A 54,944-nucleotide genomic window follows, 5' to 3' on the forward strand; every position below is an offset into this window, starting at 1 on the left:
CCGACGCTTGATGATGGCAGGTCGAAGTCCGACATTGGAGACAAGTGGCCCGTGAATCGGTCGCGGGCCCGCAGGAGTAACCAATGCCGTCTTTTGCCCGCGAACTTGAGCAAACGCTGCACAACGCCCTCGGCGAAGCGAGCGGCCGCAGGCACGAATATGCGACCCTCGAGCACCTTCTCCTCGCCTTGACGGAGGACGTCCATGCCGGACGCGTGATGGAAGCGTGCGGCGTCAACCTGCCCGAACTGAAGGAGCAGGTTCGCCACTATCTCGACAGCGAACTGGAGGCGCTGAAGGTCGAAGGGGAGACCGACCCGTCGCCGACCAGCGGTTTCCAGCGCGTCGTCCAACGCGCCATTCTGCACGTCCAGTCTTCCGGACGCGATGAAGTGACCGGCGCCAACGTACTCGTCGCGCTCTTCTCCGAGCGCGAGAGCTATGCCGTCTACTTCCTGCAGCAGCAGGACATGAGCCGCCTCGACGCGGTCACCTATATCAGCCACGGCGTCGGCAAGGGCGACGCCGTCGCCCAGCCGCCGGAGACCAAGAGCGCCGAGGAGACCAAGCAGGAGGACGGCAAGAAGAAGCCGGAATCCGCGCTGAAGCAGTTCACGGTCAACCTCAACGAAAAGGCCAAGGAAGGGCGCGTCGACCCGCTGATCGGCCGCGGCCCCGAGGTCGACCGGACGGTCCAGATCCTTTGCCGCCGGTCCAAGAACAACCCGCTTTATGTGGGCGATCCCGGCGTCGGCAAGACCGCCATCGCGGAAGGCCTGGCCCGCAAGATCGTCGAGGGCGACGTTCCCGACGTGCTGAAGCCTGCCGTAATATACTCGCTCGACATGGGCGCCTTGCTCGCCGGGACTCGCTACCGGGGCGATTTCGAGGAAAGGCTGAAAGCGGTCGTGTCGGAGCTCGAGAAGCTTCCGCACGCCATCCTGTTCATCGACGAAATCCACACGGTGATCGGCGCCGGCGCCACGTCCGGCGGCGCGATGGACGCATCCAACCTCCTGAAGCCCGCGCTCTCCAACGGCGCGATCCGCTGCATCGGTTCGACCACCTACAAGGAGTTCCGCAACCATTTCGAGAAGGATCGGGCGCTGCTGCGGCGGTTCCAGAAGATCGACATCAACGAGCCGACGCTCGATGATACGGTCAAGATCCTGAGCGGCCTCAGGTCGGCGTTCGAGGAGCATCACGGCGTGCGCTACACGCCCGACGCCATCAAGGCGGCGGTCGAGCTCTCCGCGCGCTACATCAACGACCGCAAGCTCCCCGACAAGGCGATCGACGTGATCGACGAGGTCGGCGCGATGCAGATGCTGGTCGTGCCGTCCAAGCGCAAGAAGACGATCACCACCAAGGAGATCGAGGCGGTCATCTCGACCATCGCCCGGATACCGGCCAAGAGCGTTTCAAGCGACGACAAGAAGGCGCTGGAGCATCTCGACCGCGATCTCAAGCGGGTCGTGTTCGGCCAGAACGAGGCGATCGACCGGCTGGCATCGGCGATCAAGCTGAGCCGTGCGGGCCTGCGCGATCCCGACAAGCCGATCGGCAGCTACCTGTTCAGCGGCCCGACCGGCGTCGGCAAGACCGAGGTGGCGCGCCAGCTCGCCTCGATCATGGGGATTCCGCTCCAGCGCTTCGACATGTCGGAATATATGGAGCGTCACTCGGTCAGCCGGCTGATCGGCGCGCCTCCGGGCTATGTCGGCTACGACCAGGGAGGGCTGCTGACCGACGCCGTGGACCAGCATCCGCACAGCGTGCTGCTGCTCGACGAGATCGAGAAGGCCCATCCGGACCTGTTCAACATCCTCCTGCAGATCATGGACAACGGGCGGTTGACCGACCATCACGGCAAGACGGTCGACTTCCGAAACGTCATCCTGATCATGACCACCAATGCCGGGGCCGCCGACATGGCGAGCGAGGGTATCGGCTTCGGCAACGTCTCCAAGGAGGATGCGAGCGAAGAAGCGGTGAAGCGGATGTTCACGCCGGAATTCCGCAACCGCCTCGATGCGATCGTTCCGTTCGGTTATCTGCCGCCGGAGGTGGTGGCCCGGGTGGTCGACAAGTTCATCCTCCAGCTCGAACTGCAGCTGGCCGACCGCAACGTCCATATCGAGCTCGACGACGATGCCCGCAAATGGCTGACCGAGCGCGGTTATGACAGGCTGTACGGCGCCCGGCCTATGGGCCGGCTGGTGCAGGAGAAGATCAAGCAACCGCTGGCCGAGGAGCTGCTGTTCGGCAAGCTCGTCCATGGCGGCGAGGTGAAGGTGCGGATCAAGGACGATACCCCGACGTTCGAGGTCATCCCGGCGCCGCCCAAGGCCTCGAAGCGGAAGAAGAAGCCGGCGAGGACAAAGCCGGCCGACCAGTCGGAACAGCAGGCCTGAGACGAGGGCCCTCCCCCATGGGGGCGGGCCCTTTCTCTTTCGGGCATGGATCGGGCGAACGGCTCTCGGCGGGGGCCGGATAGGCTCGAACTTGTAACGGATACCGCCTTCGGGATGCCGGATTTCGGTCAACAGCCGGGAGCGCGAAAGGCTGATTCAAAAGCGCGTCGGCCGGCCGACGTGAAGCGCAGCACCCTGCCCTGTTCCCGCTTCAACCAATTGCGCTCGATCATCAGGTCGAGCAGCGCCGCGCCGAGTGCGCCGCCGAGATGGACGCGGCGTTCACTCCAGTCGAGGCAGGCGCGGCACAGCGGACGGCGGCCGCGGGCCAGTCGCTCGACGTCGACCCCGAATTCGGCGAGCCAGGCCGTGCCCGATCGAGTCGGCACGATCGCCTCCTCGCCCTCGACAATGCCCCTCGCACGAAGCGCTTCGAGCAGCGCCACGCCCCGCTCCCCGGCGAGATGGTCGTAGCAGATACGCGCTTGGCGAAGCGCCGGCTCGCGCGGCCCCGAACGCACCGGTGCCGGGCTCGTTCGCTGGGCGAGACCCATCAGCGCCTCCAGCGTCTCCGCCACGTCGGGCCCGGACAAACGGAAATAGCGGTGGCGGCCCTGACGCCGGACGACAACGAGTCCCGCCTCGAGCAAGCGTGCGAGGTGGCCGCTTGCGGTGGGGGCGGCTATTCCGCCGCCTTCCGCCAGCTCGCGCGCAGTCAGCGATCGGCCGTCCATCAGCAAGGTGAGCATGTTCGCCCGGGCGGGATCGCCGATCAGGGCGGCGACGGCAGCGATGCGCGGTCCATCGAGCATAGTTCGGCCGTAACCGAAGCATAGTCGCCTGGCAATCGGCTAATCGGTGCCGCAGGAGGTGCCCGCATGATTACCTGCTTCATCCATTACGAGATCGACCCCGCCGCCCAGGAAGCGTTCGCGCTTTATGCGCGGAACTGGGGCCAGGCGATTCCGCGCTGCGGTGCCGACCTGATCGGCTATTTCGGCCCGCACGAGGGATCGGCCACGACCGGCTACGGCGTCTATCAGATCGAAAGCCTCGCCGCCTACGAGGCCTATCGGGCGCGGCTGCGCGAGGACCCTCTGGCACAGGAGAATTTCGACTTTGCTCGCCGCGAGCGATTCATCCGGTCGGAGAGCCGTCTGTTCCTGAAATGCCTCTCGGCTCCGCATGCCCTGGGGCCCGACCGATGATCGCTGTCCTGTTCGAGGTTCACGCCCGCCATCCACGGCGGCGGGCCTATCTCGACCTCGCCTCAGCGCTTCGGCCCGAACTCGAGCGGATCGACGGCTTCGTCTCCGTCGAGCGTTTCCAGTCGCTCAATGACGAGGAGAAGCTGCTCTCCCTCTCCTTTTTCCGGGACGAGGCGGCCGTGGCGGCCTGGCGCAACCTGCCGCAGCATCGCCAGGCGCAGGCGCGTGGCCGCAGCGGGCTGTTCGACGACTATCGGCTGCGAATCGCGCACGTCGTTCGCGACTACGGCCTGCGAGACCGCTCGCAAGCGCCCGAGGACAGCCACCGGACGCACGACTGAGGCAGGTCGGCGCGCAAGGCGTTATTCATGCTTTGTTCCACAGCCGGAATGGGTTATTCGGATTCGGTCACAAGCGGAGAAACGCCATGTCCGACCCTCTCGTCTTCTACACCAATCCGATGTCCCGCGGCCGGATCGTCCGTTGGATGCTCGAGGAGGTCGGCGAGCCTTATGAGACGGTCGTCCTGGATTATGCGACGACGATGAAGGGATCGGACTATCTGGCGATCAACCCGATGGGGAAGGTTCCGGCCATTCGGCATGGCGACACGGTCGTCACCGAGGGCGCGGCGATCTGCGCCTATCTCGCGGACATGTTCCCGGACCGCGGCCTCGCGCCGCCGTCGAAGAGCAAATTGCGCGGACCCTATTATCGCTGGCTGTTCTTCGCGGCGGGTCCGCTCGAGGCCGCCGTCACCGCCAAGGCGCTGGGCCTGCTCGCGCCGGCCGACAAGTCGACGATGGCGGGCTATGGCACGTTCGAGGACACGATCGAAGCCCTCGAGACGGCGGTGAAGCCCGGCCCCTATATATGCGGCGACCAGTTCACCGCCGCCGACCTCTATGTCGGTTCCCATATCGGTTGGGGCATGCAGTTCGGCACGATCGAGAAGAGGCCGGCGTTCGAGGATTATGTTGCGCGCATCCACGCACGGCCCGCCGCCGCTCGCGCGGCCGAGATCGACGACGCGCTGATCCCAGAGCAGCAGCCGGCCAATCCGCAGCCCGCGGCCTGAGACGCGCCCTTACCCGTCCGCCTCGGGAGTGGGAGAGGCAGCAGAGACTCGCACGAACGCCACTTCCTGAGGGAGAGGGAGAGACCCGCCGCTGCGAGCGGGTGGACGATGGCGTCCCGCGCTGAGCTGCGCCGACCCGGCCGCCGACGAGGATTTTCTTGTCAGCGCTCATGGCGCGGGTTCCCGCCGGTCGCGCTCGATGTCCGCCCCCCCGGACTGGACGGCAGGAGCCAAGCCGGACTCCCACTTCTCCTCATGGACCGCTAGTCATCGGTGCCGTTGAGGGAGAGGAGTCCATGATTCGTGCTGCCATCGTCGCGCTCTACGACCGCTTCACTCATGAGGGGATGGATCGGCGCGAGTTCATGTCGGAACTGACCCGCATCGCCGGGGGCGCCGCCGCGGCGGGCGTCGCTTTGTCGAGCATCGCCTGCCAAGCCGCCGAGCCGCTGGTGCCGGAGAGCGACGCGAGGATCCGCACGCAACCGCTGGAATGGGAAGTGGCGCCTGGCCGGGTCTATCGCGGCTACAATGCCGCCCCTGCCGATGCCGCGCCCAACCTTCCGGTCGTGTTTGTCATCCACGAGAATCGTGGGCTGAACGAGCATATAAAGGATGTGGCACGCCGGCTTGCGATTGCCGGCTATTCGGCCGTCGCCCCGGATTTTCTGAGCCTGGCCGGCGGCACGCCGGCCGACGAGGACCGAGCCCGCGAGATGATCGGGCAGCTCGATATGGCGCAGACCGTCGCCGACGGTGCCACGATGATCCGCTATCTCACGACGCCGGAGAGCGGCGCGCGCAAGGTCGGAGCGATCGGCTTCTGCTGGGGCGGCGGGCTGGTGAATCGGCTGGCGGTGACCGCGGGCGCCTCGCTGAGCGCCGCCGTGCCCTTCTACGGTCCGGCGCCGAATCCGGCCGAAGCGGCACAGGTGCAGGCGCCGATGCTGATCATCCTGGCCGGGCGCGACGAGCGGGTGAACCAGACCGCGTTGCCCTGGGCGGAGGCGCTGCGCGCGGCCGGCAAGGACGCTCGGGCGATCACCTATCCCGACGTCGACCACGCCTTCCACAACGACACGTCGGAGATGCGCTACGATCGCGGCGCGGCCGAGCAGGCCTGGGCGGCGACGCTCGAATTCCTCGGCCGCCATCTCCAGCCGAGCCAGGCCGGCCGAGGAGCCACGGGCTGAATTGCCCGCACCCCATATGAAAAGGGCCCGGCGTCGCCGCCGGGCCCTTTCCTTGTCGTTTCAGCCTTCGCTATTCGCGGCTGCCCATGAACTGGAGCAGGAAGGTGAACATGTTGATGAAGTCGAGATAGAGCGACAGGGCGCCCATGATCGCCGCCTTCCCGATCATGTCGGTGCCCGCCACCTGGAAGTAGAGGCTCTTGATCCGCTGCGTATCGTAAGCGGTCAGGCCGGCGAACAGCAGCACGCCGATGAAGCTCACGACATAGTGCATCACGGGCGACTGCAGGAACAGGTTGATGACCATCGCCACCAGCAAGCCGATCACGCCCATGATAAGGAAGGTGCCGAAGGCCGAAAGGTCGCGCTTCGTCGTATAGCCGTAAAGGCTGAGGCCGAGGAAGGCGACGGCCGTCGCGAAGAAGGTCTGCGCGATCGAGGCCCCGGTGAAGACCAGGAAGATCGAGGACAGCGACAGGCCCATCACGGTGGCGAACAGCCAATAAAGCAGCTGAGTAGTTCCAGTCGACATGCGGTGCACGCCGAAGCTCAGCGCCATGACGAAAGCCAGCGGCGAGAACATGATGATATATTTCAGCAAGCCCGGACCCATGAGGATCTGCGCGGCCATGCCGCTGCTCGCGAAGAGCAACGCGACGATGCCCGTCCAGAGGACGCCGGACGCCATGTAGTTGTAGACCGACAGCATATGCGCCCGAAGGCCTGCGTCGAACGCAACCTCGGCACGGCCGGCCGTTGTGGCCGGCGAGGCGCTGCCGATCCGCGGGTCAGACCAGTTGGCCATGATTCAAATCTCCCTTTCCGGCAAAAAATCCGCCGTACGCTCCTCAATATCGTGAGAAACGCCCTCGCTTTCAAGCAAAACCGGAATGGCGAGGCCCGGATGATCGCGATCGAGAGCTTTGCTACAAGGCACGCATGCACCGCCTGTTCGTCGCGATCCGACCACCCCACTTCGTGCGGAGCTTGCTGCTCGGCAGCATGGGCGGCATCAGCGGGGCGCGCTGGCAGACCGACGACCAGATCCACCTGACGCTTCGGTTCATCGGCGAGGTCGACCGTCATCGCGCCGGCGACATCCATGCCGCGCTCGGCGGCATCCACCATCCGCGCTTCGAGATCGCCCTCAATGGCCTCGGCACCTTCGACCGGCGCGGTCTTCCGGAAACGGTGTGGGCGGGGGTAAGCCCGCATGAGCCGCTCAAGGCGCTGCACAAGAAAGTCGACCAGGCGCTCGCGCGGGTCGGGGTCGAGCCGGAGCAGCGTGCCTATCTGCCCCACATCACGCTTGCCCGGCTGAAACGTTCGTCGGGAACGGTGCGGAACCTGCTCGAGCAATGGGGCGGCCTGAGCAGCCCACCTTTTCCAGTCGACCGCTTCTCCTTGTTCGAGAGCCAGCTCACGCCGGAAGGCGCCGTCTATACGCCGATCGAGAATTATCCGCTGACGCCCTCGCCCTCCCGCCTGGCCGCCACGGACGCATCCCTTCCGCTGCCCTGAGGGGGAGAGGGCGTCGGAAGGCCGGGTCCGAGGCCCTCTCCCGTTCGCGAGGCCTCCTCGCGGGAACCTAGACGCCGACCGCGTCGAGGAGCCGGTCGACCATGGGCGCATAGCCGGCGCCGAACAGGCGCAGGTGCACCAGCGCGGGGAAGAGCTGATAGACCGGACGGCGCTCGCGCCAGCCGGGCTCGAGAGCACCGTAAGCGGACCAGAACGTATCGGGCGGGCTGTCGAACAAGGTAAGCATCGCCAGATCGACTTCGGCATCACCATGGTAACAAGCCGGGTCGATCAGCGCGGCCAGCCGTCCCCCGGCGACCAGGATGTTGCCGCTCCACAGGTCGCCGTGAAGAAGCGACGCCGGCGGACGGTCGGGCAACAGGTCCCGGAGCCGACGCACCAGCCCCGCCACGCGGTCGCGAAGCGGCCGGTCGAGCAAAGCGGCTGTCGCGGCAAGCCGCTGCTCTCCCCAAAAGGCAGGCCAATCCGCACTTCGCCGATTGTCGAGCTGGACCGTGCCGAGCGCATAGTCGACCGGCCAGCCAAATTGATCGGCGAGGCTGGAATGCAGCCGCTTCAAGCCGGCGCCGATGTCAGCCCAGCTCCTCGCGCTGAACAGGCCGTCATGGACGATCCGCTCGATAAGCAGCACGCCGCCATGCTCCGCCTCGACCGCGGGCGTCGGCAGGCCGGCGGCCGCAAGCGCTCGCAGCATCGCCGCCTCGGTCGCGACCGCAGGGCCGCCCTTCGCAACGCTTTCGCGGCCATCGTCCCGAACGACGAGAAGGACCTGGGAGAGATCGCCTCCCGCCAGGCGCCCGAGCCGATCCTCCGGAACGCCGGTCAGATCGGCTACGCGGCGGGAGAAAGCGGTCATGCCTCGTCTTGCGCCGATCGTCGGATCGCGCCGGCGAGCGCCGCCGCGGCGTTCGTCACTTCGCGCCAAGTCGCGTCGAAATGGCTGTCGTCGCCATGATAGGGATCGGCCACCGGCTGACCCTCCCGTCCGGGAACATGATCCATCAGCAGCGACAAGCGGGCGCGCGCGCCCTCCGGACGGAGCGCGGCCAGGGCAGCGAGATTGTCGCGGTCGAGCGCGACGATATGGTCGAAGCGGTGAAAGTCCTCCATGCCCACTCGGCGAGCGCGCAAATGGGCGATGTCGAACCCGTTACGGCGCGCCACCGCGATCGCGCGAGGATCGGGCGGTTGCCCGACGTGCCAATCGCCGGTTCCCGCCGAATCCACTTCGACATCGAGGCGGAGTCGATCGGCCTCTGCCCTGAACGCCGCCTCGGCGAGCGGCGAGCGGCAGATATTTCCCAGGCAGACGAACAGGACGGCTTGGACCATATCGAGATTCCCGAGCTGCGGGCCGCCTGAATGGCGTGTTTGCCAAAGAGAACCCTGCTCTGCTAGCCAGAGGGCAGAAAAGCTCACGGGAGGGTCGAGGGTTCCCTGATGGCGTCGATCGCTGACGAAACCGCCCCGGCCGCCCCCAGGCCGCGTGTCGGGGCCTATGCCTGGTACGCCCTGTTTGTCCTGGTGCTGGTCTATGTCATCAACTTCATCGACCGGCAGATCCTTTCCATCCTCGTCGGGGACATAAAGGCCGATCTCGGCGTCTCCGACGCGCAGATCGGCTTCCTCTACGGCACCGCCTTCGCGGTCTTCTACGCCCTCTTCGGCATACCGCTCGGCCGGCTCGCAGACAGCTGGTACCGGGGCCGGCTGATGGCGATGGGGCTGGCGCTGTGGTCGTCGATGACGGCCTTCTCCGGCTTCGCCAATTCGTTCGGAATGCTGGCCGCGGCGCGGATCGGCGTGGGCATCGGCGAGGCGAGCGCCTCGCCCGCGGCCTATTCGATGATCTCGGACAGCTTCCCCAAGGAGAGGCGGGCGACGGCCTTGTCCATCTATTCGAGCGGCCTCTACATCGGTGGCGCGCTCAGCCTCCCGATCGGCGGGCTGGTCGTCAGCCGATGGAACGCCGCCTGGCCCGATACGGCAGCAGCGCCGCTCGGGCTCGCCGGCTGGCAGGCCGCCTTCCTGGCTGTCGGCCTGCCCGGACTTCTGCTCGCGCTATGGGTACTGACGCTGCGCGAGCCGCTGCGCGGCGCGTCGGAAGGACTGCCGCAGCCGGTGGTGCGGCCCAACGCCTGGCGCGACTTCGGCCGCGAGCTGGCGGCGATTCTGCCTCCACTGACGCTCATCACGGTCAGCCGAATCCCGGGCGCGCTGCGCGTCAACCTGCTCGCGCTCGGCATCGTCCTGCTCGCCGGTTACGGCCTCTATCGGCTGACCGGCGATGCGCCGCAATGGGCGGCCTACGGGCTTGGAATCTACGCGATCTTCTCCTGGATCCAGTCGCTCCGCCACCGCGATCCTCCCGTATACCGCCTGATCTGGGGATCCCCGGTCGTGGTCCTCCTGGCGATAGCCTTCGGCAGCATCTCCTTCGTCACCTACGCGACGAGCTTCTGGATCCCGCCTTATGTCGAGCTGCGCTTCTACGGCGGCGGCGAGGTCCCGGCCCGCTTTCTCGGCGGATTGACGGCCAAGGAGGAGGTCGGCTTCATCATCGGCTGGTCTGCCGCCGTTTCCGCCGCATTCGGGGTCATTCTCGGCGGCTATCTCTCCGATCTGTGGCGGCAGCGCGATCCGCGCGGGCGACTCTTCGTCAACATGCTTTCGGTCCTGCTGCCCATCCCGCTCGTGGCCTTCATGCTCACCACGGACAATCTGACCGCCTTCTACTGGGTCAATCCGATCGCCCATATGTTCGCGTCCGCCTGGGTCGGCGCGGCGGTCGCGACCCTCCAGGACCTGGTGCTGCCGCGCATGCGCGCAACCGCGGGGGCCACCTACATCTTGGGAACGACCATGATCGGGCTCGCCCTCGGCCCCTATTATGCCGGCAAGATGTCGGTGCTCACCGGCAGTCTGCCGATGGGCATTGCGGCCCTCTACCTGATGCCCCCCCTCACCTTGCTGGCGCTATGGATCGGCTCCCGCCACATCGCCCGCCTCGAAGCCACCAAGGTGGAAAGAGCTCGGGCGGAAGGGGAGCCGATCTAGGCCTGCATTCCCCGTTCGACCGGGCCTCTCCGTCAGTGTCGTGGGCGATCAGCCGATCATGCCTTCATCTGGCCCTCTGCCAGCTGGACGACCCCGACCACCGGTTGCGGCAAGGCCGGCTTGCCGACCCCCTGCCACCTGAAGCCGGCAGCGATGACGTCCTCGGCCCGGTAGACATTGCGCAGATCGATGAGCACAGGATCGGCCATCGTCCTGGCGAGCCGCTTGAGATCGAGCGCGCGAAGCACGTCCCATTCGGTCACCAGGACGACCGCGTCGGCGCCTTCTGCCGCCGCATAGGGATCGGCGGTAAGCTCCACATTGGGCATGAGCGGCGCCGCTTGCTCCCTGGCCTCGGGATCATAGCCGCGCACCTTCACGCCGGCATCCTCGAGCGCCTGGACGATGCTGATCGACGGCGCATCGCGCATGTCGTCCGTATTGGGCTTGAAGGCCAGGCCGAGCAAAGCGACCGTCTTGCCGCGCGGCTCGTCGCCGAGCGCTCGGATCACCTTGCGGCCCATCGCCCGCTTGCGGGCATCGTTTACCTTGACCACCGCCTCGACGATTCTCAGGGGAGCCTGATTGTCCTCGGCCGTCTTGAGCAGGGCCAGGGTGTCCTTCGGGAAGCAGGACCCGCCATAGCCGGGACCGGCGTGGAGGAACTTCGAGCCAATGCGGCCGTCGAGGCCGATGCCGCGGGACACGTCCTGGACATCCGCGCCGACCACCTCGCACAGATCGGCGATCTCGTTGATGAAGGTGATCTTCGTCGCCAGGAAGGCATTGGCGGCATATTTGATCAATTCGGCCGTCCGGCGCGCCGTGAACAGCAAGGGCGCCTTGTTGAGATAGAGCGGGCGATAGATTTCGCGCATCACCTCGGCCGCCGGCTCCTCCTCGGCACCGACGACGATCCTGTCGGGATGCTTGAAATCCTCGATGGCGGCGCCTTCACGCAGAAATTCGGGATTGGAAACGACCCAGGTCCGGATGCCGGGTGCGGCCTCCCGGACGATCCGCTCGACCTCGTCGCCGGTGCCCACCGGCACCGTGGACTTGGTCACGATGACGGCCGGTCCCGTCAGCGCCTCGGCAATCTCGCGCGCAGCGCTATAGACATAGCTGAGGTCGGCATGGCCGTCGCCGCGACGCGAGGGCGTGCCCACGGCGATGAAGATGGCGTCCGCGCCATCCACCCCGCGGGCCAGATCGGTCGTGAAGCTCAGTCGACCCCCTTCGACATTGCGGGCGACGAGCTGGTCCAGGCCCGGCTCGTAGATCGGCATCACGCCTCTTTCGAGAGCCTCGATCTTGCGAGCGTCCTTGTCGACGCAGACCACCTGGTGACCGAAGTCGGAGAAGCAGGCGCCAGAGACCAGCCCGACATAGCCGGTCCCGATGATTGCGATATGCATCTTGTCTCCTCGAAAGGCTGGGTTGCGACCGCTTCACCGCGGCAGCGGTCCGTATGGGTTGAAGCTGCCTCGCCGCGCCTAATCGGGTGATGGAGGCAAGGCAATAAAAAGGGAGCCGGCCCAAAGGACCGGCTCCCGATTTTGACACGGTCCGCCGCTTGTGCGGCGGGAACCCTTCTTACCAGCCGGAGCCGGGGCCGAAGGTGATCTCCACGCGCCGGTTCTGCGGCTCGCGGACACCGTCTGCAGTCTCGACCAGCGGACGGCTCTCGCCGAACGCTTCGGTGGTCATCACACCGTCCGGAACACCGCGACCGGCCAGATAGGCACGGGCGTTGTCGGCGCGGCGCTGGGACAGACCGACGTTGTAGTCGGCCGGACCAGACCGGTCGGCGTGACCGGCAATGACGACGCGGGCCTGACCGCACTGCTGATACTGCGCAGCCGCATTGTCGAGGATCGCCGCAGCCTGCGGAGTGATCTCGTCCCGATCCCAATCGAAGAACACGATGTACGGCCCAGGCGCACACACCGGCGGCGGAGGCGGCGGCGGAGGCGGCGGGGGCGGCGGGGGCGGAGGCGGCGGAGGCGGCGGGGGCGGCGGCGGAGGAGGCGCGCCAAAGTTGAAGGTGATGCCGCCGAGGATGCTGTGCGACCGGAACCGCGTCTCGGACTCGAGACCGCGGAAATCCACGGTGTTGACGTCCGGAACGTTGAAGAAACGATAGCGCAGCGTCACGTCGATATTGTCCGTGACCGCCTGGCGAACGCCGGCAACGAGCTGCCACGCGAAGCGCGTGTCGGAATCGTCGACGAACGCACCCTGGTTCGCGAAGGCGCGAATGTTATTGTAGTCGACGCGAGCGACACCTGCACCACCGCCGACGAAGCCGGAAATGCCTTCATCGTCGCCGAAGTCGAGCATACCGTTGACCATGAAGCTCAGCGCGCTGGTGCGACCGCCGCCAGCTTCGAGGACCGTCTGCGGCACGGCGCCGGGTCCACCGGCCATGCCGGGAAGTCCGATGACCGTCTCGATCTCGTCGACGCGAGCACGCTTGTAGGCAACTTCGGCCTCGAGCCGGAAAGTGCCCAGATCATAGCCGACGAAGAGGGCTCCGTCGAAGCCGTAATCGTGATCGACCTCGACCTGGAAGTCTCCTCCGGGAACGGTTGGGTCCTGACCGAAGTCGAAACCGGCGTCCTCAACGATCATCGCACCGAAATCGCCGCCGACATACCAGGCGCCGTTGCGCGCCAGTGCCGGAGTGGCGAGCACAGTGGACGACAGCGCCACAACAATGGCGAGCTTCCGCATAATATTCCCCTTTCTTCTGCGTCCCGAGCGGGAACGACGCGAACTCCTTACGGTAACCGGAGTTTACGTGCAAGCACGCTTAGCCCCTGACCTGTTGCGTAAAAGCCGCAGTTCACCCAGAAGATGAACCGCAAATTACCAGGCTGGCGCAGAAACGACCTCCACCTCCTCCGGTTGCACCGCAGCACCGATAATTTTCATTCCGTCACAAAGTGTGACCTTAATGCCGCACCCGTCGAATCGGCCTGTCGGTGCGAGCTGGCTGATTTTCTTTTTGTCAGAACGACTTGGCGCGGCGCGCCGCTGCGCTTCGAAGCTTCGCTGCATGCGCGAAGGAATATCTCCCGCCCGAGTGAAGTCAGGAGGAGAAGGACCCACCTTTCGAGCCGTTCGCGCGACGGCGCGGATCGAGACTCCGGTGATGACGGCCGGTCACCGGCGGAGCAGAAAAAGGCGCTTGGCATTTCCCGAAGCCTGTCCCATCCTTCGACTTCTCAGCCAGATAGATGGGAATTCGCCATGATTTCATCTGTGCTTGCTCTCATGCTGGCGGCCGCGGCCGCCCAGACCTCGGACACGACGAGGACGGCGCGCGAGGCGTTCACGACGTGCCTGCGCAGCTATGTCGACCGCAGCCTCGACGGCGGGACTGACCGCGCGACGTTCGAGGCCGAATATCCACAGCAATGTGCCGCCGAGCAGAGTGCGTTCCGGGCCGCCGTCATCCAGCGCGAGACGGCCGCGCGCGCCAGCACCGCCGACGCGGCGGAAGCCGCCGGGCTGGAGATCGAGGACGCGCGTCTGAACTTCAGCGAACGGTTCGAGCTGGCGGCGGGGCCGGAAGCGGGAGCGGAGCCCGCGGCGGCCGCGGCCGCCGAACCCGCGGCGGCGGCAAGCCAGGCAAATTCTGATGCGCCTGCCGAGGCGGCCCCGGACCAGGGCCCCGATTGAGCGGCATCCGCAATGTCGGGCCGCCGATCGCCCGACGGGCAGGTGTCGCGCGCTTGCCGCGGATCAGGCCGATGCCGTGGCACCGGGAGCGCTTGTAGACATAAGCCGACCGAAACCCGGCGCCACTGACTGTCGCCGGTAGGCCTGCTTCGGCGCTCTAGCGGTCGAGCCGGCGAACCGATACGGCTTGGGTGCGGATGTCGGCGAAACCGAAGCTGGTCATGAACGCGATATCCGTCGCGTCGCGACCGACGCAGATCCGGACGATCCCGTCCAACGGTGCGAGCCGGCTCGGGTCGATCAGTCGCCACCCGCCGTCGAGCCAGACCTCGACCACGGCGTGGAAGTCGGGCGGCTCCACCTGCCACCCATAAGCCGATACGAGGCGCGCTGGCACGCCCGACGCCCGCGCGAAGGTGGCGAGCAAGTGAGCATAGTCCCGGCACACGCCACAGCGGGCGACGAAGGTGTCGGCCGCGGTCGTCCGTGAATCGCTCGAGCCGGGGCGATATTCGAGCTGGTCGTGGATCCACTCGGCCATCGCCAGGATCCGCTTGCCGCCTTCGAGGCCGGCGAACTCGCGCGAGACGAAGCCTTCGAATCGGTCCGCCTCGCAATAGCGGCTCGGCCACATATAGGGGACCACTTCGGCCGGAAGATCAGGCAGCGGCACCGCCGCGAGCGGCACGAGGTCGGTTTCGGCGCGTATCACTTCGACGATGGCGCGATAATGCGCGCGGAATGCCCCTTCCGCACGCAGCCAGGTCCGGCGGCCTACCCCGTCGCCGCCGGTGATCGGGCGGAGCGGTCCGCTGCCGTCCACGGTCAGGCGGTCCTCGATCAACCTCTGGTCGGGAAGTTGCGCAACCTCCAGCGCGAGCAGGACATCGGTCGCGGCGGGGAAGTGGTAATCGAGCGCCACCTCGATCCCCAGGCTGACTGCGGTGCCGGTCACACGAAGGCAATCAGAGCGAAGCCGCCGGCGAGCAGGAGGAGGAAGAGCCAGCCGAGCAGGGTGAGCCGCTTCTCGATGAACTCCTGCATCGGCGCGCCATAGCGCTTGAGCAGCCAGGCAATGGCGAAGAAGCGAGCGCCGCGAGCGATCGCGGCGAGGATGACGAACAGCAAGAAGTTGAACTGGAAGAAGCCACTGGCGATCGTGACGAGCTTGAATGGAATAGGCGTGATGCCAGCGATCAAAATCACCAGGTCGCCCCAGTCTTCGTACAGAATTTTCAGTCCCTCCATGCGGGGGCCCAGGTGATAGACGTCGATCAGCCACTGGCCGACCGTGTCGAACAGGAAGTAGCCGATCACATAGCCGAAGATTCCGCCGGCCACCGAAGCAAGGGTGCAGACCGAGGCGATCAGATAGGCCTGATCGCGGCGCGCGAGCACCATGGGAACGAGCATGACGTCGGGCGGGATCGGGAAGAAGCTGCTCTCGCAGAAGGAGACGACAGCGAGGGATCTGTTGGCGTGGCGATGGCTCGCCAGCCGAAGCGTCCAATCGTAAAGCGCGCGAAACATGAACTGCCCTGCCCTGTGGTGGCCGGGCCATAGCCGGGAAGGAAGGCGGCTTCCAGCCTGCCTCTGGGTTCAATCAAGCGGCTTCGATGCGTCGAGATAATGCGGCCCCGGCCCTCTCGCAGCCAAGGCGTCGTCCGGGTTGCGCAACGGACAAGTCTCCATCGACAGGCAGCCGCAGCCGATGCAGCCGTCGAGATTGTCGCGAAGCCTCGTGAGCTGGACGATGCGCCGATCGAGATCGCCGCGCCATGCTTCGGCGAGACGCGCCCAGTCGGCTTTGGCCGGCGTCCGGTCGTCGGGGAGCGAGGCCAGACGCCGGCCGATCTCGGCGAGCGAGATTCCGAGCTGCTGCGCCACCTTGACGATCGCGATCCGACGCAAGGTGCCGCGTCCGTAGCGGCGCTGGTTTCCGCTCGAACGCCAGCCGCCGATCAGCCCCTTGCGCTCGTAGAAATGGACCGCGGACACGGCGACGCCGCTGCGGCGGGCAACCTCGCCGACGGTGAGAAGCTTGGGCGCAGGGTCCCTGTCGGGCATGCTTGACCTCAACTTTGGTTTAGGTTGCATAAAGGTGGCCGCCTCGATTCGCAAGCCGGGAGTGAGCCCATGAACGAACCGCTCTTCACGCTCGAAACCACGCCGGGCGGAACCTGCCGCTCGTTCGCCGATCCCTCGGCGGCGCCGATCGGCCTCACGCCGGACGAGCGCCCGCCCCGGCCGCCATTATGGGTGCGCCTGCGGTCCGCGCTGTCCGGGACGCCCACCGGCAGGCGGCGCCCGCTGCCGGTGCCGCGCTGACCCGCCGGTCGGCCGTCGCGCGGCCTACCGGTGCCAGGGCAGCCCGCGGAGCAATCGACGCCGCGCCATGGGCTCGAAATCCTGGCTCGCCGATTCCGGGTCGGCAATCTCGCTTTTCGCGATCGCCTCGGCCGCGTCGCTGAAGTCGGGCGGCTCGAACGGGACGAGGGTGCGTCCGGGCCCGCGCAAGCGCTCCACCGCCGCGATCAGCGAGCCCGTCTCCTCGATGCATGCGGCGACCCGTTCAGGCTCGACTCCCAGGTGCTCGGCCATGAGCCCGCAACGCAGGCTCGAGATCATCGGCCGGACGCCGCTATTCCCTTTCAGGGCGGCATCGAGCACGACGTCGCATTCGCTGTCGAGACCCATCGAGCGATTGTTGAGGTTCGCCGAGCCGACGCGCAGCATGCGATCGTCGACGATCATGATCTTGGCATGCACGTAGATGTCCGCGCCGGCCTCGGTTACCGGCGAGTAGATCCTGAAGCGGCCGAGACGATCGGCCTTTCGGACGGCTTCCATCAAGGTGGCCCGCGCCGCCCCCATCACCGCCTCTTCCAGCCAGCCTTCGGCGCTCTTCGGATTGACGATGACGAATTCCGGCGGGTCCGGCTCCGCAAGGCGCCGGGCGATCGCCTCCGCGACCAGGCGGGAAGCGAAATATTGCGACTCCATGTAGACGAAGCGGCGCGCCGCGCCGATCATGTCGGCGAAAAGGGCTTCGATCTCGCGCACCTCGCTGACTCCCTCGGTCTCGCCGCAGGTGCGGGCGATGGCGATGTCCACGTCGCGAAAATGCACTTCCAGCGGCCCGGGCCAGGGGTCCGACCCTCGCGGGGGCGGCGGCAACAGCTCGCCGCAGGCAAGCGCCCAACGGGTACGGCCCAGCACGCCCAGTGCCGCCGCCGCCGCGCCGTCCATCGCGATCGCCGCATCGTGCCAGGGCCCGTAGTGGCGACCGGTGGTCGGCCGCCGGCGGCCAGGCTCGTCATCGCGGTGGGCGCGGGTATCCCAGCGCGACCCGGTCATGTCGATCCCGCCCGAGCAGGCAAAGCTGTCGTCGATCACCATTATCTTGTGATGATGGCACCCTTGGAGCGGGTGGCTGCCATCGAGCCTGAAGCTGATGCGTGGCTTCAGCAGCCGCCATTCCGCGAGCCGCAGCATGGTCGTGCCTCGACCGAGAAAGCTGTAGATCTTGCCGTCCCAGGCGAGGATGTGAATGCGAAGGCCCGGCTTCCGGCGGCCGAGCCAGGACAATAAAGGTCCCAGGTAGACCGGCGCCTCGCCATCACCCTCCTCTCCCTCGTCGACCAGCCGGATGCGAGTGTCGAAATCCCACCCGATGAGCAGGATCTGCGAACGGGCACGCAGCATCGCGGCGCGCGCGACGCGGAAATAATCCGCCGCGTCCACGATCAGTGCGGCTCGCCGCGCCTGCTCGATGCGCCAACAGTTGCGGCCGAGTTCCAGGAGGGAATCTTCGCCTTCGGTGGGCGCGGGTACGGTATCGGACATGCGGCGAGAACGTGCGTAGGCCCACACAAGTTTCGTCGCCGAAAGGAACGGCCGGAGCCTCAGGCAGCTCGGGCCAGAAAGGCCGTTTCCCGATCGATCCACGACTTGAAGCTCGGACGGTCGAGAATCGACTCGACATAGCCGGAGAGCCTGGGGTGGCGGGCAGGGTCGAGAATGACATTGAGATGGCGGAAGTTCGCGAAGGGGCTCGCCACCGACAGGTCGGCGAGGGTCAGCCGGTCCTCGACCAGGAAGCCGCTGTCCGGAATGACCCCTTCGAGATAATCGAGCAGCGGCGGCAGCTCTTCACACTCCGCTTTGGCCGCCGCCGCCTCGTCGCCCGGGATGCCGAGAAACTTCGGCGCCACCACGCGATTGAAGAACATGGTGCGCCCGCAGGCGAACAGGATCGTGTCGGAAAATTCGTCGAACCAGACCGTCCGCGCCCGCGCCCGGGGCTCGACGGGGATCAACGCAGGTTCGGACCTGACTGCCTCGAGATAGAAGATGATCGCCGTCGAATCGGCGATCGCAAAGTCGCCATCCCGAAAGGCGGGCATCTTGCCGAACGGGCTCGCCTCCCTGAACCCAGGATCCTGGTTCCCGGGGCCGGTGGGCTTCAACTCCAGCGCGATTCCCTTTTCCGCAGCAAAAGCGAGCACCTTGCGGACGAACGGGGACAGCGAAGAACCGTAGACGATCATTGGAGCCTCCGGATTAGTTTTCATCTGCTACTGGTAACCTGCCGGCGTGGGAAGGTCACGCAGAATTATTTTTGTCTTGACTTAATTAAGCTTCCCCTTAAATCTTAGGCCATGGACCGCTTCACCGCCTTGGCCGATCCGCACCGCCGCAAGATGATCGAGCTGCTCGGCAATGGGCCGCTCGCCGCCGGCACCCTGGCGGGAGAGTTCGCCATGAGCGCCCCGGCGGTCTCGCAGCATCTCAAGGTGCTGCGCGAAGCAGGGCTGGTCCGGGTCGCCGTCGACGGACAGCGCCGGATCTACAGCCTCGACCCGGACGGGTTGGCCGAAGTGGACGCGTGGCTCCGCCAGGTGCGGGGTGTCTGGAAAGACCGGCTCGACCGGCTCGAAGCAGCATTGGGTCAGGAAAAGGGAGACACGAGATGAGCGAATATGGAATCGTCACCGAGGCCGGAGCGGTCCGGTTCGAACGGCTGCTCCCGGCGCCGATCGATCGGGTTTGGGAATATCTCGCCGACCCTGCGCTACGCGCCGAATGGTTCGCGGGCGGCGACATCGAGCTGAAGTCGGGCGGAAGCCTCACCCTCGTCTTCCGCAACTCCGAGCTCGGACCGCCGGGCGAGGAGGTGCCGGAGAAGTTCCGTCAATATGAGGGTATGGAATCGAAGGGCGAGGTGATCCGCGCCGAGCCGCCCCGCTTGCTCGTCTTCCTCTGGTTCGAGGAATCCGGTCCGCCCACCGAGGTTCGCTGGGAACTCGAGCCGCGCGGGGACGCGACGCTCATGACCCTCACCCACAGCCGGCTTCCGAACCGCGCGATGATGGTCGACGTCTCGGGCGGATGGCACCTCCATCTCGACGTGCTCGAGCAGGTGCTGGCGGGGCGCGAACGTGCGCCCTTCTGGTCACGCAACGAGGCTCTGGCCCGCGATTACGACGCGCGCATTCCCGCCGAAGCGCAGGCCTGAACCCGGTCTGCGGCGGTTCTCATGCTGCCGCCACCGCCAAGCCGGCCGGCGTCACCGCCGGCCGGCGGAGCGGCGGACGCTCCAGATACGTGAGCCAGCGCCACAGCCATTCGACCGGACCGAAGCGGAAGTATCTGAGCCATAGCGGACTGAGGACGAGCTGCAGCGCCCAGATCGCGAAGACGACGCCGTAGAGCTCGTGCCGCTCGAGCTGACCGAACCAGCCTAGGCCGACGAACAGGATCGCGCAGATCACCGAATGCGAGAGATAGTTGGTCACCGCCATCCGGCCGACGGCCGCAAGCGCACGCCGCAGCCAGGGAAGCCAGCCCGACCGGACGAACAGGAGCAAGGCGCCGAGGTGGCCGATCGTCATCGCCAACCGGCCGAGATCGTAGCTGATATTGGCCTGGGCGAAAGCGACGGCGCTGAACCGGTGATCGATGATCCACCGCGTCTCGAAATAGTTCACGACCAAGCCGACGCCATAGCCGGCCACCACCATGAATAAATAAAGACGGGTGGGCCGTTCGAGCGTGAGGACGCCGAGCCGGAACAGCGCCATGCCGATCAGCATCATTCCGAATATGTCGAAGAAATATCGATAGAGACCCCAGGTCTGCCAGTAGACGTTGATCTGCGCGACCTCGCCGAAGGCGCGGGCATAGCCGCCGGTGCGCGCCTGGACCGCCTCGGCAATCCGCTCCGGCGACGACTCGAACTCCGACCTCGCTTGGTCCCAGGCCGTGATCGCATATTCCTGCTCCGCCGAGAGCGTGTCGCCTGCGTCCCGAGATGCCTCGGCCGCGACGAAGTCCGAATGCTTGTCGAGGAGCTGCCAGCTGTCATGCGCCGTCCACAATGTGCCGAGCAGCAGCGCGCCGACGCCGAGCGCCAGCAGCGCCCCGGGCGCCAGCTTGCGGAAGGCGAAGACGAACAGGGCGATGACGCCATAGGCGTAGAGAATGTCGCCGTACCACAGGAAGACGAAGGCGTTCACGAAGCCGAAGGCGATCAGCCACAGGTTGCGCCGGAAATAGATATCGGCGGCGTCGACACGGCCCGCCGCCTCCAGCCGCGAGGTGAGCAGGATCGCGCTCGCCCCGAACAGAAGCGAGAACAGGCCTCGCTGGGTCCCCTCGAAACCCATCTGCGTGATGATCCAGGCCCACAGGTTCGCGCCCTGGGCGCCGCCGGAATTCGCGGGATTGAAGGCATCGGCGAGCCCGAACCCGGTGATGTTCACGAGCAGGATACCGAACAAGGCGACGCCCCGGACGACGTCGAGCGCCTCGATACGTCGCGTGGTCGGGCCTGGCCGTTCCGGCGCAGGCGGCTCGACGAACTTGTCCCCCCTCGGCGCGAGCGTCGCCATTTCTACCCTCCCCGGCCCGAGGGGCCCGATCTGCTCCCCTTTCTTGTCGCGCCGAACGTCGGCCGGCGCAAGCGACCAGCTTCACCCCGAAAGGATCTGCTCCAAGGTGACCGGGCGCCACGATCGACAGTCGACGCCGACGTCGAATTGGCGGGGCAGCGGTTTCAGGCGGCCATGGCTATGACCGTGGAGGTCGATCGCGCCGCGCGCCTGACCGTTCCAGCTTCGGAAGGGGTAGTGGCAAAGGACGAGGCGGCGCCCTTCCTGCTCGAATTCGGCATAATCCTGCACGCTCGCCCAGCCCGCGGCCGCGCGTGTCGCCGGCGGATCGTTGTTGCCGGCGACGAGATGCTTGCGCCCCTTCAGGCGCGCCAGCAGGCCTTCCACAGCCTCGCCTTTGCGGGCAAAATCGCCCAGGTGCCATAGCTCGTCTTCCTGGCCGACCACGGTATTCCATTCCCGGATAAGCATCGCGTCCATCTCCGCCACCGAGGCGAACGGGCGCTTGTGGATGTTGATCGTCCGATGGTCGCCGAAATGCGTGTCGCTCGTGAAGAAGACCTTCATGGCCAGACCAACGCCCATTCGTCCGCCCGGATGCGCGGTTTCAGAAGGGGACGCGGACGTGCAGAAGGATTCTCCGATCGAGCCAGCCGTCGAGCCGCTGCTGTTGGGTAGCTTCGATCTCGCCTTCGGTGCCGCCGCCGAGCCCGAACCGAAGAAGCTCGTCCGGCTCGACCTCCAGATCTGGAGGAATACGAATGGCCGGCATCCGGAAGCGGCTGCCATCCGCGTTGCCGCAAACGACGATCTCGTTGCCATCCGGCTCCGGACAGGGCCGAATGACGCGCAACGGCGGTAGCACCCATTCCTCGCCGGCGCCCCTTCGGTTCGGGCAGTGGCGCCTGGGCGGCTGCGCCGGCCGGCGCCGCCATCAGCATGGCCACCATAGCTGCACCTCCGGCTCGCGTGAGTCACGGTCTAGCAGCAACGGGGGCGGCGAGCCACGCAAGTCAGCGAACAGCCGAGGAAGGTCTTCATCGGCAGCCTTCCGCTTTAGATCCTTGCCAGATAGGATGTATATGGTCAGACTGATTGAACCACGGGGGTTAGACCATGATCACTCGCATCCGTGAGGTCCGCCGCGCCCGCAATCTGACGCTGCAGGACGTTGCGGACCGATGCGTTCCGCCGACGACTCCGCAGACGATCGGCCGGCTGGAAACGGGTACGCGAACCGTCTCGGTCGGCTGGCTCAACCGGATCGCAGGCGCCCTGGGAGTCGAGGCCGCCGATCTTGTGCGTCTTCCCGACGGCGAGGAACTTCCGGTCGCAGCGATCCTCGACCATGACGGCGCGCACGCACCCCGCCACGACAGCGCGGCCGTTCCGCCGCGACCTGAGCCCGGTCTGGTCGCGCTCACCGTCATGGCCGGGGTTGGCGACTATCGCAGCGGCGACGAGCTTTGGTTGAAGCGGATCGAGCCTGCGGCCTTTGGCGGGGCTCTCAACCGCGACGTTCTGGCGCCGCGACCAAGCGGACGGTTCATCTTCGGAAGGCTGATCGGCCGAGAGGCAGGCAAGCTGCATATCGTCCCCCTCGGTGCAGGGCAGCGCCAGACGGTGGTGCCCGATCCGCTTTGGATGGCGGTGGCGGTGCGGCTGATCCGGCCTCTCTGAAGATCAGGACGCAGCCGTTGCAACCCCGTTCGGACTTTCCATGGAGAAGGAAGGGCCGAAGGGCGTTGGGGCGGCATGTTCCTGTTCTTCTCCAATCGTCTCGGCTGTCTCGGCTCGGTCGCGATCACGGCCGTGGGGACGTTGCTCCTGCTCGTTCTGCTCGGCTGGATTCAGCTCTAGCGCCCGACGCCCCGGCCGCCGGACTTGCTCCTTCGGCACGAAGCTGGCAGGGGGCAGGCATCGCCTGGTCGGGCGCTTAGCTCAGTTGGTAGAGCATCTCGCTTACACCGAGAGGGTCGGCGGTTCGAGCCCGTCAGCGCCCACCAGAATCGACCCGCGATCAGGCGAAGGTTTGGGCGATATCCTCTTCATGAACGCCCAGGTCCCGAACGACCGTTGACGTGGCGCCGGCATAAAGGGCAATGCCGAGAGCCCCGAGCAGGCCGCCCAGTAGCCAGCTCAACAGAGTCATCGCGCTGAACTCGCCGAAGCGGTCCGCGGCGATCGCCTGCATGGCTTCCGGATCGAAGTCGGCCTGCATGAACGAGTCGAGCAAGGGTGCCGCCGTCACGGCGGCGGTTACGCCCCACAGCATGAGCAAGAAGAGCAAGATGACGAGATAGCTGCCGAAGAGCGTCCAAAAACGTCCCCGGGTCAATGTCCACGATTCGACGACGACGATCCTGCGGCGCAGGAAAGTGAGCGCGAAGACGAGCGAGAGCCGCACCTGAAGCCAGATGACCGACGCCAGCACGGCGATGATGGCGACGATGATGAAGAGGACCGAGCCAGCGAGGTTCATGCCCGCGCCGACCCCGACGAACATCAGGCCGATGGCGAAGGCCACGATGACGAAGCCGGCATAGAAGGCGACCGCCAGAAGCAGCGACAGCCCCATGGTGCGAATCTCGTCCGCTCCGAGGCGAAGCCCGACCAGGCTTGGCTCCTCGGGCCGCAGCATCGCCCTGAACGCCGCAGTCATCAGAACGGCCACCACCAGGAACATGGCGAGCCAGACAAGGAGTACCGAACCGAAATAGCGCGTGAGGTCGAACGGCGCCGTCCCTTCTCCATTGAGCGGAGTCAGCATGGCCGGCTGGACGAAGAACCAGCTGGCGATGCCCGGAAGCGCGTAGATCAGCGCCCAGGCCCCAACCGCAAGCGGAAATCGCGTCGGGAGCGCAAAGGCTCCGCTGATGATCGAACCCAGGTTCAGCATCCCGTTTCCCCCCTCCGCTCCGCGGCTGGAGCGGATAATCCCTCGATGCGAACGCGACCGGCCGCACGAAAGGACGATCCCGGCGCGATTCTTCACGCATCGCGAACGGGCCGGTCCTCCGGACTAGCCCAGATTCTTCACGATCTCCTCGGCCATCTTCTTGCCGTCGCCGAGCAGCATCATCGTATTGTCGCGGTAGAAGAGATCGTTGTCGATGCCGGCATAGCCGACGCCGCCCATCGAGCGTTTCACGAACAGGACGTTCTTGGCCTTCTCCACGTCGAGCACCGGCATGCCGTAGATTGGCGAGCTCTTGTCGGTCTTGGCGGCCGGGTTGGTGACATCGTTGGCGCCGATCACGAAGGCAACGTCGGCCCGAGCGAATTCGCTGTTGATGTCTTCGAGCTCGAACACCTCGTCATAGGGCACGTTCGCCTCGGCGAGCAGGACGTTCATGTGGCCGGGCATCCGCCCCGCCACTGGGTGGATCGCATATTTGACGGTGACGCCTTCCGCCTTGAGCAGGTCGGCGAGCTCGCGCACCGCATGCTGGGCCTGGGCGACGGCTAGGCCATAGCCGGGGACGATGATGACCAGCTCGGCCTGCTGCATCAGGAAGGCGGCGTCCTCGGCGGAGCCGCGCTTCCAGGGTCGGTCGATCGCCGCTTCGGCAGCGCCGGCCGCGGCGTCGCCGCCGAAGCCTCCGGCGATCACCGAGAGGAAGTTACGGTTCATCGCCCGGCACATGATGTAGGAGAGGATGGCGCCCGAGCTGCCGACCAGGGCGCCGGTGATGATCATCGCCGTGTTCTGGAGCGTGAAGCCCATCGCCGCCGCGGCCCAGCCCGAATAGGAATTGAGCATCGAGATGACGACCGGCATGTCGGCGCCGCCGATCGGGATGATGAGCAGGAAGCCGACCGCGAAGGCCAAGCCGGTGACGGTCCAGAAGATCCACGGGCTCTGGTCCTGGGTGAAGTATGCGATCAGGGCGAGGATCGCGAACAATATGCCGAAATTGAGCACGTGCCGGGCCGGGACGAGGATCGGCTTGCCCGACATGTTGCCGTTCAATTTCAGGAAGGCGATCACCGAGCCCGAGAAGGTGATGGCGCCGATCGCGACGCCGAGCCCCATTTCGAGCCGGCTGTTGAAGTAGATCGAGCCGGCTGCGTCGGCGATCCCGAAGGCGAGCGGATTGAGATAGGCCGCGGCGCCGACCAAGACGGCGGCCAGGCCGACCAGGCTGTGGAAGGCGGCGACGAGCTGCGGCATCGCGGTCATCGCGATCCGCCGGGCGATGAAGAACCCGATCGCACCACCGATCGCGATGGCGATCGCCACTTCCCACAGGCCGGCTATCTCCTGGATGACGAGAGTCGTGCCGACCGCAATCGCCATGCCGATCATGCCGTAGCGATTGCCGCGGCGGGACGTTGCGGGACTGGAAAGCCCCCTCAAAGCGAGGATGAAGCAGATGCCCGCGATCAGATAAGCGAGCATCACCCAGGCCGGCGCTGCGGCGGTCTCATGCATGGATATCGTCCCCCTTCGGCGCGGCGAAAAGCCGACCGCCTTCCTCTCCGGATCGAATGCGAGCGGGCAACAGCGCGCCGCCGGCAGCCCTCACCTACCGTTCCTTCTTCTTGTACATGGCGAGCATGCGCGCGGTGACGGCGAAGCCGCCGAAGATGTTCACACTGGCCAACACGACGGCCGCGAGGCCGAGCCATTTGGCCGCGGGCACGGCCGCGGCCAGCGCCGCTATCAGGGCGCCGACCACGATCACCGAAGAGATGGCATTGGTCACCGACATGAGCGGCGTGTGGAGCGCCGGCGTGACCGACCAGACCACATAATAGCCGACGAAGCAGGACAGGACGAAAATCGACAATATGCTGATGAAGTCCAACGTCTCTCTCCCCTCAGGCCAGCCCGAGCCGCATCTCCAGCAAGTGAAGCAGCCGGGCATATTCTTCTCGCCAGCGCAAGGTCGGCACCGGCGGACAGGCCGTGCGCCGGCTCGCCACCGCGGCGGCCTCGGCTGCCTCGACGGCCTCGGCCCCGTGCCGCGCGACAAGGGCGGCGGCGACCGCCTGCTCGCGCGCCGCGAAATCCTCCTGCCAATAGTCCTCGACCGTCACCGGGCTGAATCCGCCGCACAGCGACGATTCGGTCCGCGCAACGCCGCCGAAAAGGGTCATGGCCGAATAGACGGACAGGTCGGGCGCACGGCTCCAGCCGGTGCCGGGTGCCGGGGTCGAAGGCGCGCAGGCACCGAGCAAAGCTACGCCGGCAATGGCAAGCAGGATGAACCTCACGGCGTCTTCTCCGACTGCGGCGGGTATTCGGCGATCCGACCGGCAAGCCTGTCGAGCGAGCCGGAAAATTCCGCCAGCGCGTCGGCATAGGCCGCTTCGCTCGGTTTGCAGGGCTCGCGTCTCGCGTAGCGGGCGACGCCGGCCCAGTCATTCTCGCCAAGCCAGACGGCCTGCGCCGCCTCCTTGCGGGCGGCGAGCTGCTTCAGCTCCTCCAACCGCTCCACCTGATAGAGCGTCTCGGGGCGGCGAGAGCCGCCGCTGCAGGTCGCCAGATGATCGCGCGCCGCAAGGCTTCGGAAGGTTGCCCGGCGCACCGGCTCGTCACGCGAAGTCGACGACTCCGGCGATGATCCGCAGCCCGGCGCCAGCAGCACCGCCGCCGAGACCATGCCCGCCGTGGCCGTGGCGGCCCTCATCGACTCCGGCCGCCCTCGCAGATCATGCCCTGAGCCTCTCGCTCACCACCTGCCCGCCGCGGGTCAGGCGCACGCCCTGAACGATCTCGTCGTCGTCGGGAAGAGTGACGCGCTTCGCCTCATTGTCCCAGAAAGCGCTGAGGAAATTGTAGAGGTTCCGGGAATAAAGGGCAGAGGCATCGGCGGCGAGGCGGCTCGGCATGTTGCGGTGGCCGACGATCCTCACGCCATGACGCTCCACCACCTCGCCGGGCTGCGCACCCTCGACATTGCCGCCCTGCTCGACGGCCAGGTCGACGATGACGCTGCCGGGGCGCATGGTCGCGATCTGCGTATCGGTAATCAGCCGCGGCGCCGGCCGCCCCGGAATCAAGGCCGTGGTGATGACGATGTCCTGCTTGGCGATGTGGCTCGACACCCGTTCGGCCTGCGCCTGTTTATATTCGTCGGACATTTCGGTCGCATAGCCGCCGGCGCCCTCGCCTTCGATCCCGGCGACCTTCTCGACGAAGATCGGCTTGGCGCCGAGGCTTTCGATCTGCTCTTTGGTGGCCGATCGCACGTCCGTCGCCGACACGACGGCGCCGAGCCGCTTGGCCGTGGCGATCGCCTGCAAGCCGGCAACGCCGACCCCCATCACGAACAGCCGTGCCGCGGCGACGGTGCCCGCCGCCGTCATCATCATCGGAAAGGCCCGCCCATATTCGGCCGCTGCATCGAGCACGGCCTTGTAGCCGGAAAGGTTCGCCTGGCTGGAGAGGATATCCATCGACTGGGCGCGCGTGATACGCGGCAGGAACTCCATCGCCAGCGCCTCGATTCCGGCAGACGCATAAGCGTCGACCCGTTCGCGGCGGGCGAACGGATTGAGCGCGCCGACCAGCATCACCCCCGGCTTGACGCCGTTGAGGCCGGCGGGATCCGGGCCTTGGACGACCAGGACGATGTCGGCGTCCTTCAGCGCATCGGCGCGCGGCGCGACCCTGGCGCCGGCGGCCTCATAAGCGGGATCGTCGATGCTTGCGGTCAGGCCGGCCCCGGTCTCGACCTCCACGGTCGCGCCGAGCGCAACGAACTTCTTCACCGTTTCGGGCGTGGCGGCAACGCGGCGCTCGCCGGCTTCGCCTTCCCTGAGCACCGCGATCTTCACCCCCCGCCTCCCCCGCTTCAGCCGCTGATGATCAGAACGACCAGCATCGCCGTGATAAAGCTGATGATCGCGCCATATTTCATCAGGCCAATGAAGAGATCGTACGTGCCCTGATGCGATCTGGTCGCCTGTTCGGCCTCGTCGGCTGCCATGAATGCTCCTCTTACCCTTTTCGGCGCCCCCCTTACCAAGGCCCGGCGGCAGGGAGCAAGCTCCCTCGCCATGGAGCGCAGCTAAAGCCGGCCCGAACCGGCGGATCGAAGAGGACGAGCCCGGCCCTTTCCTGGTCGGACAGCCACGCTGAGCCTTGCCTCCGGCGGATCGTCGCGAGGGAGCGTCACCTCCGGCGAGCCCGCCGCTGCCGCGTGCGCCCTCTTCATGCAGCTTCGCTCGGCCAGACGCTCAGCACATCGCCTGCGGATGGATCCGCAGCATCGGCTTAAGTCCCCCTTTACCTAATTGGGATAGCCGGATCCCTCTTCAGGACGAGGGATACAGATGCGGCCCGATCCGACACGTTGCCTGCTGCTGATCGACGACGAGCCGGCGCAACGCCGGCTCATCACCGCCATCGGCGCGCGCGCCGGCTGGTGGGTGCGCGGCGCCAACGACCTTGAGGCGGCGCAGAGCATGTTCGCCGACCCGCAGGAGCCGAAATTCGACGCCATCCTGCTCGACCACTGGCTACCGGGCGAGGAAGGCACCGAGGTGATCCGCCGGATCCGCGAGCTCAAGCCCGAGCTCCCCTTGCTCGTGCTCACGGCCCAGACCAGCGTCGCCGTCGCGGTCGACGCAATGCGCGCCGGGGCGAGCGACTTCCTGGTCAAGCCGATCGCCCCCGACCGGCTTCTCGCCGCCCTGGACTCGGCCACCGACCGCCGCAGGCGTACCGGCGAGCTTCGTCCGCTTTCAGAAAAGATCGGCAGGGTCCTCGGCTTCGAGGAGATTGTCGGCTCCGCGCCGCAATTCCGCGCCGCGCTGGCGGTCGCCGCCAAGGCCGCGCGCGCCCGCGTGTCGGTGCTGATCGAAGGCGAGAGCGGATCGGGCAAGGAGATCGTGGCGCAGGCGATCCACGCCGCGTCCCCACGCGGCAAGAAGCCGCTGCACATCGTCAATTGCGGCGCGATTCCCGAGAATCTCGTCGAATCCGTGCTGTTCGGCCATGAGAAAGGCAGCTTCACCGGAGCCTTCGACCGTCACATCGGGCGTTTCGAAGACGCGGACGGATCGACCCTGTTCCTCGACGAGGTCGGGGAGCTTCCGCTCGACACCCAGGTCAAGCTCCTGCGCGCGCTCGAGACGGGGGAGATTCAACGGGTAGGCAGCCGCATCACCCAGACGGTCGACGTGCGGATCATCGCCGCTACCAACCGCAAGCTCACCGACGAGGTCGCCGCCGGTCGGTTCCGCGAGGACCTCTACTACCGGCTGAACGTCGTTCATGTGCCCGTGCCGCCGCTTCGCGACCGGATCAGCGACCTGCCCGCTCTGGCTCGCCATCTGCTTTCGCGAATCGCCGAGCAGCCGGGCATGCGCTACGTGTCGATCACCGACGATGCGCTGTCGGTGCTGATGTCCTACGGCTGGCCCGGCAATGTCCGGCAGCTGCAGAACGCCCTCTTCCGCGCCGCCGTGCTGTGCGAGAGCGACGCGCTCACCTCCGCCGATTTCCCGCACATCGCCACCGAAGCGACCTTCGGCCGGCGCGCCGACGATTTCCACGCCAAGAAGCTGGACGGGCAGTCGCAAACCGCCGCGCTGGCCCACGGGCCGGGCATCACCCTCTACCAGTCCGACGGCAATTTGCGGCCGCTCGAGCAGATCGAAGCGGATGTGATCAGGCTGGCGATCGGTCATTATCGCGGGCGGATGACAGAAGTCGCGCGGCGGCTCGGCATCGGCCGGTCAACCCTCTACCGCAAGCTCGGGGAACTCGGCATCGGCGACGTCGCCGCCTAGGTCAGGGCCCGACGAATGCGGATGACGGCTGCGTCACCCGCACTCGACTCCACCCCAAGAAACCGAGCCTTGTTTTCCTCGGCGCCTGTCCGGCTTTCGGGGGCGTTTCACGTGGGGCCCACCGCCCATGCGGGCGCACGCCGTAAGCGGCGAACCGAAGTGTGGATGACAGGGGGATTTCACGCCGGCGAAACAGACGGTACAGCCGGCGCATGAGCGATTTCGCCAATGCGGTTATCCTGGTAACCGGCGCCGCCTCCGGAATCGGCGCGGCTACCGCGACGCGCCTCGCCGCCGGCGGTGCGAAGAAGCTCGTACTGTGCGACCGCAGCGAGGATCTGCTGCGCGACTTCGCCTTCTCCCTTCCCTGCGAGCGCCAGATGATGATCGGCGATGTCGCGGACGAGCAGCTGTGGGAATCGGCCGACCTGACCGGGCTCACACACGCCTTCATCAATGCCGGGATCGGCGCTGGAGCGCCGATCGAGGAAATGGCGTTCGCCGATTGGCGGCGGGTGATGGCGACCAATCTCGACGGCACTTTCCTGACCTTGCAGGCGGCGATGCGGGCGATCCGATCCGGCGGACAGGGCGGCGCGATCGTCCTCAGCGCCTCCGTGTCGGGCCTGAAGGCGGAGCCCGGCGTGGCCGCCTATGGAGCCTCCAAAGCCGCAGTCATCCATCTTGCCAAGGTCGCCGCCAAGGAGGGCGCGTCCGCCCGGATCAGGGTGAATGCGATCGCACCAGGCGGGGTGCAAACGCCGATCTGGCGCGAAGTTCCGGCCTTTGCCGATATGATCGAGGCGAAGGGCGAAGCCGCGGCATTCGAGGCGATGGCGGAAATCGCGACCCCGCTTGGTCGATTCGCCCAGCCCGAGGAGATCGCCGAGCAGGTTGCCTTCCTGCTGTCCGACGGGACAAGCTTCGTCACGGGCGCCTGTCTAGTCAGCGACGGTGGCTATTCACTCTAGTCTGCATGACCGACCGGTCTTCAATGCAAACTTTATCTGTGTTTATGGTGCAAACCGGTTTATAGCGCGTCGGGACCCGACCGTGCCGGGCAAGCCGGCCGTCCCTCCGCAGTATGTGGTGGCGCCAGCGCTCGCTGGCTGGCAAGTCGCCACGTGGCGACATCAAACGGTGCATCGAAGGAGAATAGGATGCCGTTCACCGGAAGCTGTCACTGCGGCAAGCTCTCATATAGCGTCGAAGAGGATGTTCCGACCAAGGCGCTGGCCTGCAACTGCTCCATCTGCCACCGCCGGGGTGCGCTCCACCATTTCACGACGCCCGACAAGTTCACCTTGCGGGGATCGCCGGAAGACATCGCCGATTACCGATGGAACAAGAAGGCGATAAACTTCGAATTCTGCCGCACCTGTGGGTGCGCGCCCTTTGCGCATGGCATCGGCCCCAGCGGCCCGGCCATCGAGATAAATCTGCGTTGCGTCGACGGTATCGACCTGGACGAGCTTGAGATAAGCCATTTTGACGGCGCCCATCTGATCCCCGGGCCGGAATGATAGGGATAAGGTCTGACCGAGGACGCGCTCCAGAAGGGCTCGCGCCTCGGCTTCGATGTCCGGACTGGCGCTCTCGCGCGGCCCGGCAATATTGAGTGTGCCGCCGGACAATCCCTCCTGCGATTCCAGCGTCCCCCGCTCGGCCGCGACGATCCCACCGGCGAGCTGGGCGCGATCGGCGCCGGTCTGGCCGCCCGAGATGATCCGCCACCGCCCGGACATGGCCCCTCTCCCATTCTTCCGATGCAGCAATGGGAAGCCGCAGCGTACGGTTTCGGGACGTTGGAGCAGCGCCGGTTGGAACGGCGGAGCGGCCGGAGTAGATTCGAGCCGAAGCGAAAATGCGAAGCCTGGTGCGCCTTTCCCGAGCCGTCGCCCTCGCGGGGGCGCTCGCTGCCGTGTCGTCGTTCGGATCGCTTCCGGCGTCGTCGCCGCCGCCGCTCGATACGCCCCGGATCGCCGCCACGCCAATCGACCTCGACGACCACCTGGCCGCCTTCTATCGGGACCGGGGGTTTCGTCCGCTCTGGGCGACTGGCGGCGCACTGCGGCCGCATGGCGAGCGGCTACTCGCAATCCTCGCTCGGGAAGGACGACTCGACTCCGATCTCAAGACGGCCCTCACGGCCGGAATCGACGGCGACCGCCGAGCGCTCGCCCGGGCCGACCTGCTCCTCACCGACGCCTTTGCCGACCTCGCGACCGACCTGCATCGCACGCCAGCCGAGACGTCGATGCGCTATGTCGATCCGGAGCTGACACCGCAGCCGGCTTCAGTCCGCACTTTGCTGGAGAGGATCGCCGCAGCGCGATCGCCGGCCGAAGCGCTCGATTCCGCGCTTCGAGTCAATCCGGCGCTCGATGGGCTGCGTCGCGGCCTCGCCGATTATCGTGCGCGATGGTCGCGCCTGCCCCAGGTCGACATCCCATCGGGGCCGACGCTGGAGCCTGGAAGTTCCGGCGTGCGCGTCCGGCGGCTGCGGCGGCGGCTCGGGCTCGGCGACGGCGAATTCGATGCGACACTGGCGGCGACGCTGCGCGACTTCCAGGCGACGCATGGCTTGGCTTCGAGCGGGACCGCCGATGCTGCGACGCTCGCCGCGCTCAACGCCGGCGCAGCGCATTATGAGCGGCTGATCCTCGGCAATATCGAGCGGGCGCGGGCGATTCCCGCACATTCCGGCGGCCGCTATATCCTCGTCGACGCGGCTGCGGCGCGCCTGTGGCTGGTGGAGGACGGGCGCTTCACCGGATCGATGCGGGTAGTCGTCGGCAAGCGCGACATGCAGACGCCGGCCATGGCCGGGCTGATCCGATTTGCCGTGCTCAACCCCTATTGGAACCTGCCGCCGGACCTGATTCGCGACCGGGCGCGCAAGGTGCTGCGACGCGGCCCGAAGGCAATGGCGGCTGAGCGGCTGCAGATTCTCTCCGACTGGTCGCGATCCGCGCGGGTGTTGAAGCCGAGCGAAGTCGACTGGCCCGCGGTCGCGGCGGGGCGGCGCTACGTCAACCTGCGACAGCGCCCTGGGCCGCACAACATGATGGGCGCCATCAAGTTCATGATGCCCAATGATCTCGGGATCTATCTGCACGATACTCCGTTCCGGGAGCATTTCGCGCGCGACGACCGCCGGATCAGCTCGGGTTGCGTGCGGCTGGAGGATGCTCAGCGCCTGGCGCGCTGGCTGTTCGGCGGCCGCGCCCCCGGCGCGAGCGGTGCCGCCGAGCAGCGCGTCGAACTGCCCGAACCGGTGCCGGTCTACATCACCTATCTCACGGCAGTGCCGTCGCGCGGCCGAATACGCTTTCAACCCGATCGTTACGGGCGCGATCGGGCGATGCTGGCTCAACTCGCCCGTCGAAACGAATCACGTTGAACTTATATAAGTCATGGATTATATGATGTGCAGCCATCGGAGGAGCTAGAACATGCAATTCGACGTTGCACGCCATATCGGAGCGGTCACGCGGGAAGTCGCCAGCCGGGAGCATGAGGGCAAGCCGGCGCGGGCCGTGATCGCAGCGCGCAGCTTTCCTACCGCCATCGACGACGCCTGGGACGCCTTGACGAGCGCCGAGCGCATCCCGCGCTGGTTCATGCCGATCGAGGGCGATCTGCGGCTCGGCGGCCGCTACCAGCTGCAGGGCAATGCCGGCGGCACGATCACCGAATGCGAGCCGCCGCGCCGACTTGCCGTCACGTGGGAGTTCGGCGGCCAGACGAGCTGGGTCTATGTGACTCTCACCTCGGAGGATGCCGAGAGCACTCGGCTGGAGCTCGAGCACGTCGCGTTGCTCGAAGACGAATATCTCAAATTCTGGGATCAGTTCGGGCCGGGAGCGGTGGGCGTCGGCTGGGACCTCTCCGTCCTCGGGCTCGCCGCCCATCTGGAGACCGGCGAATCCGTCGCGCCCGAAGCTTCCAAGGAATGGACGGCGAGCGACAATTACCGGGATTTCGCGGCGAAAAGCAGCAGCGCCTGGCGCGAAGCCTCGATCGCCTTCGGGACGAATCCCGAGGCGGCGGGCGAAGCTGCCGATCGAACGACCGCTTTCTATACCGGCACCGGTGAGGGTGCCGAGTCCGGGGGCTGATGCACGCATTCGACGTCCTCGGCGATCCGGTACGACGCCGGATCCTGGAGCTGCTCGCCGGCGGCGAGCAGTCGTCCGGCTCGATCGTCGAGGTGATCCAGCACGAGTTCGGGATCAGCCAGCCCGCCGTATCGCAGCATCTGAAGGTGCTGCGCGAAAGCGGCTTTGCGACCGTCCGGGCCGACAAGCAGAAACGGATCTATGCCGTCGACACGGCTCCGCTCAAGGAAGTGGACCAGTGGCTCGAGCGCTTCCGCGCCTTCTGGGAGCCGAGGCTCGAGGCCCTTGCCACCGAAATCGCGCGCGGCAAACGCAAGCGCAGACTCGAAGATTCAGATCGCGGCTAATGCCGCGTCTCTGAGGCCGCGCCAGACACGAAGCGCCTGCAGCGTCTCGGGCACGTCGTGGACCCGCAGGAGCTGCGCGCCCTGCTCCGCCGCCTTGAGCGCGAAAGCGATCGACCCACCGAGCCTCCGATCCGCCGGCGCTTCGTTCGACAACGCGCCGATCGTGCGCTTGCGGCTGGCGCCTAGCAGGATCGGGCAACCCAGCCCGTGCAGCAGCGCCAGGCCATTCATGAGCTGCAGATTGTGCTGCACCGTCTTGCCGAAGCCGAAGCCCGGATCGACGACGATGTTCTCGCGAGCGACTCCGGCGGCGGCCACGGCGTCGATCCGGGCCTCAAGCCAGTCATAGACTTCGAACAGCACCGGCCGTTCATAATACGGATTGTCCTGCATCGTTTCCGGCGCACCCTGATGATGCATCAGCACCACCGGGCAGCCGGCCGCGGCGACAACCTCGACCGCTCGCGGATCCCACGTCAATGCCGACACGTCGTTGATCAGCCCGGCACCGGCGGCGAGCACCGCCTCCATCACCGCAGCCTTGCGGGTGTCGACCGACACCGCCGTGCCCGAAGCCGCGAGCCGTTCGACCACCGGAACGGTCCGCGCCATCTCGTCGCCTTCCCAGACCGGCTTCGATCCCGGCCGGGTCGACTCGCCGCCTAGATCGATCATGGCCGCCCCCGCCGCAGACATTTGATGGCCTGCCTCCGTCGCCCGATCCGGCGTATCGAACCGGCCGCCGTCGGAGAAGCTGTCCGGCGTGACGTTGACGATTCCGGCGACCTGCGGCTGATCGAGCCGGATCACCCGGTCGCCCATCAGGAGCGGCGGACGTGGTGCCGTCAACCGCTCCCACGCCACGCGCGCTTGCGGCGGCAGGTCCTCGAGCTGCGATTCGATCGCCTCAACCGGCACCAGGCGCGGCGCGCCGCGCACGCCATTGTCGAAAGTCTCGACCTCGACCGCCGAGAACCAGAGCAGTCCTCCGGCGAGCCGCGCCACCTTTCCGTCATGGCCGAACGGTGCGTCGACGAAGGCGGTGGGCCGCAAATAGGTCTTCGTCGCCATGTCCCTCAGCTCCCGGTCGCGCCATAGCCCCCGCCGCCGGGTGTCCCGACGACGAAAAGGTCGCCCACTTCCATTTCAGCCGAGGCCGTGGCGGAGAGCGTCTCCTCCTTGCCGTCGGCGCGAACCACCTTGTTGACGCCAGGGGAGGCATCAGCGCCGCCTTCTATGCCCCGCGGCGGCTTACGCCGGCGATTGGAAAGGATTCCGGCGCTCATCGGCTCGAGGAATCGCACGTGGCGCTCGATTCCGTCGCCGCCCCTGTACCGGCCCGAACCGCCGGAGCCACGACGTATGGCGAACCGCTCCAGGATCACCGGGAACCGGGTTTCCAGAATCTCGGGATCGGTGAGGCGGCTGTTGGTCATGTGAGTGTGGACCGCGCTGGCGCCGTCGAAATCCGGTCCGGCCCCGGCGCCGCCGGCGATCGTCTCGTAATATTGATGCTCCTCATTGCCGAAGGTGAAATTGTTCATCGTCCCCTGGCTCGGCGCGAGCGCACGCACCGCGGCGAGCAGGCAGTCGGTCACCACCTGGCTCGTCTCCACATTGCCGGCGACAACCGCCGCCGGATATCGCGGATTGAGCATCGAGCCTTCGGGAACTTCGAGGGTGATCGGCCGCATGCACCCGTCGTTGAGAGGGATCGCATCGTCGACCAGTGTGCGGAAGACATAGAGCGTCGCCGCACGGCAGATCGAATAAGGAGCGTTGAAATTGTCGGGCTGCTGCCGGCTCGTTCCGGCGAAGTCGACGACCGCCGAGCGGCGCTCCCGATCGACCCGGATCGAGACGCAGACGACGGAACCATTGTCCAGCTCGTAGCGAAATTCGCCATCCTGAAGCCGGTCGATGAGGCGCCGAACCGCTTCCTCGGCATAAGCCATGACATGCGCCATGTAGGCGTCGATCACGTCACGGCCATATTCGGTGGCGACGCGGACGAGCTCGCCCGCCCCACGCGCGCAGGCGGCGATCTGAGCCTTCAGATCCGCGATATTTCGGTCGGGGCTGCGAGCTGGCCAGTCTCCCGAGGCGAGCAGGTCGCGCAACTCCGCCTCGCGAAAGCGCCCGCAATCGACCAGCAGGAAATTGTCGATGAGCACACCTTCTTCGTGCACCGTTTTGCTGTCCGGCGGCATCGATCCCGGCGCGATGCCGCCAATGTCGGCATGGTGGCCGCGCGCCGCGACAAACCATGCGGGCATCGGGTCCCCTTCGATGAAGACCGGCATGATCACCGTGATGTCGGGTAGATGGGTGCCGCCGCGATAGGGGGCATTCAGCACGTAGACGTCGCCGCGCATCATCCCGCGCCCGTCTCTGGGACGGCCGTCCTCATCCGGGCCGCGCGCCTCGATGATCGTGCGGATGCTGTCTCCCATCGATCCGAGATGGACCGGAATATGCGGCGCGTTGGCGACCAGCTGACCTTCCCGATCGAACAGCGCGCAGGAGAAATCGAGCCTTTCCTTGATATTGACTGACGAGGCCGTGTTCTGGAGCGCGACACCCATTTCCTCGGCGATCGCCATGAACAGGTTGCCCATCACTTCGAGCATGATCGGATCCACCTCGGTTCCCATCGCCGAAGCGCTTTCGCGCGGCACGGCACGCGTGAGGATGAGGTTGCCGAGATCGTCCACCCGCGCTTGCCAGCCGGGCTCGACGACCGTCGTCGCGGAGGGATCCACGATGATGGCAGGGCCGAGAATCCGGTCGCCAGCCGTTAGCGTCGCACGGTCGTAGAGCGCCTCCCCCGCTTCGGTCGCGAAGGCGGACTGCCCGGGCGATCGCGGAGGGATGGCGTCTTCGCCCCGCCGCGGCGGGAGAATGTCCCCTCCCCGACTCTTCGCGTGATCCGCATCCGCGTCGCTCTGCAACGGAGAGACGAGCGCCTCGCCCTTCCCCACCGCCTCGACGATCGCTGTCTCTACCGTGATCGGCGCATCCGACGTAAAGCCGAAGCGACGCCGGTGCGCTTCGGTGAAGGCGGCTTCCATCCCCTCCCCTAGCTCGACCTCCAGCGCCGTGTCGCTGCCTTCGTAGCGCAAGGCGGCACGGCGACGAACGTCCGGCGCCTCGACCCCCTGGTCGCGCAACGCCGCGACGGCCTCCCGGGCAAGATCGTCGAGCACCGACGCCAGATCGTCGCCGGCTAGGCTGCGCTGGCGCAGCTCGACCCGGTCGGCCAGGCCCATTCCATAGGCACTGAGCACGCCGGCAAGCGGGTGAACCATCACCTGGCCGATGCCGAGCGCGTCAGCGACCAGGCAGGCATGCTGCCCGCCGGCGCCGCCGAAGCATTGCAGCGTATAATTCGTGACGTCGTGACCGCGAGCGATCGAGATCTGCTTGATCGCATTGGCCATATTGTCGACCGCGATGCGGATGAACCCCTCGGCGACCGCCTGCGCGTCCATCCCTGCCTGCTCCGCGATGTCGACACAGCGGGCATGCGACGCGTCGACATCGATCGCCTCGTCGCCGTCGGGGCCAAAGACACGGGGGAAATGCTCCGGCCGTATCTTGCCGAGCACCACGTTGCAGTCGGTGACCGTGAGCGGGCCGCCGCGGCGGTAGCAAGCGGGTCCCGGCACAGCACCGGCGCTGTCCGGCCCGACCCGGAAGCGGCGGCCGTCATAATGACAGATCGAGCCGCCTCCGGCGGCGACGGTGTGGATCTCGAGCATCGGCGCGCGCACGCGGACCCCCGCGACAGCGCGTTCGCTGGTCCGCTCGTAGCTTCCGGCGAAATGGGAAACGTCCGTCGACGTCCCGCCCATGTCGAAGCCGATGATCTTCTCGAAGCCGGCCTGAGCCCCGGTACGCGCCATGCCGACGATCCCACCCGCCGGCCCCGACAGGATCGCGTCCTTGCCGCGGAAAGCGGCGGCGTCGATCAGGCCGCCGTTGGACTGCATGAACTGGAGGCCGGCTACGCCGCCGGATGCGGCCCGGAGGCCCGCGACGACCCGATCGACATATCGGCGTAGCACCGGCGAGAGATAGGCGTCGACGACGCATGTGTCGCCCCGACCAATCAGCTTGATCAGGGGCTCGACCTCATGGCTGACGGAGACCTGGGAGAAACCGATCTCCCGCGCCGCCTGCGCCAGCTGCCTTTCATGATCGATCCAGCGCCAGCCGTGCATCAGCACGATCGCGACCGCCCGGCACCCACGGCCGAACGCCGCCTCGAGCCCCGACCGGGCGCGCGCCAGATCGAGCGGCCGGATCACTTCGCCGTCCGCCTTCACCCGCTCGTCGACCTCGACGATCTCGTCGTAGAGCGGACCGGGCAGCACGATCTTTCGGGCGAAGATGTCCGGACGCGCTTGATAGCCGATACGTAGCGCGTCGCCGAAGCCGCTCGTGATTGCCAAGGCGACCTTCTCGCCCTTGCGCTCGAGCAAAGCGTTGGTGGCGACAGTCGTTCCCATCTTCACCGAGGCGATGCCGGCGCCGCCATGTTCGGCGAGGATCTGGCCGATTCCGGCGACTGCGGCATCCTCGTAGCGTTCGGGATTGTCGGACAGCAGCTTGCGCACCGCCTGCCGCCCGTCCGGCGATCGCGCGACGATATCGGTGAAGGTGCCGCCTCGGTCGATCGAGAAAGTCCAGCCGGCGTTCATGGCGCGGCCCTAGCCCGTTTTGGGGCCGAGTGGAATCGCAAGCGGTCGAGAAGGTGCGACTCCGCCTGGAGCAAAGCCGAAGATCCAGCTCGTACGACTGAGCCAGCCAATCCGCGGCACGCTAGGCCGATGGCGGAACGGCATTATTCGAAAAGGCCCTGTCGGGCTCAACGATCTTCGAAATCCGCATGCGCGCGGCGAACGTCGTCGAGCCAGGCAGGGTTCAGGTTCCCCAGACGCAGGATTTCTTCGGCAATCGGCAGGGGCAGGAGCTTCGAGAAGGCGACCCCGCATCTGGCGCCGCAGGTCCAGCGCACGTGGCCGCCGATAGGCAGCAGCTCCGGAAACTGGATCATCAGCGCCTGCCCATCGCGAATAACCTTTCGCTGCCCGCGCAGCACCGGCAGGCGAGTCGTCATCATCAACCCACCGACCGAGATGTTGCCCACGACGACGTCATGTTGGGTGCCGTCGAAATAGACGACGCTCGGGAGCTCCAGCTTGGCCCGACCCGCTCGGGGGCTGCGCACGCGCCGGCGGATCTCACCCATTTTCGCGATGACCTCGGGTGCTATCGGCCGTTGAAACTGGATTCCGATGACCCCCTGCCTCGCCCAGCGTGCGATGCCGATAAGGCGCGGGAAGTTCTGGGTAACGACCACCACCTGCTCGCCGACGCTCACCACCGAATCCTCGCTCGCGATGCGCATACCGCCCGTGGACAGTTCGACGATCCAGCAGTCGTGCTCCGATGCCGGCAACCGCAACCGACCCATCACTCCGGCGTCGTGACGCGTCTGCGAGCGACGCTCCGAACCAGGCTCCGTCGAAGCAGTCGAAACCGCGTCGGATGCCGACGGCGCATCCTGCGAGACAGGCGATTCCTCGGCAGGACCAGCCGCGTTCGGTGTATCGCCGAGCTCCTCCGTTCCGCCACCGCCGGTCAGGTCGTTCTTCCGAGCGACGTTCTCACCCAGGTTCTCCGACAGGGCGATGGATCGCGCGAAGGCCGGGAACCATTGCATATCAGCGGGTTCCGGCCGCACGGCTCAACGTCGCCAAGCCCGTCCTCGGGAGCGTTGCGGAGAAACGGGCGAAGCTTCCGCCCCCAAGCTCGGGCGGAATGAACCGGCGGGAGGCTGCAGATGGGCGATGGTGCGTGTCGGCAAGCACTTTATCAACCTTTCGGCTGTTCACCTTCGACCCAAACGGTTGATGGCCGTTTAACCGCGACATGGTGAAAGCCGCGGCAGGCCTCCGCGAGCCAGCCTGACGACTGCCCAGTGCTAGACCGCCATCGGCCCCCGTCCGAGGGGATGATCCCGCAACGGGAACAGACGCCGGTGAAGGGCCGCTGCGGCCCCCGCCGGAAAAGCAGACGCCTTTCCGGGAACTGCAAGCGGACCCGCGGCTTTGGCATGAAGTGAACCATCCTTCCTCCCCAGTCCCGGAAAGCGGCGCCGATTATCGCTCCGACATTCCGCGAGCGGGGTGGAAGGGCATCCTCATCTCTACCTGGAAGGAGGCCGGCGAGGACAATCTCGGTCTCGTCTCCGCGGGCGTCGCATTCTACGCCTTCCTTGCCTTCGTGCCGTTGCTCACCGCCGTCGTGCTGAGCTACGGCCTGGTCGCCGAGCCCGCCTCCGTGGTTCACCACATGGATAGGTTGACCGAGCTGATGCCGGAAAATGCCGCGCAGGTCGTCGGCGACCAGCTCGAGAGCATGACAGCCACGAGCGGGACCCGGACCGGCCTCGCACTCCTGCTGGCCATCGGAATCGCGCTCTATGGAGCGAGCAAGGGGGCGGCGGCGGTCATCACCGCGCTCAACATCGTGTTCGAAGTGGCGGAGAGCCGTGGCATCGTCGCACGCACCTTGATGGCGCTGGCGATGACGGCAGGCGCGGTGATCACCCTGATCCTCGCCATCTTTGCCGTCTCGGCGCTCAATCTGGCCGAGCAGCTGCTACCGGAACTCGGCGGAGCGATGCAGTTGCTGCTGAAGGCCGTCGCCTTCCTGATGGCGGCCTCCGCGGTCATCCTTCTGCTGGCCATGATCTATTATTGGGGGCCGAACCGCGCAGACGCGCAGTGGCGCTGGATCAGTGCGGGGTCAGCTCTGGCGACGCTCGTCTGGCTGGGCGCGACGTCCGGCTTCGGTGCCTATGTCGCGAATTTTACCAATTACAATGCCACTTATGGTTCGCTTGGCGCGATCATCGTCTTTCTGACATGGCTCTATCTCAGCGCCTATATCGTCCTGCTCGGCGCCGAGCTGAATTCGGTCCTTGAGGAGAGGACCGGTCGCAAACCCGACGCCGCCCCCCAGGCGGCGGGCCCCAACGAGCCGGCGAGGCGCGACCCCGTACCGTCGCTCGGCACGCTCGCCGTCCGGCTGGGCGCATTTTCCATCTTGCTCTCGTTCCTGGGGCAATCTCGATCGGGCGCGGCCCGGAACCGACCGGTGACCTGACGGCCACCCGCTCGGCCCATGCAGAGACTTGGCTGCGACAGGTCATCGCCCCTGCCGCGGCGCGGCTCCACCAGCGCGGATCTCGACGATGGAACGGCGGCAGGCGCCGAAGGGAATGTCCAGGCCGCCGCTCCGCCTCAGTTTCCGGTGCCGCTTACATCTCGCTCGTAGGTCTGAATACAGCGATCCTGGCCTATATCGAGTTCGCATGGCGGGTAATCGGACTGGGAGGCCGCGGGTCCGCCGACGCCCCGGAAGGCGCCCCGAGTGCCGGCTTCATTCCCCGCCGCGACCGAGCCGCCCGCGGCGTCCTCGTTCATCGCGGCCTCGCTCGCCATCGCACCGGTCGGCGAAGCGTCGGCATGTCCGGCAATCGGCTCGTAGGGCCCGCCGAGCGCGCGCCCCTGCTCGTGAAGCTGGATGCAACTGTCGTCGCCCGGGCCGGGGGCGCAGGGCGGATAGGTCTGCGCGACCGCGTGCGGACCGTCGACCGGCCGGGCGAAACCCGGCGTTCCGAGAAGCGACAGCGCACCTGCCGCGAGGAAGAAATGCTTCACAACCGGCCTCCGACCCGTTCGAAACGACCAACGGCCGTTTCGGAGAATCGATCCTAGAAGGCGCCGTCGATCCGCATCGCATATCCCTGCGCCACACGGCGGAAGCCAGCCGCCGCCAACGCCGCGCCCACGGCCGGATCGGTCGAACGGACCAGCAGGTCGAGGCGGTAGCGCCCGTCCGGAAAGATCCGAACGTCGAGCCGCTCCATTCCGGAGCGGCCGGCCAGCGGGAGGAGCAAAGCGTCCCCGGCGCAGCGCGCGCGGCCGACGAGTTCGGGCGAGATGCCGATACCTCCCGCCTGAGCCGAGACGATCGCCCGCACGCCGCCGTCGGCACGGACACAGCGGCCGCCGGCGAACCCCGCGCTGAGATCGTCGAAGTCGAGCGATGTGAGGGGCAGCGGCGCGAACAAGGTCCCGGCCCGGATCCGGCCGTCGAAATCCTCGAAACCGAAGCCGTGGCGGGAGACCGAAACGGCGCCCACGAGGCCGTTTTCCTCCGCAGCGATCACGCTCAGCCTCGCGCGGCCGAGGAACAAAGGCAGCAGGTTCAGTCGCGCATGGACGTCTCCAAGGGCGACGGGCCCGATCCGCGCTTCCTGGAGAGCGCCGTTCCAGACGCTTCCCGTGGCGGAGCGGGCGGCAAGTCCGCGCTCTTCAAAGCCAAGACGGTCGAGCGCCAGGCGAAGCGGAAAAAGCGCCACCAGAGTGAAAACGAACGCCGCGAGCAGGAACAGCGTGCGGCCGATCGGCAGGCGGACCGGCATCAGCGGCCTCGTGCCTTGAGCTCGAGCTCGACGGCCAGGGTCCTGTCGTCGTTCGCACGAGCGCGCAGGCTTTCCACGACCAGGCCGTCCTGCTCCATCCGACCCAGCCAGGCGAAGACAGCCTGGGGCCGCGCGGCGTCAATGGAGACCGAGGCGCGCGCCGGCCCTCGCGCAACGATCCGCGCTCCCGTGAAGCCGGCCTCGGCCGCGGTACGCCCGATGTGGGAATCGACGGGCAGTGGCGCGGAAGCCGTTGGCCCGCCCGATGCCCCCGCCGCGGCGCCCATGCGAGCCCGGGCCTCGGCAAGGGCGCTTACGGCTTCGCCGTGACGCTGCTTGGCGGAATCCAGGGCATCGGCCAGCGGCCGGATCACGATCAGCCAGAGCAGCACCAGGGCGACCAGCGCGAACATGACGAGCAGCAGCACGCGCTCGCGCTCGGAGCGGAGTCGCCACCATTGAACGAGCGTCGCGATCACGCCGGCCGCACCGTCACGTCGGCCGTTGGACGTCCGCCGGCGCTTCGAGTCTCTCCCGCTTCGACGCGAAGGCCGGCGGCTTCCATGCGCGTCCGGAGCGCTTCGAGCGTCGCTGGACTGTCGAGCATCACGGTCGCGGCGAGGCTTCCGTCGGCGCGGTATTCGATCCGGGCAAGCTCTATGCTCGGCGTGTCGCGAACCGCGGCGAACAAGGCTGCGGCGGTGGCGCCGAACCCCGGGCCGGCATCGGCGCCGCCCGCCCGCGCCCGGGCATTCAGAGCGTCCGCCTCCGCCTGCGCGCGATCGGCGGCGAAGGTGTAAGCGAGGATGTTGGAGACCTGGGCCGCAAGGGTAAGGACCGCGAGCGCCATCGCCAGGACCGCCACCCGGCGAGCTCGGCGTCCCTCCAGGCGCCAACGGCGACGGCGGGCGAACGGCCCCTGCCGCAGGTCGAGCGGCGGCGAGCCGACGAGGGGCGCCAGGGCCGCTTCGAACGCGGCCTCCTCGAGCGTCTCCACCGGCGCTCCGGCGATCAACGGCTCGGCGAGTTCCGGCTCCAGGCTGAAAGCCGCCGCCGGTCCGCAATAATCGGAGAGCGCACCGCGGGAGCGCCGCACGAAGCCCGACTCCGGAACAGGGAGCAGCAAGGGTCCGGGGACGATCGCGTCGGGATCGAGCCCGGCCGCTTCCGCGGCGGCGAGCCATTGCGACATCTTCGCCATCGGCACCATCGCCGCCGGCGTGCGGCCTTCCTCAGGCCGGCCGACGGCCACGTGCAGGCTCGACAGCGGCTCGGCGCTGGCGTCCGCGAGCATCAGCCGCGCGGCTGCAGCGGCCTGGGCCGGCGCAAGACCGCCGGCCAGATCGAGCCAGCGCAAGGTCAGCTGCTCGCCGGGCGCAACGAGCACGATTCCAGCGGGGGCATCCGGCAGCCCGTCGGAGACGTCGCCACGGCCGGCGATGCCGCCTTTGCCGAGCAACAGCCATCGTCCGAGACCGCCCGCCTCGTCGAGAAAGACCAGGAGGGTCGCCGCGTCGGCGAGTTCAGCTGGTGATGTCTTCATCTTGGCCGGAGCCCCCTTCGCGGCCGTCGGCGCCCAATGACGCGACCTGGAACGGGCGCCCTTCCGGCCCAGGCGCGCTGTAGCGATAGGCATTGCCCCATGGATCCTCGGGCAGGCGCCGGACGTAGCGGCCCGCGATGAGCGCTTCGAGTCCCTCGTCGCTCGTCGGATAGCGGAGATTGTCGAGCCGGTAGAGTTCGATCGCCTGCTCGAGAGTGGCGATGTCCGCCCGCGCCTTGGTGACGGCAGCGCGGTCGGCCGCGGGCATGACGTTGATCATGACCACGGTGGCGAGCAGTCCGATGATGACGATCACCACCATCAGCTCGACGAGGGAGAATCCGGATTCCTCGTGCTTGATGCGGCGCCGGCGGCGCAGTTTCGGCAACATTCAATATCCTCCGGCCAGCGTGTCCAGTTGCAGGATGGGGAGCAGGATCGACAGCACGATCAGGGCGACGATGACGCCCATGATGATGATGATCGCCGGCTCCAGCAGCGACAGAGCGGTCGATGTAAAGGTATCGAACTCCCGCTCCAGATAATCGGCCGCCCGCTCGAGCATCAGGTCGAGCCGTCCCGAGGCCTCTCCCGAGGCGGCGAGATAGACCAGCAAGGGCGGGAACACGCCGGCCTTGCGCAGCGCCCCGGACAGGCTGCCGCCAGTGCGGACCGATTCGGCGATACCGGCCGAAGCGGCGCGAAGTACCCGGTTGTGGACCGTGCCGGTGGTGAGGGTAAGCCCTTCGAGCAACGGCAGCCGGCTCGCCACCATCGTCGAAAGGGTGCGCGCCAGCCGCGCCGCATGGAGGTCGCGGATCAGACGGCCGACCAGGGGGACGCGCAGCAGGGCCGCGTCGAACTTCATCCGCAGCCCCTCCTCCTTCAAGGCCCGGGCGCCGAGGAAGACGGCGAGCGCGCCGAGGATGAGCAACGCCCACCACCAGTTGCTGAGGAAGGTCGAAAGCCCGATCACCATACGGGTGAGCAAGGGGAGCTCCTGGCCCACATTCTCGAACTGCTCGACCACTTTGGGAACGACGAAGATCATCAGGGCGAAGACGACGAAGGCGGCGACCACCGCCAGCACCAGGGGATAAGCGAGGGTCGAGAGGACCTTGCCGCGGACCTGCGCCTGACGCTCGAGCAGGTCGGCGAGTCGTTCCAGGATGTGCGGAAGCGTCCCCGATCCTTCACCGGCGGCGATCATCGCCCGGTAGAGCGGCGGAAAGCTCTTCGGCTCCCGCCCCATCGCATCGGATAGCCGCCGCCCTTCGACCACGCCTTCGTGCACGGAACCGAGGATTCGCCGCACCTCGTCGCGCTCGGCCTGACGGGACAGTGTCCGCAGCGCCTCCTCGAGCGGAGCGACCTGAACGAGCGTTGCGAGTTGGCGGGTGAACAACGTCAACTGCCGGGCGCCGAGCCGGCGGCGGGCGATGAGGCCTCGCGAAAGCAAGGGGGGCGCCACCTCCCCCGAACGCGGCTCGATCCGGACGACGTAGAGCCTGCGCGAAGCGAGCTGAGCCCGCGCCGCGTCGGGCGTCTCGGCGCGCACCGAGCCGCGCCGCTCCCGCCCGGCGGTATCAAGCCCGACATAGGCGTAATCAGGCATCGGGCGCCTCGTGACGCGACACGCGCACCGCTTCCTCCGGGCTGGTGACGCCATCCAGGACCAAGGTGCGCGCCGCGCGCGCCAGCGTAGTGACGGACCGGAAGGCATGGGCGGCGATCGCCGCCTCGTCGCCACCGGCATTGATCAGCCTACGAATCGTCTCGTCCACCTTCACCGCCTCGAACAGGCCGATCCGCCCCTTATAGCCGGTTCCGCCGCAGGAGGGGCAGCCGCGCGGCTCGTGAACGACGGAGTCCGGTTCGATCGCGAGCAAATCCGACAAAGAGGGTGCGGCGCGGACCGGCGTTCGGCATTCCGGACACAGGCGGCGTACCAGCCGCTGGGCAATGACGGCGCGGACCGTCGACGCGATCAGGAACGGCTCGACCTTCATGTCGCGCAGGCGGGTGATCGCGCCGACGGCGTCGTTGGTGTGAACGGTGGACAGGACGAGGTGCCCGGTCAGCGCCGCCTGGACGGCGATCTCGGCCGTCTCGCGGTCGCGAATTTCGCCGACCATCACCACGTCCGGATCCTGGCGCAGGATTGCGCGCAGCCCGGCGGCGAAAGTGAGGCCGACCTGCGGATTGATCTGCGTCTGGCCTATTCCGTCCATCGCATATTCGACCGGATCCTCGACCGTGAGGATGTTGCGGCGACCGTCGTTGAGCTGCTTCAGGCCGGCGTAGAGCGTCGTCGTCTTGCCCGATCCGGTAGGCCCCGTGACGAGGACGATCCCGTTCGGCTCGGCCAGGGCCTCGCGATACAGCCGGTCGGCCTCCGGGGTCATGCCGAGCCATTCGAGATCGATGCCGGCATTGTCCTTGTCGAGAATGCGCAACACCACGCGCTCGCCCGCGCGGCTCGGCAGGGTGGAGACTCGGACGTCGATGAGCTTGCCGCCCAGGGTCAGGCCGATCCGGCCGTCCTGCGGCAGGCGCCGCTCGGCGATGTCCAGTCGCGCCATGACCTTGACGCGGCTGACCACCACCGGCGCGACATGGGCCGGCATCTTCAACACCTCGCGCAGCACGCCGTCGACGCGCATCCGGACCACCAGGCCGGTCTCGTATGGCTCGATATGGATATCGGAGACGCCCTGGCGCACGGCGTCGGCGATGATCCCGTTGATCAGCCGGATCGCCGGCGCGTCGTCCGACGTGTCGAGCAGGTCGTCGGCACTCGGCAGCGCCGCGGCGATATGGCCGAGATCGTCGTCGAAGCCGAGCGAACCGGCGGCGTCCGCCGCCACGCCGGCGCCGGATGCGTAGAGGTCAGACAGCAGCCGATCGAACGCCGCGGCATCCACCATGCGAAGCACAAAGGGCCGGCCCAGGAACCGCCGCAGCTCGATCAGGCCGGCCGGATCACTCCCCTGCCGCATCGCGACGTCGGGGCGACCGTCACGCTCGCCCGTGGCGATCAGGCCGTGACGCCGGGCAAAGCTGTAAGGGAGGAGGCGGGTCAGCGACTCGCGCGGGGACGCCGGGTCGTCCTCCGGTGCGGCCACCGCGGCCGGCTCGTCGCCGCGGGCGATCTTCATGGCTGGGTCGGCGGCGGCACCGGCGGCTCGGCCGGCGCCACGACCGCGTCCTGCGGCTGCTGCACCGCCGTCGCGCCTGGCGGAACGGTGCCGAGATAATCGCGGACCAGTTCGTCCAGCGTCGGCTCGCGATTCGGATTGGCGAGAAGCTGCTGGCTGCGCGCATAGCCGTAGCGGCGCGCACTCATCGCCTGGGCATCCGCGGCCGAACGCAGGATGGTCGGTCGGATGAACACCATCAGGTTGGTGCGGCCGCGGGCCCGCCCGCGCGCCCGGAACAGATTGCCGAGCACCGGCAGGTCGCCGAGCAGCGGCACTTTTTCGAGAGTCCGGCGCTCATTATCGTCGAGCAGGCCACCGATTCCGACGATCTCGCCGTCGTCGACGGTGATGGTCGTCTCGATCTCGCGCTTGTTGAGGATCAGGTCCTGGAAGTCGCTCGATACCGGTCCGGCGATCGAGCTCACCTCCTGCCTCAAGTCGAGCTTGATCGAGCCGCCCGCATTGATCTGGGGCCGAACCTCGAGCGTGATCCCGACATTCTGGCGCTGGACGGTGCGGAAGGTGTTGTCGAAATTCTCCGACAACGCCTCTCCGGTGGTGATCGGAATTTCCTGCCCGACCAGAATTCTCGCTTCCTGATTGTCGAGCGTCATGATCGACGGGGTCGACAGGATGTTCGACTGATTATCGGAGCGGACCGCATTGACGATCGCGCCGAAGATCGCATTGCCGCTGCGGAACGCGGCACCGGCCAGCCCGCCATTGATCCCCGCCAGCTCGGCCGCGGCGGCGTCGATAAGATCCGATCCGCCCTCGCTCGTCGTGGTGGTCGTCGAGCCGTCGCCGGTGGTGACCGTCGTGGTCGTGCCACTGAGCTCGCGCGCCGCGATGGCGCCGGCGATCGTGCCCAAGTTGGGGGAGATGCTCGAATAATTGGTGACCGCGAACGGGATGTTCGATCCGCGCAGGCCGGCGAGGAAGAGCTGGACCCCGAGCTGCTGCGCCGCAGTGTCGGAAATCTCGACGATGATCGCCTCCACCAGTACCTGCTGGCGGCGGACGTCGAGCTGCCGAACGACCTCGCTCAGCATGCGCTGGACGTCCGGCGTCGCCGAGATGACGATCGCGTTGGCGCCCTCGAAGCGGGTCACCACGGCGTTGCGGGCAGCGAGAGGAGGCGTTCCCGTCGGCGCCGAAACGGCCACCGGAGCCGCTGACGGCTCGGGCTCCAGGGCGGCGGCGTTGTCGCCGTCGCCGCGGCGGCTGCGGCGCGGCGTGCTCGGCTGGGTCGGAGTCTGGCCGAGCAGCCGCTGGAGCACCGGCAGAAGCTGCTCGGCGTCGGCATGTTCGAGGAAGACGACGCGAATCTCGCTCCCGCTCGCGGCGCGACGGTCGAGCTCGGCGGCGATCTCGCCAAGCTGCGACACCGTCGCTGCGTCGCCGCGTAGCGCGACGGCGTTCGAGCTGTCTATCGCGACCACCGTCACGCCTTCGGGCGAGAGCTCCGCAAGGGCGCCGGCTATCTCGCGCGCGCCTGCATTATCGAGTCCCACCAGCCGTGTGACGCCACCGTCGACGTCGATCTGGGCCAGCACCTGCCGGATGCGGCGGACATTGTCGGCGAAATCGGAGACGACGATCGAGCTGCGCCCCGCGGTGATCGATCCGTCGCGACTGACCAGCGGACGCAACGTCTCGACCGCAGCGGTCGCCTCGACATTGCGGACGCGCAGTATCTCGGTGATGAAGCCGCTCGGGCTTCCGCCCCGAGTGCCGCCGACCGGCGCCGAAGCGGCGGCGCCGGCGATCGGCTGAACCCTGAGCGCCCCGCCCGCCGCTGGCACGGCGACATAGCCATTCGCGCGCAGGGTCGACAGGAACAGCTCGAAATATTCGCTCCGCGTCAGCGCCCGGTCGGTCACGACCGAAACGCGGCCCTGGACGGACGGGTCGATGATGAAGGTCCGCCCGGTCACTCTCGCCGCGTCCTGGATGAACGCGCGTATGTCGGCGTCGCGCAGGTTGAGCACATATTGAGACCAGACCGGCGACAGCGGCGTCAGCACCAGGGCAAGGGCGACAAGCAGGCGTTTCACAGATCAAGCCTCACCACGATCGGCACCGTACGACCGGCGCGGTCCACCAGGACGGTCGCCCGCCCGTTCGAGCCCTGGACGAGCGCGCGCGCCTGTTCGGGCGAGCTGATGCGCTGACCGTTCACGGAGACGATGACATCGCCGGGGGCGAAGCCGGCCGCGCGAAACGCCTGGCCGCCATCATCGCCGGGGGCGACGATGATCCCGTCCACCCGGCCTTCGTTCATCCGCGTCTGAAAACGAATGGGTGGCGCAGCCGGAGCGGCGGAGCTGGGCTGGGCCGGAACCGGCGCCGGCCCCGTCGGCGCGGAAACCGCGTTGGAAGCGGGGGCGCCTGGGACAGGCGCCGCGGGCGGCACGGATCCCGATTGGTCCAGAAAGACCTGCTCCAGGGCGCCGTTGCGCCTGATCGTCACGCTTTCGAAGCCGACTTCGGCCAGGGTAACGCCGGGCATGATCTCCTCGCCGACCCCGAAGCTGTGCTGGCTCCCGTCCGGCAAGGCGATGATCGCGGAGCCGCGGCCCGTAGCCCGGTCCTCGCGAATGCCGTGCAAGGAGAGATTCAGCGAAGTGACGACGGCAGCGCCGCCGCCGGCGAGCCTGAAGAAGGGATCGAAGTCCGCAAGCGCCGAGTCGCCGGGCGGGAGAAGGGGGGTTGCGCCTTTATAGTCGCCGACGGGGCCGACCGGCGTGACGACGATCCAGACCAGGCGCGCGGCCTGCATGGCGATCAGCGCGAGAAGCAGGAGCTCCGCCGCGGAGAATGCGGTGAGGTGAGGAAAGCGGCCGAGCAGGCGGTCGGCGCGCGGAATTGAGCGCAAGCGCATCGAAGATCCGATTCCCCCTCCCCGTCGAGCCATGCGGCCCAGCTATGTCCGCCGTGTGACTCTTTGGAGACAGTAAGCGGACTCACGCGCCGGCTCATCGTGCTGAACTGGATGGCTGAAACGCCTCCCCCTTCCCCGAAGAGTCGCGAAGAGGAAGGTTCACAGCTTTTCCGGCCGTGCGCAAGCCCTTCGAGGGGCGCGTGCGCAGGGGGTGAAGGGATCGGTGGGGCGGCGCCTCTAGGGAAAAGCGCCGCCCTCGGATCTTCACCCTATCGGAGGCATTATGGATGGAAGCTGAATAACTTGTGTCAAAGAAATGGCATGAGATCCGCTCCCGCCCTTGGGGCGACGATCAACCATATCGGCCAGGCCGTCACCGCCATCAACGCGCCGAGCGGCAGGCGGCTCGAACCGCTCACGGCCTCGCCCCGAAGCCGCATCAGCAACACCGCGGCGAGCCCCAGAAGGCCAGCCCCGAGGAGGACGAAGGGAAGCTGAGTCGCCCCAAGCCAGGCGCCCAGGGCGGCCAGCAATTTGGGGTCGCCGCCGCCCAGGCCTTCCCGACCGCGCACGTGACGATAGACGGCCGCGATCGCGGCCAGAACCGCCCAGCCCAGCACGGCGCCGAGCAGGCGGTCGGCGAGCGGCGGACCGAACCCGGCCCAGCCAACAAGCAGCCCGAGCGGAATCAGCGGCAAGGTGAGCTTGTCGGGGAGCCAGTGATGCTCGACGTCCAGCGCGACGAGCAGGAGCAGCCAGAGGCCCAGCAGCAGGGTGACGGCGGCGAGCGGCAGCGGATGGGCAATCAGGGAAATGAGGCCGAGCAGGGCGGCGACGAGTTCCGTGGCCACATGGCGCCGGTCGATGCCCGCACCACAGCGACGGCACCTGCCGTGCAAGGCGGCGTAGGATAGAAGCGGCACCAGATCCCGCGGCCCCAGCGGCGTTCCGCAACTGTCGCAGCGCGACTGGCCGGCGACCACGCTCCTTCCGCGCGGCCAGCGGATCAAGAGGGTCGCGAGAAAGCTGCCAACGATGGCGCCGAAGACAAGTCCCAGCGCCAGGAAGAGGATGTCCGGGCCGGCCCCGGTCATTCTCCGGCCGCGGCGAGGAGCCGACGGGCCTGGACGAGGTGGGGCCTATCGATCATCCGACCGTCGAGCGACAGAGCGCCGGCGTCCGGCTGGGATTCGAACGCTTCGATGACCCGGCGAGCATGAGCAATCTCGGCATCGGACGGCGTGAAGGCGGCGTTGATCACCGACACCTGATCCGGATGGATAGCCATCATGCCGGTAAAGCCGTCGCGGCGAGCGCGCCCCGCATAGGCCTGCAGGCCCTTCGAATCCCGGAAAGACGGATAGACGGTCTCGATCGGCGCCACTCCGGCGGCGGCCGCGCCGAACAGGCAGAGCGAGCGCGCAAGTTCGTAAGGGGGCGTGAATCGCCCGTCCGGCTCGCGGCTGGCGGAAGCCCCGATCGCCGCAGGCAGGTCTTCCGCGCCCCAGGTGAGCCCGGCGAGTCGGTCCTGGCCGCCGAAGGTGCCGAGTTGAAAGATGGCCGCCGGCGTCTCCGTCGCAATGGCAAGGATTAGAGCATGGCTGTCGCCGCGCCCGGACAGCAGGCGGTCGAGCGCGGCGACGGATCCGCCGCCCTCCGCCTTGGGAAGGACGATCCCGTCCGGCCGCGACGGGAGGATCGCCTGCAGGTCCTTGTCGATCTCGGGACCATCGAGTGGATTGACCCGCACCCACAGCTGGACCGGACGGGGACGCCTCAGAAAGCGCGCAACCGCTTCGCGCGCCTCCGGCTTGACCGTAGGCGCGACGGCATCTTCGAGATCGAGGATCAGGGCATCGGCGCCGGACCGGAGCGCCTTCTCCATCCGGTCGGGCCGGTCACCGGGCACGAACAGCAATGAACGCAACTTCATGCGGGCCGTCTCTGCATCAAGGCGGTGCGCTCCATCACGCAGACCAACTCTTCGCGCTGATTGTACATGCGGTGCTCGAAGGTGACGATGCCCGCCTCGGGACGCGACTGCGAATCCTTCAGGCCGACCACTTCGGTCTCTGCCCTCAGCGTGTCGCCGATGAAGACCGGCTTGGGCATGCGCACCTTGTCGTAACCGAGATTGGCGACGAGCGTGCCGAGCGTGGTATCTCCGACGGAAAGGCCGACGAGAAGCGCGAAGGTGAAGGTGCCGTTGACGACGATCCGGCCGAACTCGGTGCCTTCCGCATAGGTCTCGTCGAGATGGAGCGGCTGCGGATTGTGGGTCAGCGCCGAGATGAGAAGATTGTCGGTCTCGGTGACGGTACGGTGCGGCTGGTGTCGGATTCGGTCACCCAGCGTCCACTGCTCGTAATAGCGGCCGGGCATTTTACGCCTCCGTTCCGAGATCAATTCCGAAATGCCACGGAAGCCTGACATCCGAGCCCTTTGCGAGACGCCTCCGGAAGTTTTCGCAATCGCCTGAACCTCGGCCTTCGCAGGGGTGACGAGGGACGATCATTCCCCTTCCCCTTTCTCGATCCGCACCAGCAGGGCGCCCTCACTCACTTGAGCACCCTCGGCGACGTTGAGTTCGGTGACGATGCCGGCGAAGGGCGCGGTGAGGCTATGTTCCATCTTCATCGCTTCCAGCGTCACCAGCTTCTGGCCGCGCTCCACCTTCGTACCCGCCGACACGTCGACCGCGATGACGCGACCCGGCATCGGCGACTGCACCGCCCCGTCGAGCGCATCGCCGGCGCCCGAGGATCCGGCGGCGCCGGGCAAGGTGAAGGCGAAGGCCTGGCCGTCCGAAAAGACCAGGACCGAGCCGCCGGAAGCCGTTGCCACGCCTTCGAGCGGCCGCTCAGCGTCGGCCTCGATCGTCCGGGTCGTGCCGGCATGGCTGAGGCTGATCCGCGCCGCTTCCGCCGCATTGGCCCTGAATCCAGCGAGCGCGCTCCACGGGTCGCCCTCCCCGTCCTCGCCGAAATCGACGGCGAGCATCGCCGCTGCGGCCATGTTCCAGACTCCTTCGGAAGGTGCCGGATCGGGCAGCAGCGATTCGAGCTTGGACGGGATAAAGCCCGTATCGACCTCGCCGGCGCGGAAGTCCGCATCGGCGGCGGCGCGGGCGAGAAAGGCGGCATTGGTCCTGACCGGCCACACCTCGACCGCCTCGAGCGCACCGACCAACTCGTCGATTGCCCAGGCCCGGCTGGGGCCGTGAGAAACCAGCTTGGCGATCATCGGGTCGTACCAGGGGCTGATTCGGTCCCCTTCCTCGACCCCGGTCTCGATCCGCAAGGTTCGCGGCAGGTCGAAATGGTCGAGCCGCCCGGTCGAAGGCAGGAACTGGTTGACCGGGTCCTCCGCATAAAGTCGCGCCTCGATCGCATGGCCCTGGATGGCGAGCTCGTCCTGCCGCTTCGGCAGCGTCTCGCCCGCGGCGACGCGGAGCTGCCACTCGACCAGATCCTCGCCGGTAATCTCCTCCGTCACCGGATGCTCGACCTGGAGGCGGGTGTTCATCTCCATGAACCAGATGCGGTCGGCGCGCAGCCCTTGCGAGCCGTCGGCGATGAACTCGATCGTGCCCGCCCCGACATAGTCGACCGCGCGCGCCGCCTTGACCGCCGCCTCGCAGACGGCGGCGCGGGTCGCCTCGTCCATGCCGGGAGCCGGCGCTTCCTCGATCACCTTCTGGTGGCGGCGCTGGAGCGAGCAGTCGCGCTCGAACAAATGGACGACATTGCCGTGGGCATCGCCGAACACCTGGACCTCGATATGGCGCGGCCGCTCGATATATTTCTCGATCAGCACCCGGTCGTCGCCGAACGAGGCCGCCGCCTCGCGCTTGCAGCTGGCGAGCATTTCGGCGAACTCGCCGGACGCATTGACCTTGCGCATGCCCTTGCCGCCGCCGCCGGCGACCGCCTTGATCAGCACCGGATAGCCGATCGCATCCGCCTCGGCCTGCAGCCGCTCCGGCGCCTGTTCCTCGCCGAGATAGCCCGGCGTCACCGGCACGCCGGCTTCGGCCATCAATTTCTTGGCGGCGTCCTTGAGGCCCATGGCGCGAATGCTTTGGGGCTTCGGGCCGACCCAGATCAGCCCGGACTCGATCACTGCCTCGGCAAAATCGGCATTCTCCGACAGGAAGCCGTAGCCGGGATGGATGGCTTCGGCGCCCGTTTCCTTCGCAGCGGCGATGATCCGCTCGCCCAGCAGATAGCTTTCCCGCGCCGGGGAAGGCCCGACATGCACCGATTCGTCCGCCTCGCGCACGTGCAGCGCCCTGGCGTCGGCATCCGAATGCACGGCAACGGTGCGGATGCCGAGACGACGCGCGGTGCGGATCACCCGACAGGCGATCTCCCCGCGATTGGCGATGAGCAGCGAGCGGATCATCGAGTGGCGCACCCCTCGGTTTCGACGGTGAAGCTGACATTGAGGATGCGCCAGCGGCCATCTGCCTTGGCGAGATCCACGAGATTGACGCCGCAGTGGGAGACGGCGCCGTCGACGAGGAAGTCATA

General features: G+C 67.1%; 57 protein-coding genes and 1 tRNA gene (1 of these 58 cut by a window edge). 20 read left to right on the forward strand and 38 right to left on the reverse strand.

All coding sequences use genetic code 11. The features are described from left to right. Positions 1-83: 83 nt before the first annotated feature. Complete coding sequence (gene clpA / locus EKM57_RS02305) at positions 84-2,414, forward strand: ATP-dependent Clp protease ATP-binding subunit ClpA (RefSeq protein ID WP_129790820.1); 2,331 nt, start codon at positions 84-86, stop codon at positions 2,412-2,414. 128 nt (positions 2,415-2,542) lie between these two features. On the opposite strand, the gene EKM57_RS02310 is transcribed toward clpA, so the two are convergent. Continuing rightward, a complete protein-coding gene (locus tag EKM57_RS02310) occupies positions 2,543-3,226 on the reverse strand; it encodes a helix-turn-helix transcriptional regulator (protein ID WP_129790821.1) in 684 nt (227 codons plus the stop codon). A gap of 66 nt (positions 3,227-3,292) precedes the next feature. Between EKM57_RS02310 and EKM57_RS02315 the strand changes: the two genes are divergently transcribed. From EKM57_RS02315 to EKM57_RS02330, 4 genes are all read left to right on the forward strand, one after another. Then, the gene (locus EKM57_RS02315) at positions 3,293-3,622 is read left to right on the forward strand and encodes an NIPSNAP family protein (protein WP_129790822.1); all 330 of its coding nucleotides are present in this window, start codon (positions 3,293-3,295) and stop codon (positions 3,620-3,622) included. Then, positions 3,619-3,963: an antibiotic biosynthesis monooxygenase gene (locus EKM57_RS02320; RefSeq protein ID WP_129790823.1), complete on the forward strand. Its 345-nt coding sequence runs from the start codon at positions 3,619-3,621 to the stop codon at positions 3,961-3,963. The genes EKM57_RS02315 and EKM57_RS02320 overlap by 4 nt, the downstream gene beginning before the upstream one ends. Positions 3,964-4,049: 86 nt before the next feature. Then, positions 4,050-4,700 (forward strand): glutathione S-transferase family protein, encoded by a 651-nt coding sequence (locus tag EKM57_RS02325; protein WP_129790824.1) that lies wholly within the window; start codon positions 4,050-4,052, stop codon positions 4,698-4,700. Between the two features lie 296 nt (positions 4,701-4,996). Continuing rightward, entirely contained in the window at positions 4,997-5,893 is an 897-nt protein-coding gene (locus EKM57_RS02330) for a dienelactone hydrolase family protein (protein WP_129790825.1), read from the forward strand. 70 nt (positions 5,894-5,963) lie between these two features. Here EKM57_RS02330 and EKM57_RS02335 read toward each other — a convergent pair whose 3' ends face one another. Continuing rightward, positions 5,964-6,698 carry a Bax inhibitor-1/YccA family protein gene (locus tag EKM57_RS02335; protein ID WP_129790826.1) on the reverse strand — a complete coding sequence of 245 codons (735 nt, stop codon included), beginning with the start codon at positions 6,696-6,698 and terminating at the stop codon, positions 5,964-5,966. Between the two features lie 134 nt (positions 6,699-6,832). On the opposite strand from EKM57_RS02335, the gene thpR reads away from it, so the two are divergent. Beyond that, on the forward strand, positions 6,833-7,414 hold the full coding sequence (gene thpR, locus EKM57_RS02340; RefSeq protein WP_129790827.1) for an RNA 2',3'-cyclic phosphodiesterase: 582 nt from the start codon (positions 6,833-6,835) through the stop codon (positions 7,412-7,414). A 67-nt stretch (positions 7,415-7,481) separates the two neighbouring features. Here the strand turns inward: thpR and EKM57_RS02345 are convergent, their stop codons facing one another. Then, positions 7,482-8,291 (reverse strand): fructosamine kinase family protein, encoded by an 810-nt coding sequence (locus EKM57_RS02345; RefSeq protein ID WP_129790828.1) that lies wholly within the window; start codon positions 8,289-8,291, stop codon positions 7,482-7,484. Continuing rightward, the gene (locus EKM57_RS02350; protein ID WP_129790829.1) at positions 8,288-8,767 is read right to left on the reverse strand and encodes a low molecular weight protein-tyrosine-phosphatase; all 480 of its coding nucleotides are present in this window, start codon (positions 8,765-8,767) and stop codon (positions 8,288-8,290) included. Before EKM57_RS02350 ends, EKM57_RS02345 begins: the two co-directional genes overlap by 4 nt. Before the next feature lie 108 nt (positions 8,768-8,875). Between EKM57_RS02350 and EKM57_RS02355 the strand changes: the two genes are divergently transcribed. Then, the gene (locus EKM57_RS02355) at positions 8,876-10,492 is read left to right on the forward strand and encodes an MFS transporter (protein ID WP_129790830.1); all 1,617 of its coding nucleotides are present in this window, start codon (positions 8,876-8,878) and stop codon (positions 10,490-10,492) included. Between the two features lie 56 nt (positions 10,493-10,548). Here EKM57_RS02355 and EKM57_RS02360 read toward each other — a convergent pair whose 3' ends face one another. Both EKM57_RS02360 and EKM57_RS02365 read right to left on the reverse strand, forming a co-directional pair. Next, positions 10,549-11,910 (reverse strand): UDP-glucose/GDP-mannose dehydrogenase family protein, encoded by a 1,362-nt coding sequence (locus EKM57_RS02360; RefSeq protein WP_129790831.1) that lies wholly within the window; start codon positions 11,908-11,910, stop codon positions 10,549-10,551. Positions 11,911-12,088: 178 nt separating this feature from the next. Continuing rightward, positions 12,089-13,228: an OmpA family protein gene (locus tag EKM57_RS02365; protein ID WP_129790832.1), complete on the reverse strand. Its 1,140-nt coding sequence runs from the start codon at positions 13,226-13,228 to the stop codon at positions 12,089-12,091. A 123-nt stretch (positions 13,229-13,351) separates the two neighbouring features. Here EKM57_RS02365 and EKM57_RS02370 point away from each other — a divergent pair, with 123 nt between their 5' ends. Then, entirely contained in the window at positions 13,352-14,179 is an 828-nt protein-coding gene (locus tag EKM57_RS02370) for a hypothetical protein (RefSeq protein ID WP_129790833.1), read from the forward strand. Between the two features lie 157 nt (positions 14,180-14,336). Here the strand turns inward: EKM57_RS02370 and EKM57_RS02375 are convergent, their stop codons facing one another. From EKM57_RS02375 to soxR, 3 genes are all read right to left on the reverse strand, one after another. Continuing rightward, positions 14,337-15,134 carry a transglutaminase family protein gene (locus EKM57_RS02375; protein ID WP_206185268.1) on the reverse strand — a complete coding sequence of 266 codons (798 nt, stop codon included), beginning with the start codon at positions 15,132-15,134 and terminating at the stop codon, positions 14,337-14,339. Continuing rightward, on the reverse strand, positions 15,131-15,709 hold the full coding sequence (locus EKM57_RS02380) for a YqaA family protein (RefSeq protein WP_129790834.1): 579 nt from the start codon (positions 15,707-15,709) through the stop codon (positions 15,131-15,133). Before EKM57_RS02380 ends, EKM57_RS02375 begins: the two co-directional genes overlap by 4 nt. 69 nt (positions 15,710-15,778) lie before the next feature. Beyond that, positions 15,779-16,246, reverse strand: a complete 468-nt coding sequence (gene soxR / locus EKM57_RS02385) for a redox-sensitive transcriptional activator SoxR (protein ID WP_129790835.1) — start codon at positions 16,244-16,246, stop codon at positions 15,779-15,781. A 69-nt stretch (positions 16,247-16,315) separates the two neighbouring features. On the opposite strand from soxR, the gene EKM57_RS02390 reads away from it, so the two are divergent. Further along, entirely contained in the window at positions 16,316-16,507 is a 192-nt protein-coding gene (locus EKM57_RS02390) for a hypothetical protein (RefSeq protein WP_129790836.1), read from the forward strand. 24 nt (positions 16,508-16,531) lie between these two features. Here EKM57_RS02390 and EKM57_RS02395 read toward each other — a convergent pair whose 3' ends face one another. Together EKM57_RS02395 and EKM57_RS02400 are read right to left on the reverse strand one after the other, a co-directional pair. Beyond that, positions 16,532-18,025, reverse strand: coding sequence for a phospholipase D-like domain-containing protein (locus EKM57_RS02395; RefSeq protein WP_129790837.1), 1,494 nt, complete (start codon positions 18,023-18,025; stop codon positions 16,532-16,534). 59 nt (positions 18,026-18,084) lie between these two features. After that, positions 18,085-18,729 (reverse strand): glutathione S-transferase family protein, encoded by a 645-nt coding sequence (locus EKM57_RS02400; protein WP_129790838.1) that lies wholly within the window; start codon positions 18,727-18,729, stop codon positions 18,085-18,087. Positions 18,730-18,840: 111 nt separating this feature from the next. Here EKM57_RS02400 and EKM57_RS02405 point away from each other — a divergent pair, with 111 nt between their 5' ends. Further along, positions 18,841-19,155 (forward strand): helix-turn-helix transcriptional regulator, encoded by a 315-nt coding sequence (locus EKM57_RS02405; RefSeq protein WP_129790839.1) that lies wholly within the window; start codon positions 18,841-18,843, stop codon positions 19,153-19,155. Beyond that, on the forward strand, positions 19,152-19,697 hold the full coding sequence (locus EKM57_RS02410; protein WP_129790840.1) for an SRPBCC family protein: 546 nt from the start codon (positions 19,152-19,154) through the stop codon (positions 19,695-19,697). Before EKM57_RS02405 ends, EKM57_RS02410 begins: the two co-directional genes overlap by 4 nt. Before the next feature lie 19 nt (positions 19,698-19,716). Here the strand turns inward: EKM57_RS02410 and EKM57_RS02415 are convergent, their stop codons facing one another. The 3 genes from EKM57_RS02415 to EKM57_RS21745 form a co-directional block, all read right to left on the reverse strand. After that, the gene (locus EKM57_RS02415; protein ID WP_129790841.1) at positions 19,717-21,072 is read right to left on the reverse strand and encodes a DUF418 domain-containing protein; all 1,356 of its coding nucleotides are present in this window, start codon (positions 21,070-21,072) and stop codon (positions 19,717-19,719) included. A gap of 81 nt (positions 21,073-21,153) precedes the next feature. Continuing rightward, positions 21,154-21,639, reverse strand: coding sequence for a metallophosphoesterase family protein (locus tag EKM57_RS02420; protein WP_129791056.1), 486 nt, complete (start codon positions 21,637-21,639; stop codon positions 21,154-21,156). A 40-nt stretch (positions 21,640-21,679) separates the two neighbouring features. Then, positions 21,680-21,844, reverse strand: a complete 165-nt coding sequence (locus EKM57_RS21745) for a hypothetical protein (RefSeq protein ID WP_165357151.1) — start codon at positions 21,842-21,844, stop codon at positions 21,680-21,682. A gap of 344 nt (positions 21,845-22,188) precedes the next feature. Here EKM57_RS21745 and EKM57_RS02430 point away from each other — a divergent pair, with 344 nt between their 5' ends. Both EKM57_RS02430 and EKM57_RS02435 read left to right on the forward strand, forming a co-directional pair. Beyond that, positions 22,189-22,752, forward strand: coding sequence for a helix-turn-helix domain-containing protein (locus EKM57_RS02430; RefSeq protein WP_129790843.1), 564 nt, complete (start codon positions 22,189-22,191; stop codon positions 22,750-22,752). A gap of 250 nt (positions 22,753-23,002) precedes the next feature. Beyond that, positions 23,003-23,078 (forward strand) — tRNA-Val (locus EKM57_RS02435). A gap of 14 nt (positions 23,079-23,092) precedes the next feature. Here EKM57_RS02435 and EKM57_RS02440 read toward each other — a convergent pair. The 7 genes from EKM57_RS02440 to EKM57_RS02470 all read right to left on the reverse strand — a co-directional run bounded on the left by EKM57_RS02440 (position 23,093) and on the right by EKM57_RS02470 (position 28,010). Beyond that, entirely contained in the window at positions 23,093-23,971 is an 879-nt protein-coding gene (locus EKM57_RS02440; RefSeq protein WP_129790844.1) for a hypothetical protein, read from the reverse strand. A 123-nt stretch (positions 23,972-24,094) separates the two neighbouring features. After that, the gene (locus tag EKM57_RS02445; protein WP_129790845.1) at positions 24,095-25,507 is read right to left on the reverse strand and encodes an NAD(P)(+) transhydrogenase (Re/Si-specific) subunit beta; all 1,413 of its coding nucleotides are present in this window, start codon (positions 25,505-25,507) and stop codon (positions 24,095-24,097) included. A 94-nt stretch (positions 25,508-25,601) separates the two neighbouring features. Next, positions 25,602-25,883, reverse strand: coding sequence for an NAD(P) transhydrogenase subunit alpha (locus EKM57_RS02450; protein WP_129790846.1), 282 nt, complete (start codon positions 25,881-25,883; stop codon positions 25,602-25,604). Between the two features lie 13 nt (positions 25,884-25,896). Beyond that, positions 25,897-26,292, reverse strand: a complete 396-nt coding sequence (locus tag EKM57_RS02455; protein ID WP_129790847.1) for a hypothetical protein — start codon at positions 26,290-26,292, stop codon at positions 25,897-25,899. After that, positions 26,289-26,708 (reverse strand): hypothetical protein, encoded by a 420-nt coding sequence (locus EKM57_RS02460; protein WP_129790848.1) that lies wholly within the window; start codon positions 26,706-26,708, stop codon positions 26,289-26,291. The genes EKM57_RS02455 and EKM57_RS02460 overlap by 4 nt, the downstream gene beginning before the upstream one ends. A gap of 22 nt (positions 26,709-26,730) precedes the next feature. Further along, positions 26,731-27,858: a Re/Si-specific NAD(P)(+) transhydrogenase subunit alpha gene (locus EKM57_RS02465; RefSeq protein WP_129790849.1), complete on the reverse strand. Its 1,128-nt coding sequence runs from the start codon at positions 27,856-27,858 to the stop codon at positions 26,731-26,733. 17 nt (positions 27,859-27,875) lie between these two features. Then, positions 27,876-28,010, reverse strand: a complete 135-nt coding sequence (locus EKM57_RS02470; RefSeq protein ID WP_165357152.1) for an aa3-type cytochrome c oxidase subunit IV — start codon at positions 28,008-28,010, stop codon at positions 27,876-27,878. A 346-nt stretch (positions 28,011-28,356) separates the two neighbouring features. On the opposite strand from EKM57_RS02470, the gene EKM57_RS02475 reads away from it, so the two are divergent. From EKM57_RS02475 to EKM57_RS02500, 6 genes are all read left to right on the forward strand, one after another. Continuing rightward, a complete protein-coding gene (locus tag EKM57_RS02475; protein ID WP_129790851.1) occupies positions 28,357-29,817 on the forward strand; it encodes a sigma-54 dependent transcriptional regulator in 1,461 nt (486 codons plus the stop codon). A gap of 212 nt (positions 29,818-30,029) precedes the next feature. Continuing rightward, positions 30,030-30,788 carry an SDR family NAD(P)-dependent oxidoreductase gene (locus EKM57_RS02480; RefSeq protein ID WP_129790852.1) on the forward strand — a complete coding sequence of 253 codons (759 nt, stop codon included), beginning with the start codon at positions 30,030-30,032 and terminating at the stop codon, positions 30,786-30,788. A gap of 189 nt (positions 30,789-30,977) precedes the next feature. Further along, on the forward strand, positions 30,978-31,340 hold the full coding sequence (locus EKM57_RS02485) for a GFA family protein (protein ID WP_129790853.1): 363 nt from the start codon (positions 30,978-30,980) through the stop codon (positions 31,338-31,340). A 341-nt stretch (positions 31,341-31,681) separates the two neighbouring features. Further along, a complete protein-coding gene (locus EKM57_RS02490; protein WP_129790854.1) occupies positions 31,682-33,220 on the forward strand; it encodes a L,D-transpeptidase family protein in 1,539 nt (512 codons plus the stop codon). A 52-nt stretch (positions 33,221-33,272) separates the two neighbouring features. Next, positions 33,273-33,938: an SRPBCC family protein gene (locus EKM57_RS02495; protein ID WP_129790855.1), complete on the forward strand. Its 666-nt coding sequence runs from the start codon at positions 33,273-33,275 to the stop codon at positions 33,936-33,938. Continuing rightward, complete coding sequence (locus tag EKM57_RS02500) at positions 33,938-34,285, forward strand: helix-turn-helix transcriptional regulator (protein ID WP_129790856.1); 348 nt, start codon at positions 33,938-33,940, stop codon at positions 34,283-34,285. The genes EKM57_RS02495 and EKM57_RS02500 overlap by 1 nt, the downstream gene beginning before the upstream one ends. Here the strand turns inward: EKM57_RS02500 and folP are convergent. The 3 genes from folP to EKM57_RS02515 all read right to left on the reverse strand — a co-directional run bounded on the left by folP (position 34,271) and on the right by EKM57_RS02515 (position 40,013). Continuing rightward, a complete protein-coding gene (folP, locus tag EKM57_RS02505; RefSeq protein WP_129790857.1) occupies positions 34,271-35,356 on the reverse strand; it encodes a dihydropteroate synthase in 1,086 nt (361 codons plus the stop codon). The genes EKM57_RS02500 and folP overlap by 15 nt on opposite strands. Positions 35,357-35,361: 5 nt before the next feature. Then, on the reverse strand, positions 35,362-38,988 hold the full coding sequence (locus EKM57_RS02510) for a hydantoinase B/oxoprolinase family protein (protein ID WP_129790858.1): 3,627 nt from the start codon (positions 38,986-38,988) through the stop codon (positions 35,362-35,364). Between the two features lie 167 nt (positions 38,989-39,155). After that, a complete protein-coding gene (locus tag EKM57_RS02515) occupies positions 39,156-40,013 on the reverse strand; it encodes a PilZ domain-containing protein (protein WP_129790859.1) in 858 nt (285 codons plus the stop codon). Between the two features lie 398 nt (positions 40,014-40,411). Between EKM57_RS02515 and EKM57_RS02520 the strand changes: the two genes are divergently transcribed. Then, positions 40,412-41,461: a YihY/virulence factor BrkB family protein gene (locus tag EKM57_RS02520; protein ID WP_165357154.1), complete on the forward strand. Its 1,050-nt coding sequence runs from the start codon at positions 40,412-40,414 to the stop codon at positions 41,459-41,461. A 137-nt stretch (positions 41,462-41,598) separates the two neighbouring features. Here the strand turns inward: EKM57_RS02520 and EKM57_RS02525 are convergent, their stop codons facing one another. The 14 genes from EKM57_RS02525 to EKM57_RS02590 all read right to left on the reverse strand — a co-directional run. Then, the gene (locus EKM57_RS02525) at positions 41,599-42,018 is read right to left on the reverse strand and encodes a hypothetical protein (RefSeq protein ID WP_129790861.1); all 420 of its coding nucleotides are present in this window, start codon (positions 42,016-42,018) and stop codon (positions 41,599-41,601) included. 53 nt (positions 42,019-42,071) lie between these two features. Beyond that, positions 42,072-42,785 carry a type II secretion system protein N gene (gene gspN, locus EKM57_RS02530; RefSeq protein ID WP_129790862.1) on the reverse strand — a complete coding sequence of 238 codons (714 nt, stop codon included), beginning with the start codon at positions 42,783-42,785 and terminating at the stop codon, positions 42,072-42,074. Then, positions 42,785-43,264: a type II secretion system protein GspM gene (gene gspM, locus EKM57_RS22365; RefSeq protein WP_129790863.1), complete on the reverse strand. Its 480-nt coding sequence runs from the start codon at positions 43,262-43,264 to the stop codon at positions 42,785-42,787. Before gspM ends, gspN begins: the two co-directional genes overlap by 1 nt. Further along, positions 43,261-44,328 (reverse strand): type II secretion system protein GspL, encoded by a 1,068-nt coding sequence (gene gspL, locus EKM57_RS22370; RefSeq protein ID WP_165357155.1) that lies wholly within the window; start codon positions 44,326-44,328, stop codon positions 43,261-43,263. Before gspL ends, gspM begins: the two co-directional genes overlap by 4 nt. Next, positions 44,309-44,719 carry a type II secretion system major pseudopilin GspG gene (gene gspG, locus EKM57_RS02545; protein WP_129790865.1) on the reverse strand — a complete coding sequence of 137 codons (411 nt, stop codon included), beginning with the start codon at positions 44,717-44,719 and terminating at the stop codon, positions 44,309-44,311. The genes gspL and gspG overlap by 20 nt, the downstream gene beginning before the upstream one ends. After that, positions 44,720-45,943 carry a type II secretion system inner membrane protein GspF gene (gene gspF / locus EKM57_RS02550; protein ID WP_129790866.1) on the reverse strand — a complete coding sequence of 408 codons (1,224 nt, stop codon included), beginning with the start codon at positions 45,941-45,943 and terminating at the stop codon, positions 44,720-44,722. Further along, positions 45,936-47,486: a type II secretion system ATPase GspE gene (gene gspE, locus EKM57_RS02555; RefSeq protein WP_129790867.1), complete on the reverse strand. Its 1,551-nt coding sequence runs from the start codon at positions 47,484-47,486 to the stop codon at positions 45,936-45,938. The genes gspF and gspE overlap by 8 nt, the downstream gene beginning before the upstream one ends. Next, positions 47,483-49,585 carry a type II secretion system secretin GspD gene (gene gspD / locus EKM57_RS02560; protein WP_129790868.1) on the reverse strand — a complete coding sequence of 701 codons (2,103 nt, stop codon included), beginning with the start codon at positions 49,583-49,585 and terminating at the stop codon, positions 47,483-47,485. The genes gspE and gspD overlap by 4 nt, the downstream gene beginning before the upstream one ends. Then, complete coding sequence (locus EKM57_RS02565) at positions 49,582-50,412, reverse strand: type II secretion system protein N (RefSeq protein WP_129790869.1); 831 nt, start codon at positions 50,410-50,412, stop codon at positions 49,582-49,584. Before EKM57_RS02565 ends, gspD begins: the two co-directional genes overlap by 4 nt. A 308-nt stretch (positions 50,413-50,720) precedes the next feature. Further along, positions 50,721-51,506, reverse strand: coding sequence for an A24 family peptidase (locus EKM57_RS02570; RefSeq protein WP_129790870.1), 786 nt, complete (start codon positions 51,504-51,506; stop codon positions 50,721-50,723). Continuing rightward, the gene (locus EKM57_RS02575) at positions 51,503-52,345 is read right to left on the reverse strand and encodes a CoA ester lyase (protein WP_129790871.1); all 843 of its coding nucleotides are present in this window, start codon (positions 52,343-52,345) and stop codon (positions 51,503-51,505) included. The genes EKM57_RS02570 and EKM57_RS02575 overlap by 4 nt, the downstream gene beginning before the upstream one ends. Then, a complete protein-coding gene (locus tag EKM57_RS02580; RefSeq protein ID WP_129790872.1) occupies positions 52,342-52,794 on the reverse strand; it encodes a MaoC family dehydratase in 453 nt (150 codons plus the stop codon). Before EKM57_RS02580 ends, EKM57_RS02575 begins: the two co-directional genes overlap by 4 nt. 129 nt (positions 52,795-52,923) lie before the next feature. Beyond that, the gene (locus tag EKM57_RS02585; RefSeq protein WP_129790873.1) at positions 52,924-54,816 is read right to left on the reverse strand and encodes an acetyl/propionyl/methylcrotonyl-CoA carboxylase subunit alpha; all 1,893 of its coding nucleotides are present in this window, start codon (positions 54,814-54,816) and stop codon (positions 52,924-52,926) included. Then, positions 54,813-54,944 carry the final stretch of a nuclear transport factor 2 family protein gene (locus EKM57_RS02590; protein ID WP_129790874.1) on the reverse strand. 330 nt of this gene lie beyond the right edge of the window, so the window shows 132 of its 462 coding nt (coding positions 331-462); the start codon falls outside the window, past its right edge; it ends in the stop codon at positions 54,813-54,815. The genes EKM57_RS02585 and EKM57_RS02590 overlap by 4 nt, the downstream gene beginning before the upstream one ends.

The organism is Sphingosinicella sp. CPCC 101087 (assembly GCF_004151485.1).
Lineage (GTDB): Bacteria > Pseudomonadota > Alphaproteobacteria > Sphingomonadales > Sphingomonadaceae > Allosphingosinicella.

Excerpts from the sequence above, each read along its gene's own strand:
- clpA (WP_129790820.1), top strand. The coding sequence starts at position 84 with ATGCCGTCTTTTGCCCGCGAACTTGAGCAAACGCTGCACAACGCCCTC.
- EKM57_RS02310 (WP_129790821.1), bottom strand. The coding sequence starts at position 3,226 with ATGCTCGATGGACCGCGCATCGCTGCCGTCGCCGCCCTGATCGGCGAT.
- EKM57_RS02315 (WP_129790822.1), top strand. The coding sequence starts at position 3,293 with ATGATTACCTGCTTCATCCATTACGAGATCGACCCCGCCGCCCAGGAA.
- EKM57_RS02320 (WP_129790823.1), top strand. The coding sequence starts at position 3,619 with ATGATCGCTGTCCTGTTCGAGGTTCACGCCCGCCATCCACGGCGGCGG.
- EKM57_RS02325 (WP_129790824.1), top strand. The coding sequence starts at position 4,050 with ATGTCCGACCCTCTCGTCTTCTACACCAATCCGATGTCCCGCGGCCGG.
- EKM57_RS02330 (WP_129790825.1), top strand. The coding sequence starts at position 4,997 with ATGATTCGTGCTGCCATCGTCGCGCTCTACGACCGCTTCACTCATGAG.
- EKM57_RS02335 (WP_129790826.1), bottom strand. The coding sequence starts at position 6,698 with ATGGCCAACTGGTCTGACCCGCGGATCGGCAGCGCCTCGCCGGCCACA.
- thpR (WP_129790827.1), top strand. The coding sequence starts at position 6,833 with ATGCACCGCCTGTTCGTCGCGATCCGACCACCCCACTTCGTGCGGAGC.
- EKM57_RS02345 (WP_129790828.1), bottom strand. The coding sequence starts at position 8,291 with ATGACCGCTTTCTCCCGCCGCGTAGCCGATCTGACCGGCGTTCCGGAG.
- EKM57_RS02350 (WP_129790829.1), bottom strand. The coding sequence starts at position 8,767 with ATGGTCCAAGCCGTCCTGTTCGTCTGCCTGGGAAATATCTGCCGCTCG.
- EKM57_RS02355 (WP_129790830.1), top strand. The coding sequence starts at position 8,876 with ATGGCGTCGATCGCTGACGAAACCGCCCCGGCCGCCCCCAGGCCGCGT.
- EKM57_RS02360 (WP_129790831.1), bottom strand. The coding sequence starts at position 11,910 with ATGCATATCGCAATCATCGGGACCGGCTATGTCGGGCTGGTCTCTGGC.
- EKM57_RS02365 (WP_129790832.1), bottom strand. The coding sequence starts at position 13,228 with ATGCGGAAGCTCGCCATTGTTGTGGCGCTGTCGTCCACTGTGCTCGCC.
- EKM57_RS02370 (WP_129790833.1), top strand. The coding sequence starts at position 13,352 with ATGAACCGCAAATTACCAGGCTGGCGCAGAAACGACCTCCACCTCCTC.
- EKM57_RS02380 (WP_129790834.1), bottom strand. The coding sequence starts at position 15,709 with ATGTTTCGCGCGCTTTACGATTGGACGCTTCGGCTGGCGAGCCATCGC.
- soxR (WP_129790835.1), bottom strand. The coding sequence starts at position 16,246 with ATGCCCGACAGGGACCCTGCGCCCAAGCTTCTCACCGTCGGCGAGGTT.
- EKM57_RS02390 (WP_129790836.1), top strand. The coding sequence starts at position 16,316 with ATGAACGAACCGCTCTTCACGCTCGAAACCACGCCGGGCGGAACCTGC.
- EKM57_RS02395 (WP_129790837.1), bottom strand. The coding sequence starts at position 18,025 with ATGTCCGATACCGTACCCGCGCCCACCGAAGGCGAAGATTCCCTCCTG.
- EKM57_RS02400 (WP_129790838.1), bottom strand. The coding sequence starts at position 18,729 with ATGATCGTCTACGGTTCTTCGCTGTCCCCGTTCGTCCGCAAGGTGCTC.
- EKM57_RS02405 (WP_129790839.1), top strand. The coding sequence starts at position 18,841 with ATGGACCGCTTCACCGCCTTGGCCGATCCGCACCGCCGCAAGATGATC.
- EKM57_RS02410 (WP_129790840.1), top strand. The coding sequence starts at position 19,152 with ATGAGCGAATATGGAATCGTCACCGAGGCCGGAGCGGTCCGGTTCGAA.
- EKM57_RS02415 (WP_129790841.1), bottom strand. The coding sequence starts at position 21,072 with ATGGCGACGCTCGCGCCGAGGGGGGACAAGTTCGTCGAGCCGCCTGCG.
- EKM57_RS02420 (WP_129791056.1), bottom strand. The coding sequence starts at position 21,639 with ATGAAGGTCTTCTTCACGAGCGACACGCATTTCGGCGACCATCGGACG.
- EKM57_RS21745 (WP_165357151.1), bottom strand. The coding sequence starts at position 21,844 with ATGCCGGCCATTCGTATTCCTCCAGATCTGGAGGTCGAGCCGGACGAG.
- EKM57_RS02430 (WP_129790843.1), top strand. The coding sequence starts at position 22,189 with ATGATCACTCGCATCCGTGAGGTCCGCCGCGCCCGCAATCTGACGCTG.
- EKM57_RS02440 (WP_129790844.1), bottom strand. The coding sequence starts at position 23,971 with ATGCTGAACCTGGGTTCGATCATCAGCGGAGCCTTTGCGCTCCCGACG.
- EKM57_RS02445 (WP_129790845.1), bottom strand. The coding sequence starts at position 25,507 with ATGCATGAGACCGCCGCAGCGCCGGCCTGGGTGATGCTCGCTTATCTG.
- EKM57_RS02460 (WP_129790848.1), bottom strand. The coding sequence starts at position 26,708 with ATGAGGGCCGCCACGGCCACGGCGGGCATGGTCTCGGCGGCGGTGCTG.
- EKM57_RS02470 (WP_165357152.1), bottom strand. The coding sequence starts at position 28,010 with ATGGCAGCCGACGAGGCCGAACAGGCGACCAGATCGCATCAGGGCACG.
- EKM57_RS02475 (WP_129790851.1), top strand. The coding sequence starts at position 28,357 with ATGCGGCCCGATCCGACACGTTGCCTGCTGCTGATCGACGACGAGCCG.
- EKM57_RS02480 (WP_129790852.1), top strand. The coding sequence starts at position 30,030 with ATGAGCGATTTCGCCAATGCGGTTATCCTGGTAACCGGCGCCGCCTCC.
- EKM57_RS02485 (WP_129790853.1), top strand. The coding sequence starts at position 30,978 with ATGCCGTTCACCGGAAGCTGTCACTGCGGCAAGCTCTCATATAGCGTC.
- EKM57_RS02490 (WP_129790854.1), top strand. The coding sequence starts at position 31,682 with ATGCGAAGCCTGGTGCGCCTTTCCCGAGCCGTCGCCCTCGCGGGGGCG.
- EKM57_RS02495 (WP_129790855.1), top strand. The coding sequence starts at position 33,273 with ATGCAATTCGACGTTGCACGCCATATCGGAGCGGTCACGCGGGAAGTC.
- EKM57_RS02500 (WP_129790856.1), top strand. The coding sequence starts at position 33,938 with ATGCACGCATTCGACGTCCTCGGCGATCCGGTACGACGCCGGATCCTG.
- folP (WP_129790857.1), bottom strand. The coding sequence starts at position 35,356 with ATGGCGACGAAGACCTATTTGCGGCCCACCGCCTTCGTCGACGCACCG.
- EKM57_RS02510 (WP_129790858.1), bottom strand. The coding sequence starts at position 38,988 with ATGAACGCCGGCTGGACTTTCTCGATCGACCGAGGCGGCACCTTCACC.
- EKM57_RS02515 (WP_129790859.1), bottom strand. The coding sequence starts at position 40,013 with ATGCAATGGTTCCCGGCCTTCGCGCGATCCATCGCCCTGTCGGAGAAC.
- gspN (WP_129790862.1), bottom strand. The coding sequence starts at position 42,785 with ATGCCGGTCCGCCTGCCGATCGGCCGCACGCTGTTCCTGCTCGCGGCG.
- gspL (WP_165357155.1), bottom strand. The coding sequence starts at position 44,328 with ATGAAGACATCACCAGCTGAACTCGCCGACGCGGCGACCCTCCTGGTC.
- gspG (WP_129790865.1), bottom strand. The coding sequence starts at position 44,719 with ATGTTGCCGAAACTGCGCCGCCGGCGCCGCATCAAGCACGAGGAATCC.
- gspF (WP_129790866.1), bottom strand. The coding sequence starts at position 45,943 with ATGCCTGATTACGCCTATGTCGGGCTTGATACCGCCGGGCGGGAGCGG.
- gspE (WP_129790867.1), bottom strand. The coding sequence starts at position 47,486 with ATGAAGATCGCCCGCGGCGACGAGCCGGCCGCGGTGGCCGCACCGGAG.
- EKM57_RS02565 (WP_129790869.1), bottom strand. The coding sequence starts at position 50,412 with ATGCGCTTGCGCTCAATTCCGCGCGCCGACCGCCTGCTCGGCCGCTTT.
- EKM57_RS02570 (WP_129790870.1), bottom strand. The coding sequence starts at position 51,506 with ATGACCGGGGCCGGCCCGGACATCCTCTTCCTGGCGCTGGGACTTGTC.
- EKM57_RS02575 (WP_129790871.1), bottom strand. The coding sequence starts at position 52,345 with ATGAAGTTGCGTTCATTGCTGTTCGTGCCCGGTGACCGGCCCGACCGG.
- EKM57_RS02580 (WP_129790872.1), bottom strand. The coding sequence starts at position 52,794 with ATGCCCGGCCGCTATTACGAGCAGTGGACGCTGGGTGACCGAATCCGA.
- EKM57_RS02585 (WP_129790873.1), bottom strand. The coding sequence starts at position 54,816 with ATGATCCGCTCGCTGCTCATCGCCAATCGCGGGGAGATCGCCTGTCGG.